Here is a 56,117-nt window from a genome sequence, read left to right on the forward strand (position 1 = left end):
CTCGTAGGATTTGTCCGCCGCTTTCGGCGCTTTCGCCGTTCCCCGGTTGTAGCTCGTCGCTGCTGACCGTCGCTTTCGTTCGTCGACGGCAAAAGAGTTCAGTATTGAACGCGGCGGCGTTCAGTAACTGCTCTCGATGATGTCCCGGATCTCGTCGGCGCGGTCGTCGCCCGTGACGACTTTCGAGAGCGTCCAGTTGATGCCGTCGAGGACGGCCTCGTAGCCGTCGTCGGTCAGCGAGTACTGGTTGGTTCGCTTGTCGAGTTCGCTCTTTTCGACCAGCCCGAGGTCGACGAGTTCGTCGAGGTTGGGGTAGAGACGGCCGTGGTTGACTTCGGTGCCGTAGTAGTCCTCGAGTTCGCGCTTGATCGCCAGGCCGTACATCGGTTCCTTGGCGAGGATGACAAGGATGTTGTTCTGGAACGCCGTAAGTTCTCGTGCGATACTCTGTTCGCCGGTGATTGATTGTGCCTCTGACATACCTGTGCAAATGTCACCAGACTATTTAAGGCTTGCCAACTATTCGGCGATCCCGCCGGTTTCGGCGTGATTTAGGGGTTGGCGACGAATGTGGGTGGGTCCACATCTGGTGCCCGTGTGTCGGCTGTCTGGCAACCGTCACGTAGAACGTGAAACGTGATTAGGAAAGTACTTTTTGATCCACCGTAGAGTGTGCGGTGCATGGTCAATCTCTGGGAAGATGTAGAGACCGGACCGAATCCGCCCGAAGAGATCTACGCCGTCGTCGAGTGTCTCAAGGGCGAGCGGAACAAGTACGAGTACGACAAGGATGTCCCGGGCGTCGTCCTGGACCGCGTGCTCCACAGCAACGTCCACTATCCCAGCGACTACGGTTTCATCCCACAGTCGTACTACGACGACGAAGATCCGTTCGACGTGCTCGTGCTCGTCGAGGATCAGACGTTCCCCGGCTGCGTCATTGAAGCGCGCCCCGTCGCGCTGATGAAGATGGACGACGACGGCGAGCAGGACGACAAGGTCATCGCCGTCCCCACCGAGGACCCGCGCTACGATCACATCGAGGATCTCGACGATATCCCACAGCAGCAACTCGACGAGATCGACGAGTTCTTCTCGACCTACAAGAACCTGGAGGCGGGCAAGGAAGTCGAGACGCAGGGCTGGGAGGACAAACAGGCCGCCTACGACGCGATCGAACACGCACAGGACCTCTACGAAGAGCACTTCGAGTAAGCGTTCTCGCAGCGGCGGCGTTCACACCTCACCCGCTCTTTGTTTGGGCGTCGATTCATCCGAGTTATGCGGCGCTATCCAACTCATGCATTATGAGCATGGGTAATTTTAACCGGGTATAGGTCGTAGACCGAATCGTCATGGCAGCAACGAACCCGTCCCCACGCGAGTCAGTGCCGGCCGACGATCAGTCCAGTGCCGGTGTCGGAATGCGCCACCTGACGGTGGTTCCGACGAACTTCGAACCCGAGACGGCCGACCGCGACGACGAGCACTGATCGTGGATCCGCCGTTACCTGGTCCCCGCTCGGCCCCGCTCGTTCTATCCGCTCCACTCGCCCCTATCAACCGGCATTTTTCTTCCAGTAGCGTCGGCTGCAGATGAGAGGAGGTGCGACGGAATCTGTGCAGGAGCTATCCCCCTTCTCAAAAGAGTGTCTCGAAACGAACCTTCTTGTATGCGGTCGAACTACGTCCGCCTATGGGTCTCTTCGATCGACTGCGGGGCGACGAATCCCCCCGTGTCGCCTTTATCGGAATCGACGGTGTGCCGTATAGTCTCCTCTCGGAGAACGAGGACCTGTTCCCCAATATGGCCGAACTCGCGGCCGACGGCACCGCAAGCGAGATCTCGAGCATCGTGCCGCCCGAATCGAGCGCCTGCTGGCCGTCGCTCACGACCGGCGTTAACCCCGGCGAAACGGGCGTCTACGGCTTCCAGGATCGTGAAGTCGGGACCTACGACACCTACGTTCCGATGGGCAGCGAAGTCCAGGCTACCCGCGTCTGGGACCGCGTTCAGGAGGACGGCCGCAAGGCGACCGTCATGAACGTCCCCGTCACGTTCCCGCCACAGCGCAACGTCCAGCGGATGGTCTCCGGATTCCTCTCGCCAGGCCTCGAAAAGGCCGCCTACCCCGACGACGTACGGGACTATCTCGACTCGCTCGACTACCGGATCGACGTCAACCCGAAACTGGGCCACGACGAGGACAAGGAAGCGTTCATCGAGGACGCCCACGAGACGATCGACGCCCGATTCGAGGCGTTCAAACACTACTTCGAGGAGGACGACTGGGACCTCTTCTTCGGCGTCTTCATGACGACCGACCGAGTCAACCACTTCCTCTTCAAAGACTACGAGCGCGACGGCCAGTACAAAGACGAGTTCATCGAGTTCTACCAGGCGGTCGACGACTACATCGGTCGCCTGCGCGAGACGCTGCCGGAGGACGTGACCCTCATCGTCGCCTCGGACCACGGCTTTACCAGCCTCGACTACGAGGTCCACTTCAACGAGTGGCTTCGGGAGAACGGCTGGCTCTCCTTCAACACCGACGAGCCGGAAGAACTGGGCGATATTGCCGACGAAACGAGAGCCTACTCGTTCATCCCCGGCCGGTTCTACATCAATCTCGAGGGCCGCGAGCCCCGCGGCTCGGTCCCCGAAGACGAGTACGATGCGGTCCGCGACGAGTTGAAAGCCGAACTCGAGGCGCTCGAGGGGCCGGAGGGACGCCCGGTCGTCGACCGCGTCGTCGAGAAGGAAGACGCCTTCCGCGGCGACCACGACGACATCGCGCCGGATCTGGTCGCGATCCCGAGCAACGGGTTCGACCTGAAGTCCGGGTTCAAAGCGGATTCGGAAGTGTTCACGACCGGGCCGCGAAACGGCATGCACAACTTCGACGATACTTCGCTGTACATCGACGATCCGGACGCCTCCATCGGCGACGCCGACCTCTTCGATATCGCGCCGACCATTCTCGATCTGATGGACATCGAGTTCAACCGGAGCGAGTTCGACGGCGCGAGTTTGCTGTAGTTTCGCGCGACGTCGATTGCTCGCAGGTCGCCGGGAACGATCGAAGTCGCACCTGTTTTCTGCACCAGGGCCCGTCGCTCGGGTATGACCGGCGATTCGGACGACGGGGGCGAGAGCTACGAGGAAATCATCCACGCAACCGGACACGAACACGTTAGCGCCGCCCACGCGAGCACCTTCGAGATAACGACCGACGACTACCTGACCCCCGCGGGCGACTGTATCCTCGCGATCGACGCCGACCGCGCGCCCGCGGACTTTGATCCCGAGTTCGTCGCCGCGTGCCGGGACGCGGACGCGACGATTACCGTCACCATCGAGGCCGACGGCCACCGCGAGTCGGTCACGGGCCGTGGCCATCCCGACCTCGAGTTCACCAACGAGCGCAGCGCGGTCGGGCGGACCAGCGACTACGTCGACGATCGAACGGTCGTGGTCGGGGCTTCGTTCGCCGCCGAGGGATTCGATCGTGAACTCGTCGCGGCGCTTGCTTCGGGTACCGAGACGACGGTGACGCTGACGGTCGAGTAGCGACTCGGCAGACGGCCAGAACACCAATATGGAAGAGCACTCATCGATCAGTATGTCACAACGCGTTATCTGTCCGCACTGCGAGACGAAAGTCGGTGTTGACATCAACCGCATGGTCCTTCGAACGCGCGAACGGACCGGTTCGATGACCGACGGCTACGATCGGTCGGCGACGTGTTGCGAGTGCGGGGAGAAATTCGCCTGCAAGGTCGAAGATCCGCTTAGCCACTGATCTGTGCTGCGTTCCGTGTTGCAGTCCAGGAGAGAAAGACCGATAGTCATTGCTCGCTGAAACTGACCTATGAGCGACGAGTCGACTCCGAACTCGGACCCGGAGCCAGCCGTCAATATCAGCGGCGGAACGACGGGCGGCGGCATCGACGCCGAGTTCAACCCTGCAAGCGCGGATACCCGGGCGGAACGCGTCGTCGATCGGCTCGGCGAACGATACTGGCAGAAGACCTACGGCGGGCAAGATGCCTTTCCCTGTCTCGTCCGCACCATCTTGAGTCAGAACACGAGCGACAAGGCAAGTCAGCCGGCTCATGACGCCCTGATTGACCGCTACGGCGGTTCCGATGCCGATCTCGCCGCTGAACTCGCCGCCGCGGAACAGTCGCGACTCGCCGAGACGATCAGTTCCGCCGGGCTCTACAACCAGAAATCCGAGATGATAATCGGTGCCGCCGAGTGGGTTTGTGACGAGTTCGGCTCGGCGGCTGCGTTCGACGCCTTCGTCGCGGACAAAGCGCCCGGTGAGGTCCGCGAGACGCTGCTTGACGTTCGCGGCGTCGGCCCGAAGACGGCCGACTGCGTGTTGCTCTTTGCTGGTGGTCGCGGCGGCGTCTTCCCGGTCGATACCCACGTGCACCGGATCTATCGGCGGCTGGGGATCGCGCCGCCGGACGCGGATCACGAGGACGTGCGCGAGGTGGTAGAAGACGAGGTACCGACCGCGAAGTGCGGGTTCGGCCACACCGCGACGATCCAGTTCGGCCGCGAGTTCTGTACGGCGCGGAAGCCGGCCTGTCTCGACGATCCGGAGGCGTGTCCGATGGCCGACATCTGCGATCAGGTCGGCGTTTACCCCGCGACCGACGAGGTCGTTGATCCCGCCGAAACAGTAGAGTGAGGACGCCGGCCCGGTGGTAGCTCAGCGGTCGGCTTCGCTCTGCGTCGTCGACTCCGCTCCTGAACTCGTTTCGTGTCGCCGAGATGTTTTTCGAATATCACAACGGTTTTATGTCGCAACCCGGGTAGAACCGTGGCACCAATGGCTGCAGGCCCAGAACGGGATGCAGAGACCAGTAAAACAAAGTCAGCGATTGAGTCGAGAACTGAATCTGTGGGCAAATCGACATCGAGACGCCGGCTACTGTCCGCAACGGCGGTGGGATCTGTTACCGCACTCGCCGGGTGTGCCAAATTACTCGGGCACGGAGATCCGTTGCGCGTGAGTATCTGGAGCGGGAATTATGCGGATCGATTCGAAGAGGGCGTCGTCGGGCGGTACGAAGACGAGTTCGAAACGCCGATCGAGATCTATCCCGGCTGGAACAACATCCTTACGGATATCCAGACGGCACCAGCGGACGACCCGCCGTTCGACGTGACCGTCGCCGAGGGGAATTTCTACTACTACGGTCGCCAGGACGATCTCTTCGAGCCGATTCGGACGGAGAACGTTCCCAACGCCGAGGAGATCATCGACTTCTATCGGGAGATGCGCAACACGGAGTACGGGCTGCCGGTCGACGGCGCACCCTGTACGATCATCCACCGAGAGGATGCGGATATCGATCCCGAAACCTGGGGCGACCTCTCGTCAACCGCCATCGAATCGAGTTCGGGAATCGGCGTCGATACCGGGTTCTGGTGGTATCCCCTCTACGCTGCGGCGATCGGCATGGACGAGGAAGACGGTGCCGGGGAGATGCACGATACGGCGTACCACGAGGACGTGCTCGCCCAGGTCGCAGACTGGAACGTCCAGAGCTGGGCGAGTTCGGGCGAGGACATCTGGCAGGCGTTCGAGAACGGCGTCATCGACGCGGCCCAGTGGTACTACGACCAGACGGCCTACGACATCCAGGACTACGACGGGCTGACTCACACGATGCCGGAGCAGACGACGGGCTGGCTCAACAACTGGTGTGTCGTCCGCGGAACCGACAAGCGAGACGAGGCCGAGCAGTTCATCAACTTCCTGCTCGATTCCGACGTGCAGTCTGCGTGGTCCGAGAGTCACCCGATGGTGTTCAGTAACGAGAACATCGAGTACGCCAGCGGCCTGGAGGAGGACCTCCCGACGACGACCGAGGAAGCACAGAACATCGCGTTCCCCGACTGGGAGTTCCTCTCCGAACACAACGCGACCCTCTCCGACGAGTTCACGAGTATCCAACAGCGTTCCTGATTGCATCAGCGAAAGATCACAGCACGAGTGTCCAAGTTCTGAGTGAACACGATATCAGATACCAATGTCAGAGATCACGCTACACGACCTCGAAAAGCAGTATGGCGAAACGACCGCCGTCGAAGACGTTTCGGTCGAGATTCGGGACGGCGAACTGTTGTGCCTACTCGGCCCGAGTGGAAGCGGAAAGTCCACGACGCTCCGCATGATCGCCGGGCTCGAGACGCCGACAAGCGGCACCATCTCGATCGAGGCGGACGACGTTACCGACCAGCCAGCCTACGAACGAAACACCTCGACCGTCTTCCAGGACTGGGCGCTGTTCCCGCACAAGTCCGTCCTCGAGAACGTCGCGTTCGGACTGAAAATGCGTGGCATGTCGAAAGACGACCGTCAAAAACGAGCGCAGTCGATGCTCGAACGCGTCCAGATGGGCGGCTACGGCGACGACGACCCGACGAACCTGAGCGGCGGCCAGAAACAACGCGTCGCCCTCGCTCGCTCGCTCGCGGTCAATCCCGATGTCCTCTTGCTCGATGAGCCGCTGTCGAACCTCGACAAACGGCTCCGCGAAGACATGCAGATCGAACTTCGCGAGATCCACGAGGACTTAGAGGAAACGTTCGTCCACGTCACGCACGACCAGGACGAGGCGTTCACGCTCGCCGACCGGATCGGCATCATGAACGAAGGCGAACTCGTCCAGGTCGGCGACCCCGACGAGGTCTACGAGAACCCGAAGAATCGCTTTATCGAGGCTTTCCTCGGCGACACCAACTTCGTCGACGCCGTCGTCACGCGCACGAGTTCGGACGCCGTTCACGTCGATACCGAACTCGGTACTGAACTCGTCTTACCGACGGACGGTGAACCGGATGTCGACGAGGGAACCGGGCTCACGCTGTCGCTGCGTCCCGAAATCCTCTCGATCAACGGCGAGGGTCGCCCGGAGGCGGCCGGCAAACAGCCGGTCGCCACGGATGGAAGCGCACACAACGCCGTCACCGGCACGGTCGAAAACGTCATCTACCGCGGGTCGACCGTACGCTACTCCGTCTCGATCAACGGATCGTCCATGTTCGCCGAACGAACCGACGCGAGCACCGGTGCTCACGCCGCCGGCGACGACATTCGACTCGAGTGGGACGGTGAGGACGCGCTCGCGTTCAGTGACGATGGCACACGCGTTACCCTATAACACCTGAGATACCAATGACTACTACGAACACGCACGACCCGAGTTCGTTCGACCGAATTCGAGATGCGGTCATCGGCCAGTCGAACTCGCGGCGGGCGCTGCTGTTGATGGCACCGCTGATCGCGTTCGAGTTGCTGGTCTTCGTGATTCCGTTCTTCATCCTGCTGCGGATTAGCGTCGCATCCGGATCAGCCGATCTCCCCTACGAATCGGGAACGTGGTCGCTCGATGCGTATTCGTCGGTGATCGAGAACATCCTCTCGTTCGATCTCTTCTGGAGTATTCTTGTCTATTCGTTCGTCTTGGGCGGGGCCGTGACGATCGTAACCGTCGGTATCGCCCTGTTCTACGCGTACGCGATCTGGCGCTCGAACGGCCTCGTCAAGTCGCTCCTGTTGTTCTCGGTTATCCTGCCGCTGCTTACGACGTTGGTCATCCGGACCTACGCGTTCACGCCGCTGCTCTCGCCGACGGGCACGGTAAACGACATTCTGCTCTCGTTGAACCTCGTCTCGGAACCGATTCAGTTCGTGCCGGGTATAGTCGGTGCCGGGATCGGCCAACTCTACATCGTCCTTCCGTACGCCGTCCTGGCGATTTACAGCGTGATGGCGACGATCGACTGGGACATCGTCGAGGCGGCACGCGACCTCGGCGCGAGTCGGCCGCGGTCGGTGGTCGAAGTCGTCGTCCCCCAGGTGATGCCGGGCGTGATCGTCGCGACCGTCATCTCCTTCGCCTGGAGCGTCGGCTCGTACGCGGCGCCGGGGCTGCTCTCGGAGAATCTCACGTTCGCGATCTACATCGAAACGCTCTTGCTGACCGATCAGCGCTATCCCGTCGCGGCCGCCTTTTCGGTCATCATGCTCGTCCTGATGCTCATCAGCACGGGCGTGCTCTTTGCGATCCTCAACCGCTTCGGAGGTGACTTCGACCTTGCATAGAGAAACCGTCGAAAACCGCGTGTTCCGCGCCAGCTACCTGGCGCTGCTGGTGTTTATGCTGTTGCCGCTGTTCGTCGTCGTCGTCACGTCGTTCTCGCAGGCGGGCCGGCTCGCCTTCCCGCCCGAGAGCTACTCGCTCGCCTGGTACGGCGAGTTCTTCGAGAGCACGCGCTGGCTCAGAGCCTTCACGAACAGTATTCTCATCGGCGTCGGGACGGCGCTGCTCGCGTCGTTCCTCGGCGTGACCGGGGCCTTCGGGCAGGAACTCGACACCGACGACTCCCTCGGGGCGATACTGCAACCGCTCGTTCTGATCCCGCTGTTGATCCCGCCGGTGGTCCTCGGCATCACGCTGTTGATGTACTTCAGCGAGGTCGGCCTGCGCGGCTCCTACGCGAGTATCATCCTGGCGCACACGCTCTGGGCGACGCCGCTCGTCTACTTCGTCATGCGGTCGGTCTTTAGCCGGTTCGACTGGCAGCAACTCGACGCGGCCCACGACCTCGGTGCGGGACCCGTGCGCTCGTTCGTCCACGTCGTTCTGCCGAACGTGAAACACGGCATCCTCGTCGGCGCACTGCTCGCGTTCATCATCAGCCTCCAGGAGTTCGTGATGGCGCTGTTCCTCTCGACGCCGAGCACGACGACGATTCCGGTGCTCGCCTGGACGCAGATCCGCCAGGCGCTCGATCCGATGGTGAGCGTCGTCTCGACGTTCCTCATCTTGATCTCCCTCGGGGCGATCGTTATCGCGGCGATCGCGACGAACCTGGAGTGGCTGTCGAAGCAACTCTCCTGAACTCGGCGTTTCCGAGCGCAACGGCCGTTCTCCGCGTTTCTCTCGGTGATTTCGGGACCGCGTGCTGTCGATAGTGATGAGTCGTCTCGTGACGAGTTACGAGTTCAGTGAAGCGCGTGCGAGTTCACCCGAGCGTCGCGTTTGCGGGCCGAGTTGTGCGGTAGTGTCGGTAGCTGTCGCCGTGGTTCCGATGGTTGTGGTGGTGACAGTGATGGCGATGGTCGTCTCGAACACTCCCGCCAACTCGGCTGACCGCCGCGACCCGAGTTCACCACCGCGGCTGCGACGCGGCTGAACTCGGATCGTGAACTCGGTTCGCGAGGATCAGTCGGACCCGGATCGGTCGGGGTCCGGCGGGGCGACGCGACAGCCGCAGGGGCCGGCCACGGCCTCGCCCGGACCGATCATGGTGGTCTGCGTGATGGGTGTCCCACAGCGGGGACAGCGCGGGAGGCTGACGGTCTCCGAACCGTCCGTCGTCCCGGTGTCGCCGCTCTGCGCATCGCTCGCGCCGGTGTCGTCGGTCATGCCGACCGGCACCTCGTTTCTCCTGTTCTCTCGACAGAACGCGTTGCTACTGATCGGATTGATCGATGCGTCAGTCGTGCGGGATGTTTATATCCCGTGAGAATGTACGCAAACATGGCTTCGAGCTGCGCGTTAGAAGCCACGTCTCGGATGCTCCAACATCCGGGACATTTCCATGTCCGATGTGGCTTCCGTTCTAATTGTTGATCGGTAGTGACTTATATCTACCGTTGACCAACAGGAACGAGTTCGTGCGGACGGCGCGTCGACCGGTGGGAGCCAAGCGGAATTCTCATCGGGCTGGGGGACCAACTGACGGGCAATGCGAATCGAACTCCGCGTCTGTCAGCACTGTCTCGACGGCGATCATGCGAGCGCTCAGAAGTCGGAACTCCTCCAGGACATGGTCGATTGCGCCGAGAAGATCCAGGAGTACAAGGAGGTTCTCGATCTCGACGCCGTCCACATCCGTCGCGTCCGCGACGACGAACCCGGCAAGCCCGAGGCGCTGCCGGTCGTCGCCGCGACGATTCAGAACGACCAGATCGTCCTGAACGACACGCAACTCGTCGCCGAGGGACAGGACGGAAACATGCTCCTGTACGCAAATCCCGACGACATCCTCACGGTGCTTGCAGGCAATATCGACGAAATCAGCAAGGCCGTCACCGAAGACGTGACCGTCGACCTCTCCGACCGCGGCGCACAGATCGTCTCCCAGGCCGATCTGGGTGCCAACCGCAACCAGCAACCCGACCCGTGACGTAACTGCCTCTCGAGACCGGCTGCTCTCGCTGCGATGGGGTTATTTCCCCGTTCAACCCCTACATTCTCCATGGCCACGGCCACCTCCGGCGGGGCGTTCAAACAGCGGTTCGTCCTCGATACCTCGCTGTTTCTCACCGAGGAAATCCGACGCGACGACGAGTCACTCGAACCGGCCATCCTTCGACTCCTCGAACTGATCGCGAACGCCCGACTCAACCTCGGCATCTCGTGTTACGTCCCGCCGACGATCCACGACGAGCTCACGACGATGCTCGCGGACCGCGAGGTCGACGACGCGGTTTTCTCCCGACTCAACACCTGGGTCATCCGTAAACACCCAGACCGGTACGCAGTCACGATCCCCGCCCACGTTGTCTACAGTTTCGTCGACGAGATGAGCGGCCGCGTCGACCGCGGCCTCCGCGTCTCCGAAACCGCAGTCCGTCGCGCCGAAACCGCAACCGACGAGACGGTTCCGGACCACGACCACAAGACCGAAACCGACGCGATCATCTCCGACCTCCGCGAGAAGTACCGCAGCGCCATGCGAACCGGCGTGCTCGACTCCCGAGAGGACTTCGACCTGCTGATCCTCGCTCGTGAACTCGACGCCGGCGTCGTCACCGAGGACACGGGTATCATCGACTGGACCGAGGACTTCGGCCTGCGCTACATCAGGGGCCGAGAGTTCCCGGACCTCCTCGAACAGTACCTCACGGCGATCGATTCCGACGCCAAACGAACCGTCGACTAACCGAACTGACACTCTCTCGAAAAGCGATCCGCAATCTGCAGTAGCGCGTTATATCCGACCGACGTTGTCGACATCGACGCTTTCGACGCCGTCAACGCCAGTGAAGTTCTCCTCGACGGTTTCCGTTCCGCCTGCACCGTCGGGGACGATCACGGTCGGGTACAGTGCGACGAGACCGAACGCGACCTCCTCACGTTCGACACCGTTGATCTTGGCACCCTCTGGAAGGGCGGTCTCGAGGCGCTCCTGGAGCGCGTCCAGGTCGATCTCTGGGCTGTCCGGCATGACCTTGATTTTGGCAGCTACTTTTCCCATTGTAACACCTCAGGGTCCCATAAACCCGCAGTCGGGGCACTCGTACAGGTTGCTCTGCTTGCGACACTTGGCACAGCGGTAAATCTGCTGGCCGCACTCCGGGCACTTGAACGCGGCTGCGTTCGTGCCGGCGATGTTGATCCCACAGGAGACGCAGGACCGTGTCTGGCGATCGTCCGTCGTACTCATACCCCTCCCTTTCCGCCCGCCGTTTTTAACGGTTGTCTTTTGCGCGTTCCAACCCGAACCCGAATCCGAACAGGATACCTCAACGCGCACGTGCACCTATAGTAGCAACTGAAACGATTTACACACTGATCGTACAGTAATCGTGCGATCAGGTGTACACTGACTGTCAGTGGCTACTATAGTTCAGCGGCCACCGAACCGGCTCCCTGCCGTCGGCTCACTCCCTTCGAGGATTCTCTGACTCAGAAAACGCCCGAGAGGTTACTTTATGTCCCGGGGGAAAGCAGTGAGTGCGGCCTGGTGCCCGCTGTCTGCTAGCCACTGGCTGCTGGCTGATTGGCGATGGTCGATTCGCGGTGCCCGATACTCGACCACCTCGCCCACCTGCCGGGCCGCTGCCTCTGACATTTCGCCTGGGGTCCACCGAGCACGATACCTCTAGCGATCGCTCGCGTGGGCCACCCAGCAACTCAACATTCAAACCCCAGCGCTCCCTATAGCGAGTGAATGCGCCTCGACGACTACATCGAGGAACTCGAACCCGACGAGGAGGCAAAACGCCGCCGCCTCGCAAAGGAAAAGTCCTACGCGATTACGGACCACCTGGAAGAGTTCGAACAGCGGTTTGACGACGCCCTCAGCGGCGACACCCTCGTCGGATCGACGGCACCCTCCATCTTCGTCGGTCGATCGAACTACCCCGACATTCCGATCGGCGTACTCTCGCCCGTCGGCGACGAGGACGCCGCCGAGGAGTACATCACCGACGGCAACTGGTACCAGCAGGGGTACGCCATCGACGACGTGCTCCAGCGCCGGACCGGCCTGCTGAACTCGAACAAGCGCGCGAACGTGGACTCGCCGAGCATCGCGAGCCGGCTCACCCCCTCGGTCCACGATAGCTGGGACGGCTTCGTCGGCGTCCAGCGCGAGGTCGCCATCGCGGATCGACCGGTCGACCTGGAGATCGGACTCGACGACACGCCCGACCTCAGTCTCGATGCGGGGACGGACGTTGCGACGCCACGGGGCCCGCGTGCAAACGCTCGCAACGCCGAACTCCGGGAGAACCCTTACGTCCCGAAACCGGTCAAGAAGACCTTAGAGGACGACGACTGGCAGGCCCAGGGCGCGATGACCTACCTCTACCGGCGCGGCTTCGACGTCTACGACATCAACTCGATCCTCTCGGCCGGCGCGCTCGGCGAGACCAAACAGCGCCGGCTCGTCCCGACGCGGTGGTCGATCACCGCCGTCGACGACACCGTCGGCCAGTTCCTCCGCGGCCGTATCCGGTCCGAGCCGAGCATCGACGAGGTGCAGGTTAGAGTCAACGAGTACATGGGCAACCGCTACTGGATCGTCCTCGCCCCCGGCAACTGGGAGTTCGAACTCGTCGAGATGAAAGCGCCGGGCAGCATCTGGAACCCGAACCAGAACGGCGACATCTGGCTCCAGAGTGCGAACGAGGGCTACGACGGCCGCACGAGCTACGTCGAAGAAACCGCCGGCGCGTACTACGCCGCGCGACTCGGCGTCCTCGAATACCTCGAGTCGATTGGCCGCCAGGCGAAGTGTCTCGTCCTCCGCGAGGTATCGGACGACTACTGGGCCCCCGTCGGCGTCTGGCAGGTCCGCGAAAGCGTCCGCAACGCCTTCGACGGCACGCCAGGCAGCGCGAGCACCCAGCCAGCCAGCAAGCGAGAATCGCTCGCGGGCGAGTTCGGCGAAGCCGAAACCTTCCACCAGGCAGTGGCGGAAATCGCACCGCAGTTACCGGTCTCCTACGCCCGACTCCAGCGCAAATCCGAACTCGCGGCGGGACTGCAGACGAACCTGAGCGCTTTTTCTCGCTGACTCCTGCTCGTCCCAACGTTAATACGAACCGGCGAGATGATGGGACGGCACAGCCGAAACGGGGGAACGCCTTTGACCGCACGGCGACTCGGTACCGGTATGCTCACACCGACTCCTGGGGCTCTCCCGCCCGACCTCGGCACCGCACTGGCCGCCCTTTTTCTCTTGTTCGGCGTTCCCACGCTCATCTTCGGCTTCATCTTCCTCTACACCGGGTACGTTCGCTATGACGCGGAACAATACCTCGCTGAACTCGACGTGACCGAAGACGACCCGGACACAGCACCGAGTTCAGACCGTGCGCACACGAGTTCACAGTCACAATCATGTTCGGACGGCACGAAATCGTCACAAACCGACAGCGAATAACCGATTTTCGCTCGAGCAACGGCCAGAACGCGGACGCTGATCGCTGAGACGCGGCGCTTCATCGTTGGCTACCCAACCTCCTGTACGGTAGGGAGACTGTGAGACGTGCATCCGTGGCGCTCGGTACCAGATTGCATGCTTAGAGGTAATAAACCATTGTTCTTTTATTCTCGTGCTGCATATCACGGTCAATGGCACTCGACTTTACGCCGATGTCGATCGACGAACTCGACCCAGAGCGCCGGCCCTCGTTCAGGCTGGCGCTCGTTCCGGTCTTGCTGATCGTCGTCTTCCTCGGCATCGGCTCGGCCGTGCTCGGGCTCGATCCGCACGCGCCGTTGCTCTGGAGTATCGTCGCAACAGGGGCCTACGGGTACTACCTCGGCTACTCCTGGGATGAACTCTACGAGGGGATTTCGAACGCCCTCATGATGGGGCTGCAGGCGCTTTTGATTATCTTCACTATCTACGCGCTCATCGCAACCTGGATCGACGCCGGGACGATTCCCGCGATGATGTACTACGGCCTCGAGTTGCTGTCGCCGTCGGTGTTCCTCCCCGTTGCAACGATCCTCGCCGCCGTCGTCGCGTTCGCGATCGGCTCCTCGTGGACGACGGTCGGGACCCTCGGCGTGGCGTTCGATTGCTCAGATCGGAAGAGCGGTTCAGCAGGNTCTGTCCGTGTTCATCCAGGCTTTCGGCAATGTCGTCAAGGACTTCGGTACGCTCGAGGCCCAACCCTCCCTACACGACGCTCTTCCGATCTGAGCAATATCTCTGGAGCCTACGCCGGTGACAAACAATCGCCGCTTTCGGACACGACGAACCTCGCGGCCGGCGTGACGAACACCGATCTGTACGATCACATCTACCGCATGCGAACGGGAACCGCGATCGCGTTCGGCATCACGGTCGCGCTCTTCGCGCTCCTCGGGCTCCAGACGAGCGGCTCCGTTCCCGGCGGCCAGATCGCCGAGATCCAGTCCGCGGTCGCGAGTTCGTATTCCCTTTCGCTGCTCGCGTTCCTTCCGCTCGTGCTCACCTTCGGCCTCGCGCTGCGGGGCTATCCCGCCCTCCCGACGCTCGTCGTCGGCGCGATCGCCGGCGCGCTGACGTCGGTCGTCGTCCAGGGCCACGGCTTCGTCGCCGCCTGGGAGGTTTTCATCGGCGGTACCGAACCCGCCACGGGCTCCGAACTCGTCAACGAACTCCTCAACGTCGGCGGGCTCACGGGTTCGGCCTGGACGATCACCGTCGTCGTCGCCGCGCTCTCCCTCGGCGGCCTGCTCGAGCGGACCGGCGTGCTCGCCGTGCTCGCCCATCACCTCTCGAAGGGCGTCGGCAGCTCCCGCGGTCTCATCGCCGGCACCGGACTGTCCGCCATCGCGATCAATGTTCTCACCGCCCAGCAGTACATGAGCATCGTCCTGCCGGGGATGACGCTGCGGAATCTCTACGACGAGTTCTCGCTCGACAGCGACGAACTCTCGCGCGCCGTCGAGGCCGCCGGGACGCCGACCGGCGCACTCATCCCGTGGCACGCCGGCGGGGTCTACATGGCCTCCGTGACCGGTGTCGGGACGCTCGAGTACGCGCCGTTCTACCTGTTCGGACTGCTCTCGCCGGTCGTGCTCTTCCTGATGACGCTGACGGGCGTCGGCGTCCCGTCGACGACCCGGTTCGACCAGCCCCAGCACGCGGACTGAGACGCGACGCTCGTCGATTACTGTTCCGCCGGCGGCGGTGTCGCTGCCTCCGGATTCGAAACGGGCTCCGTCGCCTGCCCGGCCGACTCGGATTGTGTCCGTCGCTGCGGTTCCAGCGATGTCTTGTTGAAGACGTTCAGTCCCGCTTTGAACACCGCTAACAGCACGGGACCGAGGAACAGACCCATAATGCCGAGCAGGTAGATCCCGCCGATAACGCCGACGATGATGACTGCCGGATGCAATCCAGAGCCCTTGTCGACGGCGTAGGCTCGCAGGTAGTTATCGACCAGCGACAGGACCGTGAGCCCGTACAGGAGCATCGCAACGGCACGAGCCGTTCCGCTTGTCAACAGCAGGTAGCCGACTGCGGGGGCCCAGACGAGCCAGACACCGACTGCGGGCAGAAAGGAGAGGATAACCATGATGACGGTCCAAAACGCGACGTTCGGAACGCCAAGGAGGTAGAATCCGAGTCCGCCGAGCAGTCCCTCGACGACCGCAACGAGGACGTGACTCTCGATGACCGCCCACGTGACCACGTAAATCTCGTCGAACAGTTCGTCCCGAACGCGATCCTCGAGCGGCACGACCTCGCGGAGCCAGTCGACGAGTTCGTCGCCGTCGGCGAGTAAGTAGTACAGCAGGAAGACGAACACGAGTAGGCCAACGCCCATCTCGATACCCCGGTTTATCAGGGCCGGCAGCTCTGAGAGGGCGATTTCGACGGCATTGGAGAGCGAGGCTTCGAGTTCGTCGAGGGCGGCGGTTTCGATCGATTGCACGCGCTCGGTGTCGAGACCGAACTCGTCGGTTGCGACGGTTCGGAGCCGGTCGAGCGTGGTGGCGACGTCCAGGTCGGTTGCAAACGAGACGACGGTGTTGAGGACGGCCAGCGAGACGATCAGGAGGGGGACGATGGCCCCGACGATAGCGAGTGCCGTGAGGGCGAGAGCGGCGATGCGAGCGCCGACGTAGGGTTCGAGCCGTTCGAACGCGGGATAGAGGATGAACGCGAGGAGCGCGGCACCCATCACGTACTGGAGAAGCGGTGCGACCATCAGGGCGGCGATTGCAGCGAGGACGAGGAGGAGGAGGGCGAAGGAGGTCGTTCGAACGTCCATACGCCTACGTGAACTGTTTGACACGTAAGTGTTGACATTCGATACTGTCTGGAACTCGTGATTGACGGGAAAAGAGCGCTGGCCCAGCTATTCCGACACGGCGGCGTCTGCAGACCTGAGTTCGTCGAACAGTTCGGCGGTGAGGTCGCCGGTCTCGTCGACGATCTCCGCCCACGCGTCGTTGTCGGGTGCCATGCCGAGCAGCCGCGCGATTTTCATAATCGAGATGTGGTACACCCGCTGGCGGCCCGGTTCCTCCTCCCAGACGATCACGTTACAGGGGAACAACCCGCCGATTTTCATCGTCTCGTCGAGTGCCCGATCCGCGATCTCGGGGTTGCAGGCACCGAGCACGTAGTAGGGGTCGCGCTCGGCGTCGACTTTCTCGTTCAACAGCTCCGAGGGGGAGAACTCGGCGGGGATACCGAAGCCGGTGTCCAGACAGACCTCGCGGACGTATTCGATCGCTTCCTCGTGGTCCATCTCGAGGACGGCCTGTTTCTCGCCGAACGCTTCTGAATCGATCGCCGCGGGGTCGATCGGGAGGCTCATACCAACCCGTTTCTCATCACGGGTCTTAATCGATGGGCATTCGGTGCTGTCGCCGAGAGCGAACTCGAACTGACAACACCGTTCTCACACCCGCTCTATCGCGTACCCGTTTCGCTGTATGTACCGTCGGCTACGCGAAAAGCGGTATCGATAGTCACACCACAAGCGCTACTCAGCGCACGTGTGTACTGACTCAGTCTGCGAGAAAAACGAAGTCACACAGTCTCGTCTGCTGACGATCCAGTGAACTCGTCGTTATTCGCGAACGACGTTCGTTGCGCGAGGGCCTTTGGGGGCCTGTTCAATGTCGAATTCGATCTCGGTCCCTTCCGTCAGATCCTCGCCGCCAACGTCTTCCATGTGAAAGAACACGTCGTCGTCAGCATCTTCCGTCTCGATGAAACCGTAGCCGCCTGTGTCGTTGAAGAAATCAACCGTGCCGTTTGCCATTGCAAATGAACAAAAGCCGAGTACACGGTTAAGTCTTCGGAAACTGTTCTCGAAATATCCAACCTACTATTCAAACATACTATTTCCGGGATACATAATGAATATTCGATCACGGGAAGAACCTCCCGGAAAATCGTCGCTGGTTCGGCACAATTACGCACCACTTCTGTGGTATCCTCGCTTCTCGCGGGTTCCGAGACCGATCCGTCGTCGAAAACGGACACTCGGTGCACGCCTTTGCTGGTTTCGGCCAGTCGCCGGCCGTAAAACCCGGTAGAACTGTTCGAGCGTCATCGCACTCGGCATCGACAGCACCCCTCGGAACTCCCGACCGGCAAACGAACCAGTTAAGAGGAAAGTCCCACTTCGGTCACGTATGTTTGAATTGTCGCGAAACGTCTCCGACCAGATGCAGCTTTCCCCGCTCCACCGCGTCCGCAGAGCATCGGGGTACAGCATCGACGAAGGATAGCGAATGAGCCACCACGCCACACCGTTCACAGCACTACCAATGACTCACTCACTCTCGATTCTCGATTCCTACGGACAGCGACAGTGGAGGCGATCGCACCGATGAGCGCCGCCGACGAAGAACTCGCCAAGGACCTCGGCCCGCTCGCCGCGCTCACCATCGGCGTCGGGACGATGATCGGTGCCGGCATCTTCGTTCTTCCCGGCACTGCCGTCGCTCAACTCGGCCCGCTCGCGGCGCTCGCGTTCGTTATCGGCGGCGTCGTTGCGATATTGACCGCTCTCTCTGCCTCCGAACTGGGGACCGCGATGCCGGTCTCGGGCGGCGCGTACTACTACATCAACGAGGGACTCGGCCCGCTGTTCGGCTCGATCGCCGGCTGGGGGAACTGGATGGGACTCGCGTTCGCCTCGGCGTTCTACATGTACGGCTTTGGCGAGTACGTCAACCAGTTCGTCTCGATCTCAGGGCTGGCGGTTGGCCCGGTCGCCCTCGAACCGGCGCAGATAATTGGACTGATCGGCGCAGCGTTTTTCATCTTCGTCAATTACGTCGGCGCGAAGGAGACCGGGCTCTTGCAGAACATCATCGTCATCCTTCTCATGCTGATTCTGGCAGTCTTTACGCTATCCAACCTGTTCAACGCCGAACTCGAAACGCTCCGGCCGGTTGACCCGTTCGGCTGGTCGCAGCTGTTCCCGGTGACAGGGCTCATCTTCGTCTCCTACCTCGGCTTCGTCCAGATCACCTCCGTCGGGGAGGAGATCAAGAACCCTGGAAAGAACCTTCCGCGGGCGGTCATCGGCAGCGTTCTTATCGTCACGGTGTCCTACGCCGTTATTTTGCTGGCGATGCTGGCGGCCGTCGAGACCGATGTGGTCGCGAACAATAAAACGGCGGTCGTCCATGTCGCGGAGCTTTTGATTGGCCCGCTCGGTGGGGGAGCGCTGCTGTTCGGCGGGCTACTCGCGACCGCGTCGTCGGCCAACGCATCGATTCTCGCCTCGTCGCGGATCAACTTCGCCATGGGTCGTGACAAACTCGTGTCGTCGAAGCTCAACGAGATCCACCCGCGCTTTGCAACGCCGTACCGCTCGATCGCGATCACGGGTGCACTCATCCTGGTGTTTCTCACGCTTGGCGACCTCGAAGCGCTATCCAATGCGGGGAGCATTCTTCATCTCGTCGTGTACGGACTCTTGAATATCGCGCTGATCGTGTTCCGGGAGGCCGAGCCGGCGGGATACGATCCCAGCTTTCGCGTCCCGCTGTACCCGATCACGCCGATTCTGGGGGCCGTCTTCTCGTTCGCGTTAATCGTTTTTATCGATCCGAAAGTCCTCCTCCCCTCGTTGGCGTTCGTCGTCTTTGGCGCGATCTGGTACCTGGTATACGCCCGATCGAAGATCGAAACCGGCGGCGTCCTCGGGCAGTACATCCTCGACCGCTCCGAGGAGTTCCCCGACGCGGCCGTCTCGGCGACGGCCTCGGTCCAGCCGACCGGAAACGATTACCGGGTAATGGTACCCCTGGCGAATCCGTCGACCCAGAAGCACCTCATCACGCTCGGGTCGGCGATTGCCGACCAGCACGACGGCACTGTCGTCGCCGTCAATATCGAGACGGTCCCCGACCAGACCTCGCTCGCGGCTGCACGCGATCAGAACGAACGGGAGCTGGCTGCCGATCTGCTCGAGCGGGCGCGGACCGATGCCGAAACCTACGGCGTCGACGTGGAAACGCATGCCGTGCTCTCACACCGCGGCTTCGAGGAGATGTTCGACGCGGCGACGCGATACGACGCCGACGTGTGTGTCATCGGCTGGGGGCCGGAAGCGACCGGCTCCGACGCCCGCATCGAAACGGCGATCGACGAGTTCACCCAGTCGTTGCCGTGTGATTTCCTGGTGTTCAGGGATCGCGGGTTCGATCCGGAACGGATTCTGCTGCCGACCGCCGGCGGGCCTGACTCCGATCTCGCGGCGGCGGTCGCCCGAACGCTGCGGGCGCAGTACGACAGCGAGTTGACGCTGCTGCACGTCGCCGAGGACCGCCGGCGGGGAGAGGCGTTCTTGCGGTCCTGGGCGGCCGAGCACGATCTCGAAGACGCGACGCGGCAGGTGGAGACCGGCGACGTACAGACCCGAATCGACGAGGCGGCTACCGACGCGACGCTGTTGATCATCGGGGCGACGGAGAAGGGCGTGCTCTCGCGACTCGTCCGGGGCTCGCTCGTGCTCGACGTGCTCGAGGAGGTCGAGTGTGCGGTTCTGCTCGCGGAGAAGAAACACACGCGAAGCATTCGCGATCGGCTGCTCGGAACGGCGGGTGGCGACGGCGAAAGCACCACCGACACGGGTGTCACGCCGGAGCCGTCGACGCCCGAGCGCGAGTCGGAATACACTCAGTCTCGTCCCTGATGTCCGCGTACTGACTGTCCCGATTTCGACATCGTTTGCGAAACCTGGGTATACTTTTTGACCGGATAATCTAAGGCCTAGAACGCCATTTGGATGGCGTACAGACGGGGTTGTTCGGAACTGAAACACGCCCGAGGATGTGTTTTGGAATCGAAACGGCAGCGAACCGACAGCAGACACCCGATGCGATTTCGAGGTCAGTCCTGTGCGGGACGGACCAGAGACAGCCACTGATGACGGATTCAACCGACGAACTCGCCAAGGACCTCGGACTGCTCTCAGCACTTGCAGTCGGCATCGGCACGATGATCGGTGCCGGCATCTTCGTCCTCCCGGGCGTCGCCGCCCAGGAAACGGGGCCGATCGTCGTCCTCTCGTTCATCATCGGCGGCCTGATCGCGATAGTCAACGCGTTCTCCGTCAGTGAACTCGGGACGGCCATGCCCAAAGCCGGCGGCGCGTACTACTACATCAACCGCGCGCTCGGGCCGCTGTTCGGTTCCATCTCGGGGATGGGCGACTGGATGGGACTCGCCTTCGCGAGCGCGTTCTACTGCATCGGCTTCGGCGGCTACCTCGCGACGCTACTCGACGGCGTCGTCGTCCCGATCCCCACCGTCGGCGAACTCGAGCTCCTCCCGACGCTCGTTCTCGGTCCGTTCACGCTCTCCGAGATCCAAATCGGCGCCCTGCTCGCCGGCGTCGTCTTCGTCGGCATCAACTATCTCGGCGCGAAGGAAACCGGCGGTATTCAAACCGCGATCGTGACGCTCCTCCTGGCGATCCTTACCCTCTTCGCCGTCGTCGGCTTCTTTTCTTTCGACTGGGGAACCGTCTATGTCGACGACAGCATCGCCCCGCTCGGCTACGGCGAACTCCTGCCAGGAACCGCGCTCGTGTTCGTCTCCTACCTCGGCTACGCGAAAATTGCGACCATCGGCGAAGAACTCGAGAATCCCGGCCGAAATCTGCCGATTGCTATCATCGGCAGCGTCGCGATCGTTATTGTGGTCTACGCGATCCTCGTCGGCCTGCTCGTCGGGATTATCCCCTACGATCTGCTCAGTGAGGAGACGCCGATGTCCGACGCTGCAAGCATCGTCTTCGACGGAAACCTCGGCATCGTCGGCGTCACCTCGATCACGCTCGCCGCCCTCCTCGCGACGGCATCGAGCGCGAACGCCTCGATTCTCGCCTCCGCACGGATCAACTTCGCGATGGGGCGCGACAAAATCGTCAGCGACTGGTTAAACGAGATCCACCCGCGCTTTGCAACGCCGTACCGCTCGATCGCGGTCACCGGCGCGATGATCCTCCTGTTCATCGCCGTTCTCGGCGGTCAACTCGAAGTCCTCTCGAAGGCCGCGAGCGTCCTTCACCTCATCGTCTACGCGCTCATCAACGTCGCGCTGATCGTCTTCCGAGAGACGGACGCTCCCGAGTACGATCCCGACTTCCGAGTCCCGCTGTACCCGTTCACTCCGATCCTCGGCTTCGTTCTCTCGCTCGGACTGATCTGGTTCATGAAAGCCGAAGAAATCGCGATCGGATTGCTCCTCGTCATCATCGCGGTCGGCTGGTACGGGGTCTACGCCCGCCACGAAACCAGTCGCGACGGAATCTTGAGCACCTATATTCTCTCGCGGTCCACGGAGATGCCGGATGTAGCGGTCTCGGCGGCAACTGCCGCAAAGCCGATCGGAACCGACGAGTTCACCGTCGTCGTACCGGTCTCAAATCCGAGAACGGAGTCGGCGCTGCTCTCCCTTGCGAGCGCGCTCGCGAAGGCGAACGGCGGGACCGTCACGGTGGTGCACATCGTCGAGGTTCCCGACCAGACGCCGCTCGAAGCGGGAGCGGAGCACGTGCAACGAATCGACGCGGAGTCACAGACGCTACTGGCGACCGTCCGCGAGCGGACGGAGACCTTCGACGTGCCGGTCGAGATCAAGACGGTGGTGTCCCACCGCTCGTTCGAGGAGATATTCAACGTCGCCAGGCGCGAGCGCGCCGATACCGTCGTCATGGGGTGGGGATCGGATCGGCCCTGGGAGGCAGGCCGGGCGGAACGCCCGATCGACGAACTCACGCACGATCTGCCGTGTGACTTTCTCGTCCTCGACGACGGCGAGTTCGATCCGGATCGGGTCCTGGTACCGACCGGCGGCGGGCCGAATTCGGATCTGAGCGCCGAGGTGGCCCGAGACCTGCGCGAGCAGGTCGGTGCCGAACTCACCCTCCTGCACGTGGTCGACGACGAATCGAGCAGGGCCGACGGCGAGGCGTTTCTCGCCGAGTGGGCGAGCGACCACGGTCTCGAAGACGCGGCGATCCGCGTCGATACGTCCGGAAACGTCGACTCCGCGATCGCGACGGCCGCCCGCGATCATTCCCTGACGATCATCGGTGCGACCGAGCGCGGCCTCCTCTCCCGACTGCTTCGCGGCTCGCTCGCCTACGATATCGCCGCCGAACTCGACCAGTCGGTCCTGCTGGCCGAGCGACCGACGTCGCGGTCGCTCCGGGATCGACTGTTCGGGCGACGGCGCGGGCGTGACGAGTAACCAGACGCGGGCCGGGATCGTCGGCCGCGCTCACCGTTCGGGAACGCATATACGAGCCCGGTCACTACGATAGCAGTATGACCGACAGCGCCGCCCGGACCGCGGGCTGGTTCGCGGACGTCGACCCCGACGAGTTCGATGGGCTCGACGATCGCGACGCCGGCGACGCCCGCGATGCTCGAGACGGGTCCACCGTAGTCACCGCGATTCGCGAGGGACAGACCGAAACACCGCAGGACTGGCCCACCCTGGCCGTCGACGACGAGTTCGCCGACGACGAGGCAGCCTACTACGACCGGCTCCACGACGCGACGATGGCCGCCACCCGAGCCGCCGTCACAGAGCGCGAGGCCGCGGATGACCGCCAGCTCGTCCACGCCGTCCGCGCCATGGACGACTGCGAGCGAACCGCGAACGAACTCGCCGAGCGCCTCGTCGAGTGGGCCGGCACCGTCGACCCCGACGCCGGCACCGGCGTTTCGTTCGCCCGCGAACTCGCACGCGGCGACCACGAACTCGAATCCGAATCGGAGCCGATCACGTCGCTGGCCGAACGCGTCGTCGATCTCGCGGACGAGGCCGCCGATCTTCGGGAGTTCGTCGAGCGTCAGACGCCGACTATCGCACCGAATCTGGCCGCGCTGGCCGGGCCGGTGCTCGCCGCGCGGCTGATCTCGCTGGCCGGCGGCCTCGAAGACGTAGCGAAAAAACCGAGCGGAACGATCCAGGTGCTCGGCGCGGAAGATGCGCTCTTTGCCCACCTTCGTGGCCACGCGCCCTCGCCCAAGCACGGGCTGATCTACGTCCACGACGCGGTTCGGGGCACGCACCCGGACGAACGGGGCTCGGCGGCGCGCGCCGTCGCGGGCAAACTCTCGATCGCCGCCCGCGTCGATCACTACTCCGGCGAACGCAAACCCGAACTCGACGCTGAACTCGCCGAGCGGATCGAGACGATTCAGGCGCGGACGGCCGAAGACGGCGACCGCGGTGACAGCGGAGGCGAAACGGATGAGTGACGACCTCCCCGCCGGCGTCGAACGCCACCCGTTCGACGGCACGGATCGACTCGCCACCCGCGGCGACCCCGTCTACGGCGAACCCACCGACGGCGACTGGCGCGCCTGGAACCCCACCCGCTCGAAACTCGGTGCCATGCTCGAACTCGAGATGGACACCGGACTTGAGGGCGGCGACGAGGAGACCGTCCTCTATCTCGGCGCGGCCAGCGGGACGACGGTGAGCCACGTCGCCGACTTCGCCGGCCCCACCTACGCCGTCGAGTTCGCCGCGCGACCCGCGCGGGACCTCCTCGAGACGGCCGCCTCGCGTCCCCGGCTGTTCCCGTTGCTCGCGGACGCCCGCAAGCCGGCGACCTATGCCCACGTCGTCGAATCGAACGTCGACGCCATCGTCCAGGACGTTGCGACGCGCGGCCAGGCCCGCGTGGCGCTCGAGAACCGCCGGTTCCTCGCCGACGACGGCCGACTGCTGCTCGCCATCAAGGCACGTAGCGAGGACGTGACGCGCGACCCCGAGGACGTGTTTGCAGACGTGCGCGCTGAACTCGAGGCGGAGTACGAGATACTGGAGACGAGCCGGCTCGAGCAGTACCACGCGGATCATCTCGGAGTTGTGGCCCGACCGCGGTCCCAGTAGGGCGGCAAGCAGGGTGGGAAGTAGCTGGAAGCCGTTCGACGATCCTGTTACAGAAAGACCATATATCGTGGTGACGGACAGTCGCACAGAGACGAATGAACGGACCGTGCGATCGGCGAACGTTTGTGACAAGTGCAGCGACCGGCTGTCTGCTCGGCCTGGCGGGGTGTCTGTCCGGATCGAGCGAGAAGGTAAGCGTCGACGACGCGACGCCGGACGTACCGTCGCCCGATCCGGACGCGAGCGTCTCGTGGGAGACGTTCCAGTACGACGCGGCGAACACGGGCGTTGCGCCGGGTGCAGGTCCGGCCCCCGGATCGTCCGGCGAAGTCGTTTCTCGGTGGGAGTTCGAGACCGGCGGTGGCGTCTACAGCAGCCCGGCAGTCGTCGACGGGACGGTCTACGTCGGTAGCGACGACGGCTCGCTCTACGCGATTTCGGCGTCGTCGGGAACCGAGCGCTGGTCGTTCGAGACGGGCGACTCGATAACGAGCAGTCCGGCGGTGGTCGATGGGACGGTGTACGTCGGGAGCGGCGACGGCGGCGTGTACGCGATTCCGGCCGAGAGCGACGCCAGCAATGGAACCCCGACACCGAAGTGGCGCGTCGAAACTGACGGAGCGGTCGCCGGGAGTCCGGCGGTGGTCGACGGCGTGGTCTATGTCGGGAGTAACGACGACTACCTGTACGCGATCTCGGCGGCCGACGGCGAGATACTGTGGCGGTTCGAAACCGGCGGGTCGGTAATGCGCGCGCCTGCAGCCGTTGACGGGACCGTCTACGTCGCCAGTACCGACGGCTCGCTCTATGCGATCGATACCGGCTCGGAAACCGAGCGCTGGCAGTTGGAGACGGACGACCGAATCCAGAGTCGACCGACGGTCGCCGACGGGGTGGTCTACGTCGGCAGCAACGACAACACGATCTACGCTGTCGAAGCCGACTCCGGCGAGATTCACTGGACGTTCCAAATCGAAGGTTCGGTAACGGCGAGCCCTGCTGTCACCGACCACGCGGTCTACGTCGGCGGATTCGATAACCGAGTTCATGCGCTCTCGCCTGCGGCCGGGTCCGAGTCGGCGGGTGACCAGCCGGCCGATCCAGCGAGCTATTTCTGGACCCACCGCGGCTTGAACGCCGTTCGAAGTAGTCCGGTCGTCGTCGGAGACGCGCTATATGTCGGCAACGAGGACGGCACCGTCACGTCGCTCTCGGCCGAGACGGGCGAGGAGAACTGGCAGTTCACCACGGGGAGGTGGGTTGCCGGGAGCCCCGCAGTCGTCGACGGTGTCGTCTACGTCGGAAGCGGCGATGGATCGGTGTATGCACTCGAGGAAGCCTGATCCCGGCGATTAAAACGTACTGCTGTACGTGCTTACGACCGCCAGTACGCCTGCGTCAAGAGTACGAGTACCGGGAATATCTCGAGTCGGCCGAGCCACATGTACAGTACCATCAGGAGTTTTGAACTCCAGGGGAAACTCGCATAGTTTTCCATCGGTCCGACGGCACCGAAGCCAGGGCCGATGTTGCCAAGCGTCGCAATCGATGCACTGACAAGGTCGATCGTCCCGATGTTGTATCCGATCCGGGCGGTGTCGACGGCAAGCAGCAGGATACCGACGAAAAAGAGCACGAAGTACAGGAGCGTAAACGCGTAGATTCCCCGGATCGCATCCTCGTCGAGGACCGAGCCGTTCATGCGAACGGGACGGACTGCCTCCGGGTGAATCGACGTGAACACCTCTCGTCGAAGCGATTTGAGGATGACCAGCCAGCGGAGCATCTTGATCCCGCCGCCGGTCGAACCCGTACTCCCGCCGAGAAACATGACGAACAGCAAGAGCGCCTGTGCCGGACCCGCCCAGTTGTTGAAATCGGTACTCGCGTACCCGGTCGAGTTCATCATGGAGACGATCTGGAACGCGGCATGGCGGAACGCGGATTCGATCGAGTTGGAGAACCCGGCACCCGTCGTCTCGAAGAAGAGGATGCCCGTCCCGATGAGTGTAAACAGCGTGGCCGCGCCGAGATAGAATCTGAACTCGGTGTCACGGACCAACGCCCATCGGTCGCCCGAGATCATGTGCCACCAGAGGACGAAGTTGATGCCGGCGATGAACAGGAACGGGACGAAGAGCCACTGAACGACAGGAGAGAAGGCTGCGATACTCTCTCCTTTGGGGGAGAAGCCGCCGGTTGGAAGCGCCGTCAGCCCGTGGGCGATGGCGTTGTACAGGGTCATTTCCGTCGCGTACCCCGTGACCTGCAGACAGTACAACAGCACGATAAAGAGGACGGTAAACCCGAGATACGCGAACCAGAGGACGCGGGCCGTCTCCGCAATATGTGGTGTGAGCTTCGAAATTCCGGGGCCGGGCGTCTCGGCTTCCATTAACTGCGCCCCACCGACGGCAAGTTGGGACAGGATCGCGACGGCGAGGACGATGATTCCCATGCCGCCGAGCCACTGGGTCAGCTGTCGCCACATCATGATGGCGTGGGAGTGTTCCTCGACGGAAATCGTCTCCATCACGGTCGCGCCGGTCGTCGTGAACCCGCTCATGCTCTCGAAGATCGCATTGATCGGCTGTGCGATGCTGCCGGTTCCTGCAAGGATGTATGGCAGAGCTCCGAAGAGCGTCGCAAACAGCCAGGTGAACGCGACGACGAAGAACGCTTCCCGCGCGCCCGGTTTTGGATTCGGATCGAGTTCTCGAAGGACGAGTCCGAACGCGGCGGTGACAACCATCGAGACGACGAATTCCAAGAGGTCTTCTCCACCGTACCAGAGTGAGACGAGAATGGGGAGGACGAATGCGACCGAGAGTAATGCGAGGAGCGTCCCCACTAACGCCAATCCGGCCCGCACGTCGACGTAGAGCCGCCGTCCCATCAGATCACCTGTGAGACCGTCTCGAGTACGGCCGCATCGACGAAGACGACGACGTGGTCGCCGGGTTGGATAACCGTCGTCCCGCGAGGTGTGATGAGTTTGCCACTACGCGAAATCGCACCGATTACGACGCCATCCGGGAGTTCGGTCGTTGCATCGGAGATCTGCCGTCCCGAGAGGATGCTGTCCCCGCCGATCTCGACCTCGATCACCTCCGCCCGGTCGTGTTCGACCATGGCGATTTTCTCCGTCTTGTCGGTTCGGGTGAAGCGAACGATCTCCTCCGCGGTCACCTCGCGCGGATTCACGGCCACGTCGATACCGACTGTCTCGAAGAGTTCGGCGTACTCGTGGTTCTCGATGACGGCGACTGTCCGGTCGACGCCGAGACGACGGGCCAGCAGGGAGACGAGCAGGTTCTTCTCGTCGCCGTCGAGGGCCGCGACGACGATGTCCGCCTCGTCGACGTGTTCGCGCGAGAGGAACTCGGCGTCGGTCGCGTCGTTTTCCATCACCATCGTGTTCGGCAGTTTCTCGGCGCACTCGCGGGCGCGGTCGTGCTCTTGCTCGATCAGGCGCGGGTGAAAGCCGTGCTCTTCGAACTCGCGGGCGGTCTGAAAGCCGATTTCGCTGCCGCCGACGATAACGACCTCCTCGGTGCTGTTGTCGTGCGTACAGACGATGTCATCGGCGAACCCGGAAACCGAGTCGGGGCTTCCGATAACGACGACGCAATCGCCGGCCTGAATATCGGTTTCGCCCGTCGCGACGATCATCTTCTCATCGCGGAAGATTGCGGCGAACGTCAGCGAATCGTACTGGTCCGCCTCGCTGACCGTCGAGTTGGCGACCGGACTATTCGAGCCGATTTCGAACTCGACCATGTGAACGAGTCCCCCTGCGAACATCTTGACGTCCTGTGCGGCGGGAAGCCCGGAGATACGAAAGATCGTCTGCGCGGTAAGCAAGTCCATACAGACCATGAAATCGACGCCGAACGCTTCCTGGGACCCGGTCCAGGTTTCGAGGAGTGTTCGCCGTCGCACGCGGGCGATCGTAAACGTTTCACCGGCCGCCTTCGCGGCCCCGCAGATGACGACGTTCGATTCGTCGTCGTCCGTGCAGGCGATGACCAGTCCCGCCCGTTCGATACCGGCCTCCTGCAAGGTCCCGATTTCGGTGCCGTCTCCCTGAATCGCCAACACGTCGAGTGAGTACGTGAGTTCCTCGACGGTGTCCCCGTCTCGGTCGACGACGACGACCTCGTGTGTCTGCTCTAGATTCGCAGCGATCGAGCGACCGACCCTGCCAGCGCCGACGACGATTACGCGCATTCGTCGCTCACCTCATCCATGAACGCACCGTCGTTCGCCGATACTAGTGTATGTATCGATCACCGCTCGTACCAATCAAATACGAATTCGGAAGGAAACTTATAACTCTATTTCTGAAAGCGAAAGTAGGTAGAGTTATATTCGGCCATTAGAAATACTGTCAGCAACACACAGATGCAGTTTCCATCGCAAACCGAGCGCTATCGCTGCGCTATCCCCCGCTTTGGGGCCCTGGCTCTTCTTCGACTGCCCTGTGCCAGCCGGACCGTCCCGATATCCAACCGATTATACTTCACGCCACACTACGCATCCACACGCGTTCACGGCACCTTTCGCACTACCACAACCCCCCTCTCCGCTGTCACTGACCACGGATCACGGATCACGGGCCACTGACTACTGACTACTGAGCACCCATCACCCATTCACCATGTATATCGTCATCGTCGGCGCAGGCAATATCGGATCGAACCTGATCGACCTCGCAATTGCGGACGGCAACGATGTCGTCGTCATCGAGGAGGACGACGAACAGGCAAGCGTCGTTGCGTCCGAGTACGACTGCCTCGTCCTCAACGCCGATGCGACCTCCCACAGCACCCTCGAGGACGCAACTATCGACCGTGCGGACGCCGTCATCACCACCACGAACATCGACGCCGTCAACATCATGGTCATGTTGCTCGCACAGGAACACGACGTTCCGAACCTCGTCAGCGTCGTCCACGACCCCGAAAACCTCCCTGTCTTCGAAAAGATCGGCGTCACCCTCATCGAAAACCCACAGCGGCTGATCGCCGACTACCTCTATCACTCGATTCGCTACCCGAACGTCAGCGACTTCATCGAACTCGAAGATGACACTGAACTCGTGGAGTTGACTGTCACCGAAGATGCGCCGATGAGCGGCGAACCGCTCAAAACGGCCACGAGTTCAGGCGTGCTTCCCGACGGGTGTCTCGTCGTCGCGCTCAAACGAGGCGAGGAGATCCGAGCGCCGAAAGGGGAGACGATCATCCACCCGGGTGACCAGGTCACGGTGTTTACGGACGATGTCGCACTGGCTGATGCAGTTGCAGCGTTTACGGGCGATCACCCATAGTAATGCAGTACGAGACAGTCGGGCGGGACGTGGGCCGGATCGTGCAGGTCGTCTCGCTGATGGCGTTTCTCTCCATTCCGGTCGCACTCATCAATGGCGAGTTCTACGCGGTGCCGGCGTTCGCGGTTTCGGGGGCCTTGATGCTGGCGATCGGGGTGGCGCTCGCTCGCACGTTCATCGATGCGCCCGATCCGGGCAAACGCCACGGGATGCTCATCGCGGCGACGGCCTGGGGAGTCATCGGCGTCCTCGGCGCACTTCCGTTCTTGCTGATCGCGTGGACGATCACCCTCGATCCGTTTCCGGCCTGGCTGAACACGCCGGGAATTACCGAGACGACCGCTGCCTTTCGGCTGCCGCTCAACGGTATTTTCGAAAGTATGAGTGGCTTTACCGGCACCGGGTTGACGATGGCCGCGGTCGAGGAGGACCTTCCGCGGTCGCTGCACTGGTGGCGGTCGTTTATCGAGTGGGTCGGCGGCGTCGGCGTCATCGTGCTCACGGTGGCTATCCTCGCACGGCCCGGAAGCGGTTCGTTGACGCTCTACGAGAGCGAGGCCCGGTCGCAGAAGATCCATCCCAGCATCGTTTCGACGGTCCGTGAAATCTGGAAACTCTATCTCGGATTTACGCTCGCCGGAATCGCACTGTTCGTCGTCGTCGACATGCCGATGTGGGACGCGATCAACCACGCGATGACGGCTATCGCAACCGGCGGCTTCTCGGTCCGCGCCGCGTCGATCGGCTCCTACGGTAATCCACTGATCGAGTACGCCGTCATCCCGGTTATGGTCGCCGGCAGCATCGCGTTCCCGATCCACTACCTCATCCTCAAAGGCGAGATTCGAAACATCTACGCGGATCTCCAGACGAGATGGGTGCTCGGCTGGTTCGCCCTCGGTGGAGTCGCATTAACTGCCGTGTTGCTGCTCAACCAGCAGTACGAGGGGATCGAAGCGACGTTTCGGACCGCGCTGTTCCAATTCGTTTCTGCGACCTCGAACGCGGGATTCGGGACGACGACGATCGGAAACGGAACGGAACGCGCCTGGACGACCGGTGCGACGTTACTCGTCTGTCTCGGCATGCTGACCGGTCCGGCGGCCGGTTCGACTGGCGGCGGTCTCAAACTCATCCGCGTCGCCACGCTGATCAAGGGAACGCTGTGGCAAATCCAGAGCGTGTTCGTCCCCGCAAGTGCGGTTCGACAGCTCGAACTCGGCGATCGAACGCTCGACGAAGAACAGATCCACCGCGAGTTCACGGAGGCCGCGATCGTCCTCATCCTCTGGCTTGCAGTTCTCGCGCTCGGGATCGCCGTTTTCCTGTGGGCGCTCGCTCCGGACTATCCGCTCGAATACATTATTTTTGAGGTGATGAGCGCACAGAGCACCGTCGGACTCGATGCGGGTATTACCGGACCGGAAATGCCGACCGTCCCGAAGACGATGCTGATCTTCAATATGTGGGTTGGTCGTCTGGAAATCATCCCCGTTGCTGTGTTGCTAAGTGCTGTCCTCCGTAATGGGACCCACTCGGCGTAGCCGAACGCCGGCTCGCCGTTTCACTTTCGTGTGACACTGACTATCCGTGCTGTTTTCGCATCGAAAATATAGCCCCCGTCGCGTATTGGATCGACGTACCGTAGTTATATATTCTCTCGTCACACAGAAATATCCATGGGACACGGGACCGACGGTAGTTACCGACTCGATGAAATCGATCGTCGAATCATCTATTCGTTGATGACTGATGCTCGGAACACGTCGGCCCCCGCGATCGCCGAGGATGTCAGCGTCTCCGGGGCGACGATCCGAAACCGAATCTCCCAACTCGAAGACCACGACATCATCGACGGCTATCACGCAACCGTCGACTTCGAACACGCCGATGGCTCGCTGATGAATCTCTTTCTCTGTCACGCACCGTTCGGCGATGTCGAGGGGCTCGCCCGTCGAATCGGCACGATTCCGGGCGTCATCAACGTCCGCGAGCTCATGGGCGGCCGGATGAATCTCCACGTCCTCGCCGTCGGCACGAACACGAGCGACCTGCGACAGATCGGTCGTGAACTCGCGACCTTAGACGTCGAAATCGAAGACGAGTTCCTCATGCAGAACGAACACGACTTCCCCTACGGTCCGTACGGTCCGGCTGACGATCACCGCCGCGAACCGCTGGCGGATTCCATCAGTCTGACCGGCGGTGCCGAAGTGGTCGAGGTGACCGTCCACGAGGAGGCCCCGATTGCCGGGCGCACGCTCGAGACGGCAGCGGACGACGGTATCCTCGAAGAACAGACGCTCGTCATCGCGATCGAGCGCGACGATACGGTCATCACACCACACGGCGATACCGACATTAGACCCCACGATGTCGTGACGGTGTTCTCACCGAACGGCACCGACGAACCTGCACTCACGGGCTTTCGCGGGCCGGATGGGACCACACAGACGGCGACACGACTCACCTAAGATGCCACTCCACAAACTCCTCCCGGAGTTCCTCCAGCGGGAGGACGAGACGGCGAACGAGCCGGACGGGCCGGTCCTTCACGAGTGTCGACACTGCGGTTCGAAGTTCGATGACGCCCCGACGACGTGTCCGGTCTGTGGGGCGAGCGAAATTGCAACCTACGAGTTCAGTAGTGAGCCTCCCGATGACTCTTCGAACGGGAACGAAACCGATGCTGCGCCGGATGAGACGGATACTGACGGAAATTCTGGGCCCGACTAACAGTATACGAGGGCAGTGGAGAACGCTTCCAGTAGCTGCAGCCAATCGACCCGCCCTGTAAGTGAGACCGTGCGAAGTGACCGGGACACGAAGCGATAGCGCAACCGCAGACACCCGAACAGCTATCCGAGCCGCCGTCGAACTACCGTGCCATATGTCACATTATACCACAGTAGGGAAAACGCTCGAACAGACCGTCGCACGGTATCCGGACCGCGAGGCCATCGTCTATCCGCGCAAGGATCACCGCTTTACGTACGCCGAGTTCGACGAGCGCGTCGATCGGCTGGCGAACGCGTTCGCCGACCTCGGAATCGAACGAGGTGATCGAGTCGCGACGGTATTGCACAACGGCTCCGAGTTCGTCCTCACCGTCTACGCCTGTGCGAAACTTGGGGCCGTCATCACGCCGCTGAACTTCCGGCTGGCCGCCGGCGACATCGAGTTCATCGTCTCCGATGCTGCGGCTGAACTCGTTGTCTTCGAGGCCGCGACGCGGGAAGCCGTCACGGCCGCGAGACCTGAACTCGAGTCGGTCGAAGAGTACGTGTATATCGACGGGGAGGGGCCGTCGTACGCCCGTGAGTTCGACGCGTTGCTTGCGTCTGGCGATGCCGAACACCCGTCGGTCGACGTTTCCGAGGACGATGCCTACGCGTTCATCTACACGTCGGGGACAACGGGCCGGCCGAAGGGAGTGGTCCACGAGCACCGGGACATGGTGGATCACAATCTGTTGTGTATCGCCGAGATGAACGTTACACGGGACGATGTCGGCCTATCGGTCATGCCGCTGTACCACTGTGCGGAGTTACACTGCAGTCTGTTCCCGCGCGTTCAACGCGGCGCGACGACGGTTATTCTCCACGAGTTCGATCCGGCAGTCGCGCTGGACGCGATCGAGGAGTACGACGTGTCGTTCCTGTTTGCCGCGCCGACGGCTTGGAACGGACTGTCGTTGACGGCCGCCGACCGCGATGTCGACGTCTCCTCGCTGCAACTTGGACTGTACGGCGCTGCGCCGATGCCGGAACAGGTACTGGAGAACTGTCGGGAACACCTCTGTGAGGACTACATCCAGGCGTACGGCATGACCGAGATCGGCCCCGCGGGCGTCTTTCAGCGACCGGAAGATCAGCTTTCAAAGCAAGGGTGTGCAGGACTGCCGGCGCTCAATCACGAACTCCGGATCGTCGACCCCGACGCGGACCCGGATTGGGAGGTCGCACAGGGTGAAATCGGCGAGATACTCATTGCAGGTCCGTGTACGATGCGCGAGTACTGGAATCGACCGGACGCGACCGCACGGTCGCTGCGCGAGGCCGACGGGACGACATGGTACTACACCGGCGACCTCGGCTATCGCGACGCGGACGGCTACCTCTACGTGGTCGATCGGAAGGACGATATGATCGTCTCCGGTGGCGAGAACATCTATCCGGCCGAAGTCGAGGACGTGCTGTTCTCTCACGCCGGCGTCGAAGCGGCCGCCGTCGTCGGTGAACCCGACGAAGAGTGGGGTGAGCGCGTCGTTGCCTACGTCGTCGGAGACGGGGTTACCGCGGACGAACTGGACGCGTTCGCCCTCGAGAGCGACCAGTTGGCCGACTTCAAGCGCCCGCGAGAGTACACTTTCGTCGAGGAACTCCCCACAAACCCGAGCGGGAAGGTCCAGAAATTCAAACTTCGCGAGTCCGACGACGCGGCGCGCGACGACGCCGAGACGGAGGCTGCAAGCGGAGCCGATTCGGACGCAGACCCCGCGGAGCCCTGAGGGCCGCTAGCTGCTGCAGTCACGTCCGTATTCTGTGTCCTGAACACTCACTCAAAAATGAGGATAGTCCGCGCTGATACGTCTGCGACCAACTCCAAACCGTATTTACTGCCGCGGCTAAAAGGACTCCACGATGGAACGCGGGTCGCCGGATTCGTTCACGCGTATGGGCACACTGGGGATCGAAGAGGAGTGTTTCGTCGTCGACGAGCGCGGTCGGCCCACGAGCGGCACCGACGAACTCGTCTACGAACACGACCCCCCCGAAATCCTCGCCGATCGACTCGACCACGAACTGTTCAAGTTCGTCATCGAAACCCAGACGCCGCTCATCGAGGACCCCGCAAACGCGCGGGAGGCGTTGCTCGAAATCCGCCGCGCACTCGTCGACCACGCCGAGCGCCACGGCTTCCGGATCGCCGCTGCCGGCTTGCACCCGCTTGCAAAGTGGCGCGAACTCGAGCACGCGGAAAAACCCCGCTACCGAGCCCAACTCGATCGCATCCAGTACCCACAGCACCGCAATACGACCGCCGGCGTTCACGTCCACGTCGGCGTTGATGACGCCGATAAGGCCGTCTGGATCGCCAACGAACTGCGGTGGTACGTCCCAATCATGCTCGCGCTCTCGGCGAACTCGCCGTACTGGGACGGCTTCGACACCGGCCTCCAGTCCGCCCGCGCGAAACTCTTCGAAGGACTCCCCAACACCGGCATGCCGACCTACTTCGAGGACTTCGAGGACTTCGACCGCTTCGAACGCCGCATGCTCGCGACCGACTCGATCAACGACCGCGGCGAACTCTGGTACGACGTCCGCCCGCACACGGAACACGGCACCGTCGAACTCCGAACACCCGACGGCCAGGCCGATCCGGATATCGTGATGGCGTTCGTCGAATACGCCCACGCCCTCGTCGAAGCGCTGGCCGAAGAGTACGAGGACGGCACCCCCAACTCCCGCCACCGTCGCGAACTCTTAGACGAAAACAAGTGGCGCGCGCTGCGCTACGGACACGAAGCGTCGTTCATCGATCGCGAACTCGACGGCACCGTTTCCCTCGGCGACGTCGTCGACCGCGAGTGCGACCGGCTTGGCATCGACGGCATCAAACGGGTCTACGAGCGCGAAAGCGGCGCGAGCAAACAGCGTCGGCTCCTCGACACGGCGGGCCCGGACACACTCTGTGAGAGTCTGCTCCTTGAACTCGAGTGACGGACCACTTCTCTCCGGTGCGCGGTTGAACGGCCCTGTCTCGCGGATTCGATCGGTATCGGTTGTGGATCCGATTTTCGATCAGTATCACCCGCGAAGACGTTTTTACAGGGCGTGTACGCGTCCCAATACGGCAGTCACGCCGCAATTTGAAACGAAGTAACGGCGAATACCACCTCCGGTCGGCCGGTTAGGCGGGACGATCTCGCTTCCGAAGACGGCCTCCGCCGGCTAGGTTACATATCCTCGTCGCTCGTCTCGTTGTCCATACCGTTCTCTTCACTAGTGTCGTTCTCATCGCCCATCCCGTCCGTTTCATTTCCGTTCTCTTCACCGTCCGTTTCGTTCCCCATCCCGTTTTCTTCGCCGTTCGTCTCGTTACCCATCCCGTCTTCGTCACCTGCCCCGTTCTCATCGCCTATCCCGTTTTCGTCGCCGGTTTCGCCGTCGGTCGCCCCGTCATCCGTCTCGTTCTCCGGATCTTCTCCAGTATCGCCACAGCCTGCGAGTGCGGCCGCACATACGGTACCACTGACTGCGATCAACCGTCGCCGCGTGAATCGATCGGTCATTATCGTACCCTCGCTCCATACCCGGACGCCGTTCCCCAAGAGAATGTGCTACCTATCCGGTTCACGGAGAGTGACAAACGCCATTTACGTTCTCTGATATCCGATTCGGAATAAATATGTGATAACACGGCACTTGAACTCGTTCCGCTGAAGGTATGCATACTCTCGAAATCGCACACGGACGCCGAGTTCACATCTCTCAGATGGCAGTTACGTACGCGGTAGCCGCCCGCGGTCTGTGGACGGTCCGGGCGGTGTTTTGCCAGACTACTCGGGTGCGCTAGCAACTCGGACCCGACATCAGCGACGAACACGAGAGAGCGTTCCGCGGTACCAGGACCCGCTCTTAGCAATGACGGTCGCGCGCCCGGTCGCGATCGGAGTTCGGTCCAAAACACCGGCGCGGTTGGCCGATGGCTGCGAACATGATCGAGATGCCCACTAGCGTCCCGCCCGCTCTCACTCGATGACAGTCCGTTCGTACGGGCTGCTGTCAGTCAGTTCCGGCGCGCTCGCGATCCGTCCTGTGTCCTGTGAGTGCGCCAGGAAATCGGTACCGCAGACTTTCTCAGTCGTCCTTCCCGACGCTGATGACCTGCACGAGCGAGTAGACCGGGACGCCGTCGATCTCCTCGAGCCCCTGTTTGTCGGCGAGGACGACGCAGGCAAGCGGTTCACCGCCTTCGGCACGGATCGCCTCGATCGTCTCTCGCATCGTCGTGCCGCTGGTTATGGTGTCGTCGACGATGTAACACTCGCGGTCACGGATACCGGCGAAGTTTCGAGAGAAGGTCCCGCCGAGGTCCTCGATGTCGCCTTCCTCCCACTGGTGTTTTGCCGGCGTGTAGGTGCCGAGATCGGTCTCGAGTTCACGTGCGACGAGCGTTGCGATGGGGCCGCCGGCCTTTTCGATCCCGATGGTGAGGTCGACGTCCTCGCCGTGTTTGGCCAGCAGATCGGCCATCGCGGCGGCGACGTGACTCATTCGCTTGCTGTCGCGTCCGATGGCGGCCCAGTCGACGTGGATGTCCTGTGGACGGCTCCCATTTTCCGTCGTCGCGTCCGCTCCCGTCGGCGCCGACTGTGCTGGCCCCCCTTCGGACTGGGTCGTCGCGTCGCTTCGCTCGACGAGCCAACTCGCCGTCTCCCGGGAGACGTTCAGTTCGTCCGCGATTTCGCCCTTCGAGAGGCCGCGGGCTGCGAGTTCAGCCGCGCTCTCGATGAGATCGTCGACGTTCTTCATATGCCGTTCTTTCGGACGCGGTTTTTATAGTCGTATCGTCCGATGAGAAATGAGCCGCGACATGACGTGTCGTTGACTTTCCAATCGGCGGCTGGCCGAGTCGATCACCGTCAAGTACTGCCACAGGACGGAAAACGATTATCTCCCTGCCACTGGCTCTACGTACCATGGAGCGATACGACCTCGTCTATCGGCTCTACGACGAGTACGAGACGGAGACGTTGCGAGAGTACCAGGAGTTCGTCGATGTCTTCCCCGCGGTCGACTCGCGAGTGGCACTCGAGCACTGGCAAGATGCAAGCGATGAACTCGAGGCGCGAAAGGACGAGATTCGCGGCGATTTCGCGGCCGGCGGAACGTTTGCGGAAATCGTCGCGCGGGCGACCCGTGAGCAGGCCTTTACCGCGCTCGATCTCGACGCCAAGTACGGCCGTGACGTAAACGTCCTCGTGCTGGACGTCGACGAAACGCTGCGGTCGGCGGGCGGGACGGATAACGAAATCCCCCGCGAAACGCTTCACGTGCTGACCGAGTTCCACGAGGCCGGCGTTCCCATCGTCATCTGCACGGGCCAGACCTTAGAGAACGTCAAGGGATTTGCCATCCAGGGGCTCGGCAGCGAAATCGTTCACTCCGGAAATCTCTCGATCGTCTACGAGGCGGGAACGGGCGTCTTCACCCCAGGCCACGGCGCGGAGACGAAGCAACTGCTCTACGAGGATCTGGATGCCGAGATCAGGGACGTGTTCGACGACGTGCGCTCGCGCGTGCTCCCCGAGGCATCCGAAGACCTCCGGCGGGGCTGTCACTTGCAGGGCAACGAGTTCAACGTCACGATGAAGCCGAACTACGAGACCGGGTCCTCGAACGCCCGCGAGATCATCGACGAGGCGCTGGTCTATCTGCTCGACCTGCTTGCGGACGCAGTTGCGACGATTTTCGCGTCGACGGACGCTGACGGTGACGGCGACCACGAACTCGACGAACAACCGATTACGGACTGGACGCGCACCTTTTACGCCGCTCAGGACCCCGAGATCAGGGCCGTCCTCGAGAGCGAGGGTGGCTATCCCGACCTGGAGGCCGCCGCCGTCCCGGACGAACTCGAACGGATCCTCGAGCGGATCGACGTGGCCTATTACGAGGCCGATGCGGCCGAAATCGGGAGCCTCGAACTGAACAAGGTCGTCGGCGTCGAACGCGCGCTCGACGTGCTCGACGTCACGGACCCGTTCGCGCTCGTGATGGGCGACTCGAAGAGCGACCTGCGGGTCATGCGGTGGGCCGCGGAGAACGGAACCGGAATCGCGGCCGCGCCGGAACACGCCTCCCGCGATACCATCGAGCACGTCCTCGAGACGGATGAACTCGTTTTCGATCGCGGTCGAAGCGTCGATATCCTGCGAACGGTGTACGCCCTCAACCGGTTTGCGAGACTGGGATAACGCGCTCGCCGCGACGCGGTGCTATCCGCAGTACTCGGTCCCTCATTTAAACCGCTGGAACACAAAGGCCGGGCCATCAACCGACAAGACGACATGTTTTCGTACTAGCGCGATCCGGCCAGGGCGATCACGAGCGAGCGTGTCGGGCCACTCACAGGCGCGTTGAGCGGTGGCCACGTATCGCACCTGCTGTCGCGATCAGAGGTCCTGAGATGTTTCCCCTCAAACTCAACGTCTCCGACGACCGCGGTGTCGTTCGCCAACCGACCCGTCGGACTGTGGAGAGTATCACGCTTTCCGGCGGCAGACCGGACGCTTCGGTCGGGGTGAGATTCCGATGACGACTATTGCCGTCATCTCCCTGCCGGTCGATGAGTTCGCGCTCGGCGAGACGGTCGACCAGTTATCGACCGTTTCCGTTCGCGTCGAGAGCGTCATCGCCGAGGGACCCGCTCGAACGGTTCCGTTCGTCTGGTTCTCGGGCGTCGACAGGGACGAACTCGAGACGGCACTCGAGGCGGATCCAACGATCGCAGCGTACTCACGCCTGCTCGCGAGTTCGGCTGAGGATGCGGGGGCAGATGCGACGAGTGAGGTGACTGAAACGGCCGACACGGACGCTGACTCGACCGACTGGTTCTACCAACTCCGGTACGGTGAGGGAGTGCGGTCCGTCTGCAGTTCCATCTACGAGGGCGACGGAGCCGTTCTCGACGCCCAGATAACCGACAGTCGGTGGACGTTGCGGCTCCTCTTTCCCGAGCGCGAGGATCTCTCGGACGCGGTCGCTGCGATCGAATCACAGGACGAGTCCGTCCGCGTCGACGTAAAGCGACTGGTCGAGGCCGGCGACGACGAAATCGAGACCACGGCCTCGCTGACCGACCCGCAACGGGAGGCCATCGCCGAAGCCTACCGCCAGGGCTACTACGACGTTCCCCGCGAGATCTCGCTCGAAGAACTCGCGTGTGAACTCGACATTTCACACCAGGCACTCTCGGAACGGCTCCGACGGGCGAACCGCGTTCTTGCAGGCGAACAACTCGACGATCCGACGGGCGAGGTCGCAATGGAGTAGCGAGGTCACGGAGCACACAGTATATTCGTCGGCGACTCCTATCGTGGCATGTGACCGCTCTGAACGGGTACGATGCGATCGTCTACGACCTCGACGGGACGCTCGTCGATCTCGACGTCGACTGGGATGCCGTCGCGTCCGACGTTCGTGCAGTGTACGACGACGCAGCCAGCGAGCCGCCCGGTGACGATCTCTGGGCGATGCTCGAGGGCGCAGCCGAGGCGGGCCTCCTCGAAGCGGTCGAGGAGACGATCGCCAGCCACGAACGAACGGGCGCACGGACCGCACCGCGACTCCCGTTCGCGGCCGACCTCGAAGCCCGGTCCGTCCCGATCGGCGTCTGCTCGCTCAACTGCGAGGCCGCCTGCCGACACGCACTCGCAAAACACGGCCTCACACGGGCAGTCGATGTCGTCGTCGGTCGCGATACGGTCGCCACCCAGAAACCCGATCCGGAACCGCTGCTCGCCGCCGTCGGTGAACTCGGTGTCGAGCCCGAGCGGGCGGTCTTCGTCGGCGACTCCGAGCGGGACGAGCGGACGGCACGGCGAGCCGGCGTCGACTTCGAGTACGTCGGCGATGGACCGTCCGGCGTCTAAGTCTACGACCCACTTCGAGTTCACCGAACGGCTGAATCCAGCGTTCCGGAGCCGTCAGCGCTGTGCTCGCTTTGCGTAGACAAAGACACCCGCCGCAACGAACAGCCAGATGACTGCCCCGACGCGGATCGCGAACTCGGCCCGCGAGCCCCACGTCGGTAGTTCGGCGGCCGTCGAGAGGAGTGCGACGAGCGGCGAACCGGCGACGATCGTGACGACGAAGGTAACCTGCATCACCCACCCGTAGTCGACGCCCTCGGGTGTGGTCGTTTCGACGGGTTCTGGCACGGTTCAGACTCCCGACCCAGTCCTCTTAAGCGTCGCGGGTCACTCGCTCAACCGCCGCCAGTGCGGGCGTCGGTGAAGAGAAGAACGGTGCTGTTTACTACTCGAACGCCAACACGTGACTATGCCCACAGTCAGGGACCTGACCGCGATGGCGGGTGAGAAACCGATCACGATGCTGACGGCCTACGACGCGCCGACGGCCGAACTCGTCGACGAGGCCGGTGTCGACGTTATTCTCGTCGGTGACAGCGTCGGCAACACCTCGCTCGGTCACGAGTCGACGCTGCCGGTAACCGTCGACGATATCGCGCGTCACGTCGGGGCCGTCTCGCGCGCCACCGACAACGCCCTAGTCGTCGCCGACATGCCCTTCCTCTCCGTCGGCGTCGACGACGCCGAGAGCATCGAGAACGCCGGCCGCATGCTCAAAGAGGAAAACGCCGAGGCGGTCAAACTCGAGTGCGGGCCCCACACGGTCGATCTCACCGAGAAGATGGTCCAACTCGGCATTCCGGTGATGGCCCATCTCGGCCTGACACCCCAGCACGTCAACCACTACGGCGGCTATCCCCGACAGGGGACCGACCGGGAGGCCGCCGATCGCATCCTCGACCTCGCTCGGGAACACGAAGCCGCCGGCGCGTTCTCGCTCGTCCTCGAACACATCCCGTCGAACCTGGCGGCCGAGATCACGGCTGAACTCGACATTCCGACGATCGGCATCGGTGCCGGGCCGGCGTGTGACGGCCAAGTGCTCGTCGTCGACGACGCGATCGGGCTCAGCGAGTGGTCGCCGTCGTTCGCCGAGCAGTTCGGTTCCGTGCGCGAGGAGATGGAATCCGCCGTCGACGACTACGTCTCCGCAGTCGAATCCGGCGCGTTCCCCGCCGACGAACACAGCCACGAGGCCGAGGACCTCGACGAACTGTACTGATCTGCTTTTCTGCGTTCCGGTCCGTTCCCGATTCCGCCTGCAATCCGCCGCAACCACTGTAACCGCACCTCGAGTATCACCCCGACACGACCGCCATTCGCCATCCGCCACACAGAAACTCGATCGTCACTCCCAAATCGACTCGACAAAGCCGCTCACAGCGTCGTTGAACGCCGCCGGTCGCTCGAGCATCGACAGGTGTGCCGCGTCGTCAATCTTGACTGCTCGGGCATCGTCGATTTCGTCGACGAGGAACTCGTGATACCGCGGCGGCGTCAGCATATCGGCCTCGCCGTAGACGACGAGCGTCGGCACGTCGATCTCACCGAGTTCAGCGCGAACGTCGAACGCGTGGCAGGTCTCGAAATCCCGGCGGGTGACCGCCTGCCCGCACGCGCGCATCTGCTCCTTCGAGTGCTCGACGAGTTCAGGATCGGCATCGTGAAAGAGCCGATCGGGGCCGTGGAGGAACTCGATCGCCCGTTCGAAGTCGCTCGAGAGCCACTTGCGCAGGTCGTCAAGAACGCCGAGGCGGGCACCCGTCCCGGTCAACACGACGGCTGCCGGGCTGAACTCGTCGGCGCGTTCGAGTAGCACGTGCAAGACGAGTGCTCCGCCGAGCGAGTTCCCGACCAGGACCTGACTGTCGGTTTCCGTTGCGACGGCGATAACGTCGTCGGCGTAGGCCGAAAGTGCCGTATATCCCCCGCTCGCGTCGACGTCGTCCGAGTCGCCGTGGCCGCTCAGGTCGAGCGTGACGACCGGTGTTCGATCCGCGAGTCGGTGCTGGGACTTCCAGATGTCTTTCGTGCCGCCGCTGCCGTGGACGTAACAGACCGTTGGACCGTCACCACCTCGATCGGTGCACTCGTAGGCCGTCTGCCGGCCGTGGTGAGATATCTGCTGCATAGGTGATGAACGACCGGGGAGCGTATAAAGACTCCATCGGAGCGGTGGGGCGGTGAGGGCTGCCTGTGCTGTTTAAGTCCCGAGTGTCACCGCCTCGTCCGCCGCGTTTTGAAGCGCATCGGAGCGACCGTGCGATCCCGGCGCGATTGCAATCGTTTCGATACCTCGTGTTCCGGCGTGTTCGAGAGCGGGCTTGAAGTCCGTATCTCGCGAGGCGATCGCGAGGCGGTCGATTGTCCCGTCACAGGATAGTGCGGTCGCATCGACGGCGAGTTTCACGTCGACATCGCCACTCGTAACGATGACTTCGAAGCCGCGCGCCTCGGCCGCCTGAATGAGGCCGGGAGTTGCGTGTTCGTCCAAGTAGAGCCTGATAACGCCGACACGTCCGAGTTCACGCGCAGCCGTCCGGAGGTCGTCGAGGTCGATATCGAACTCGTCGCGGAAGACGTTCGGTCCATCGACGAGCAGCCCGACGGCTAGTTCCCGCTGTTGCTCGGGGGTAGGATCGGGGGCGAGACGGGCGCGAACGCGATCGAACATACCGAGCGGTAGCCGCGGGCCCGGGATAGGTGTAGCGAAACGAGTCGTGCCGGTCCCGGTATGGCGGTCGAGCTGGCGCTCCAAGCGATCTTTTGATGCGGAAACTATAGTGCTGTTTATCGATAACTCGGTGGGCTATTCGAAAAGACAATTGTCATTGGTTATTGATTAATGATATTTGATGATAGGGAAGCTCTACATCCGCACATGTACAGTAATAAATTCTAACCTGTTTCATAACGCTTTAATAGAATGTCAGTATTTCTCATGTCGTATCATGTCTCGTGATACCAAGAGAAATATCGGGCGGCGATCGGTATTGAAAGCAACCAGCGCACTGGGGGCATTCCTGGGACTTGGTGGAGTTACCAGCGCAACACCTGGACGGAGTCCGGGTCCGAAAAAGGACGAGATTGTCGTCGGAGTATCGGACTCCGTCTCGGCCAGTAAGGCGACGATCGACTCGAAACTGCCGAGTAAGGCGACGATCGTTCACACGAACGAGACGCTCGGATACGTCGCCGTCGAGTTCCCGAGCAGGGCTTCGACGCAGGCGCGGGAGAATTTCAAGCGAAACGTCCTCGAAGCGGACGACGTCGAATACGCGGAGGACAACGCGACCTACGAGGCCATCGCAACGCCGAACGATCCACAGTACGGCCAGCAGTACGCCCCACAGCAAGTCAACTGTGAGGCCGCCTGGGACGTCACCTACGGCGATCCCGGCGTGACGATTTCGGTCGTCGACCAGGGGATCCAGTACGACCACGAGGATCTCGAAGGGAACATGGACGGGAGCATCTCGAACTACGGCGACGACTTCGTCGACAACGACGGCGATCCGTACCCGGTCAGTGCCAGCGAAAACCACGGCACTCACGTCGGTGGAATCGCCGCCGGCGGAACGGACAACGGAACCGGTCACGCCGGAATCAGCAACTGTTCGCTCCTGTCGGCCCGCGCACTCGGCGATGGTGGCGGCGGGTCGCTTACGGACATTGCCGACGCAATCCAGTGGTCCGCCGACCAGGGTGCCGACGTGATCAACATGTCCCTCGGTGGCGGCGGCCTCAGCCAGACGCTCTCGAACGCCTGCGAGTACGCCAACAACCAGGGCTCGCTGCTGGTCGCTGCCGCCGGAAACGACTACGGCAGCAGCGTCTCCTATCCCGCGGCCTACGAGACGGTCATGGCCGTCTCCTCGCTCGACGAGGGCGAGACCCTCTCCGCGTTCTCGAACGTCGGCCCGGAGATCGAACTCGCCGCACCCGGCGGGAACGTCCTCTCCTCGATTCCGTGGGACGACTACGACACCTTCTCCGGCACATCGATGGCCTCGCCCGTCGTCGCCGGCGTCGCCGGGCTCACGCTCTCCGCTCACCCGGAACTCTCGAACGCGGAACTGCGGAGCCACCTGCAAAACACCGCCGTCGATGTCAATCTCTCCTCGGAGGAACAGGGACACGGCCGCGTCGACGCCGGACAGGCAGTTACGACCGATCCCGGAGATGACGACAACGGCGGCGGCGACGATCCGGGTGAGGGTACCTGTGGTGACGAGACGAATACCGAAACCGTAGAGGGCGAACTCAGCAGTAACAACCCGAGCAACTCCTCCTCCTACACGCTCGAGACGGCGAATCCGTGCAGCGCCACCGTCTCGCTGAGCGGCCCGTCGAGTGCCGACTTCGACCTCTACCTGACCCTCGACGGTCGCACGCCGACCACATCGGACTACGACCGCCGCTCGTACAACTGGGGCTCGGACGAGGAGATCACGGTCGATCTCTCCGGTAGCGAGGAACTCGGCATCCTCGTCGACCAGTACAATGGCAGTGGCTCCTACACGCTGACCATCGAAGAACTCGGCAAGTAACCCGGACCCTGAGTCCGAGTTCACTCACCTGCGGGCAGCGCGCTGCGCTGGAACTCGTTGCCACCTGTCCACATCCAGCAGTCGTCCCAGCGTAGCGCACGCGGTGTCGCCAGCACCGCCAGCACTCCCTGGCAGTTTCTTTTATCGGTTGTCGTCCGCTGATGGACTATCGAAATCACAAAAGACCTTACTACCCCGGGCGTGTCCTCCCGAGTATGCCGCTTCAGACGCCGCCATTGCGTGGAATCCACGACGAACGGGGGGCCAAGTTTACGGAGTTTGGCGGCTGGGATATGCCGGTCGAGTTCGACTCGATCCAGGCCGAACACGAGGCCGTCCGAGACGCCGTCGGCATCTTCGACGTCTCCCACATGGGTCAGATTCACGTCACCGGGCCGGACGCGACGACGCTGATGCAGCGGCTCACCTCGAACGACGTGACCCGCCTCGGCGTCGGTGACTCCCAGTACGCCGTCCTCACCGACGAGGAAGGCATCATCATCGACGACACGGTGATCTACCGGCTGCCGGACGAGGACGGCGACCCGACCTACCTCTTCGTCCCGAACGCCGGGACCGACGAGGAAACTCACGAACGGTGGATCAACTACCGCAACGAGTTCGACCTCGAGGCGACCGTCGACAACCGCACCGATGAGTATGCCATGTTCGCCGTCCAGGGGCCGGACGCAGCCGAACTCGTCGCAGCCGTCGCCGACGAGTCCGTCACCGATCTGAATCGATTCCAGGCGATGACGGCGACGATCGACGGCATCGAGTGCTGGACCGCTCGAACCGGCTACACCGGCGAGGACGGGTTCGAACTGATCGCTCCGTGGGAAGACGCCGAACGGATCTGGTCGCAGTTCGAGTGCCAGCCCTGCGGTCTCGGCGCGCGAGACACCCTTCGGATCGAGGCCGGACTCCTGCTCTCGGGCCAGGACTTCGACCACGAGTCGAACCCTCGAACCCCCTACGAGGCCGGTATCGGCTTTACCGTCGCGCTCGACACCGAATTCGTCGGCCGCGACGCGCTCGACCGAGCGCGCGAAGACGGAGCCGAGGAAGAACTCGTCGGCTTCCAGCTGATCGACCGCGGGGTTCCGCGCCACGGCTACGACATCACGAACACCGACGACCGCGTCATCGGGACCGTCACGAGCGGCACCATGAGTCCGACCGTCGACCAACCTATCGGACTCGGCTACGTCCCGAGCGAATACGCAGAACCCGGTACGACCCTCAACGTGGTCGTTCGCGGCCGATCGAAAAAAACGCGCGTCGAACCGACGCCGTTTATCGATACGGTATAAGTACGGCTGTGTGTATACGGCTACGTAGCGGCACAGACTCGTACTCGTCGTCTCCCGGCATCGTCCAAGGACCGTCCAGAGACGGACGGAGACACGACCAGCGACACGAAGCGCACAGACACACGACACAGACGCAGATTCCAAGACACACCAATGAGCTTCGACATCCCCGACGACCGACGATATCAGGATTCCCACGAATGGGCACTCGAAACAGAAACCGAAACCGACGCAGACGGCCGAATCCGCATCGGCATCAGCGACTTCGCACAGGACGAACTCGGCGACGTCGTCTTCGTCGAACTCCCCGACGAAGGCGAGGATATCTCCCGCGGTTCCGAGTTCGGCGTCATCGAATCCATCAAAGCCGTCTCCGATCTCTACGCGCCGGTCAGCGGCGAGGTCGTCGCCGTCAACGACGACCTGTTCGACGCTCCTGAACTCGTCAACGACGACCCGTTCGGCGACGGCTGGATGCTCGAAGTCGACGCCGCCGACGCTGACGAACTCGACGCGTTGCTCTCGGCCAACGAGTACGAAGAGCAGGTCGCCTGATCGCGGATCGCTCCGCGCGACAGCGCGCAGTACTCAGTCCCGTTCGGCGTCCGAATTCGTTCCCGCACCGTCCTCGGTAGCTGCCAGCTTTTCTGCCCTCGTTCCAGTTTCGGTCCCATTCTCGATCTCAGTCTGGGTTTCTGGTCCCGTCCCCGTTCCCGTCTCCGCCGTAGAGACCGCCTCGTCGCTCCCGCTCGCGACCGGGACGGCTCGCGATCGATTGACCGCGAGCAACACGACACCGACGATACCGACCGCTCCGGCCGCCCAGAGGACCCAGAGAACCGGCTCGTCGATGACGAAGACAGTCGCCAGCGTCACCAGATAGCCGACTGTCAATGCGAGCGTCAGTCGCTCCGTCCACTCCATCTGTTCGACCCTCTCACTCGAGACTCGCGAGTTCATCGAGTAATTCCTCGAGCGGCGTCGATGTCACGGCGAGCGAGTAGCCGTCGATCCGTGCCAGATCGGCCGCGTGCGGCCAGAGATCCGCTTCGTCGAGGCCATGCAGGATCACAGCGTTCGGCGTCGGATTGAGGACGCGAAGCGCGACCGCCGTGGCCTCGCCGCGCGTCACGCTCGTAAACACGAGCACGCGGTTCGTGCTCTGTCCGTAGAGTCGGAAGAACTCCTCGCTCGAGAGGCGGGTGATCGCCTCGATGCTATCGATGACGGTGTGGCCGTTGATTCGGTCCGTGTTTCCGTCGACGACCTCCGTCGCGCCGACGCTGTCGTACACCTCCGAGAGGCGAACTGAACTCGGATACTCGCGAAGGTCGAGGACGACATCGCTGTCGAATCCGGCCGAGAGAACGCGTCCGTACTGGCGAATCCGGTTGCCGCCGCGGCGTTCGTCGATTGCGAGCAGCCCATCGACGAGCCGACCGACAACGCCGATCCCGGGGCTCTCCCGCCGGCCGCTCTCATAGTCGGAGATGACCGACGAAGAGACGTCGAGTTCGGCGGCGAGGTCCGTCTGGGAGGTGTCGAAGTCGGTTCGCCACTTGCGAAGCGTCGCACCGGGGTCGTCACTCAGTGTGATTTCGCCGGCAATCTTCTCTGCGAGTTCACGTTTCGGCCCGCGTCCGCCCATAGTCATCTCATGGGTCGGACGGTTGGCTCAAGTAGCTACCGGACCGATCACGGCAGGGAGATCAGCTCGAAAAGTGAATGTATGGACGTTTTGCCTGCAAAATCCGATGCGGCCGCTCCCAGTCCGTTCATACTGCCGGACAAAAGTCAGTGAACACTCGATCACGTCTCACGGATCGTCGCTCATGCCGACGACCGTTCGAGTGCGATCGACGTGTGAATAGTTTTGTCCGGCAGTATCAGGCGTTGTTCATCCGCTTGCTCTCACGGTTCCCGCAGCGCTGGCACTCGCGAACGCGGTACGGTTCTCGCGAGTAGCGTGCATTGTCCCCCTCGCCGCCTTCAGTAACGAGTTGTACGGATACTTCGTGTAACGTGTCAACTTCACAAACTTCACAGGGTTCAGTCATCCCATTTGACACCCCATCAGTCGTTGCCATACTCGTCACTCTCACCTAGAGATGATATATTCCGGTCAGGGACTTCTTGCACGGAGAAGGGGTATATATAGGTATTTTCACGATCTGAGAATAGCGGCAAGTATAGATACTATATATCTGACACGACGTTGAATCGTGCCGATACAAGCTGTTTGTTGTCGGCCAATAAAAATATAATGGAGGGAGATATTCAGCTGACCCGGAAAACCTTTTTCTCTGAATCACACTACGCGTTAGACATGGAACACGAGTCCTCTATCGAAGAAATCCTCGATACTATCGGGGACGAGCACGCACGCACCGTCCTCGCCTCGATTAGTCGTGAGCCAGGATCTGCGAAAGAACTCGCAGAGCGCCTCGACCTCTCGCGGCCGACGATTTACCGGCGTCTCGACCTCCTCAAGGAAAACGAGTTGATCAACGACCGAACGCTCGTCGCCGACGACGGCAATCACTACAAGGAGTATACGTGCAACTTCAACAGCACCGTCATCTCACTGGAAGACGACGAGTACGACGTTCGCATCTTCCGCGAGGAGAACCTGCCTGACCGGTTTAGCCGCCTTTGGGACGAACTAGGTGCGAAGTAGTGGCGATTGTGATGGCTGTCACGTCTCCCACTCCCGCATCGAACGCACCGCCCATTGGCGACGTTTCTTGTCTCCGAGATCTCACTCGCTCCGGTGTCGATTCCGCCGATTTTCGATCCGGACCATGCGCCCACAAAACTCATCAACGTCCCCGCTCACGGCAGTACCACCGACACCCGCCCCGTCACGCACCGGGTGACTCGACATGGATATGATGCTCGCTGAACTCGCCGAAGCCGTTCTGATGCTGATGCAGTTGACCGTGTTCGCCCTGGCGCTCGGACTTACGCTCATCAGCTTTCAATCGTATACGAAAAACCAATCAAAACGACTCGAGTCGGCGTTTATCGGCTTTGCCTTCCTCAGTATGGGCGTCGCTCTCACGACCATCACGTCCCAGCTTCCCTCGGCAGCAACCGCCTTCTACATCGTCGAAACAGTCCCCTTCATCGTCGGCTTCGGGATGCTCTATCTCTCCTTGTACCGGTGACCGGTGACGGTCGGCCGCTGCTTCGCCCACTTAGGACGACGGGGGCTCGACCGTCTCGACGCGCGCCTCGAGCCACGAAATTGCCCGCTCGACCGCCTCCGGATCGGACCCGGAGACACGAATCCGCCCCGGCCGATCCGGGCCCCGAGGATAACTTCCCACGCTCACGCTGAACTCGTCGGTAACCGTCTCGAGGACCTCGTGTAGCGCCCCCTCCGGTGCAGGCGTAAAAATCGTCTGCGAGACAGTCTCGCCGCTGAACTCCGCGGCGACCGACTCGAACATCGCGTGCATCTCCTCGGGAATCCCCGCGAAGACGTAGACGTTCTCGATGACGCAGCCGGGGGCCCACCCCTCGTCCACGACGATTGGCGTCGCACCTTCGGGCAGGGAGGCGGCAGCCTCCAGATCGAGTTCAAGATCGTACTCCGCGACGAGGTCGGGGTTTTCCTCGCGGAACGCAGTCGCCTTCTCGCGCAATCGGTCGTACATCTCCTCGAAGACGACGAACTCGCGATCGAGCGCGTCCGCGACGGCGGGCACCGTCACGTCGTCGGGGGTGCCGCCGATCCCGCCGGTGGCGATGATCGCATCGATCTCGGGGTCGTCCTGCCAGCGAGCCACGGTCGCCGCGATGAACTCGCGGTCGTCGCGGACCGTCAGGATGCGACGGACGGTCGCGCCGCGTTCGGTGAGTCGAGCGGCGAGCCACGAGGCGTTGGTGTTGGTCGTCTCGCCGGCGAGGAGTTCGTCGCCGACGGTGAGGAGTGCGACGTTCATAGCTGCCGTTCGTGCTCGACTCAGTTAGCGTCCGCGGGTCGAGAAACGGGACGGTCACTCCGCGCTGGCGGTCCCACCGCCGGTAGCATCAGCACCACCGGCGGTCGTCTCGGCCTCGGCGCGAAGCCGTTCGATCCGTGCACTCAACGACGGGGTCGACGAGAACCAGTTCCGACTTGGCGTTTCTGTAACCGTAATGCCGCCTTCCACAGCGACGCGTTCGAACGCATCCGCGAGTTCAGTTGCGCCGACCGTCTCGGCAGCGCGGTCGTCGGTGTAGTATCGCAGGCGTCGAAGGGCGCTGAACTCGAGCAGTGCGAGCGCGATCGCGAGTATCGCCACGAGGAGGAACGAGAAGTCATCGATGAGGAGTCCGAGAAGAATACATTCGCCCGAGATGGTGAGCAATGCGGCTTTGAGTAGATGCGTATAGGACCGTTTCTGTTCGCGGCGGGCGACGAACAGCGCCCTCAGCGTGGCATCGTCGCAGGCGTCGACTGTAACCCGTGAAACGAACAGATACCGAGAGAGGGGAGAATCCAATAGCCACCCATCGAGACCGTGGATATCGGAATCGATGATCCGGACGCCGTAGGTAGAGAGGTCGCTCGCATCGAGCACGGCTTCGAGTCGATCACGTTCGGTGGCGGTCGGTCGACGGACGGGGACCGTGAGCGGGAAAATAAACGGTGTAGCGACCCAGCAGAGGGAGGTGAGAACGGGAAGCATTCCGAGTCCGGCGAGTGGCTCGCGCTGAACGATCGGCAGAGCGACGACGATGATACCGAAAGCGAGAGCGAAAATACTCGTCAGATAGCGAGCGTAACGGCGGCGAACGTTCGAGGGAGATGTCGGGAACAGGGACGGATCGCTTCGGAGGACACCGGTGATCGCGGCAGTCCCGACGCCGCCAGCAGTGAGTCCGACTACGATCGCTGCGATTCCGCCGGAAACGACAGTGTGCATATCGAGTCCGGCGCGTACGAGATACCACGCGGGATAGCCGGCGACGAACCCGAATCCGATCGCACAGATGTTCGCTCCTCGGATTGCCGATTCGTCGCTCAGGTGAGGGGCGAGAAGTCCGTACAGGTAGCCGAGACAGGCGACGACGAGGGCGACGAATCCGACCGCGAGGACGAGGAGGAACCACAGCCAGACGGCGGAGACCAGCGACATATGTGTGACTTAGAAATAATTTACAAGTGTCTTGTGATTCTCCAAGAACGAGTTCACACGGTTCGATGCCGACATCTCAACTTGAAGCGAGTACTGAAGACAGTCGGCGAGGAGTGACGCTTCGCACCACTAAACGCGGCTCGCTCCAACGATTTTGGAACGAGCGACTGGACCGAGAAGTCGGGAACATGTGATGTAGATTCGGTGTGCTGAGAGCGTCGAATATGCACCGTTGTTTGCTCGTGGATGCGGAGACAAGTTCCGGACCGACGCGCACAGAATGGGTAATTCCCTATGTCGGGGAACATTTTTATTTTCGCCCACCGTACCTCGGGATATGGCTGACGTAGCGCTGGACGACCGTGGTCGCCTCACGCTCCCGAAGGAGGTTCGAGAGCGATATGGAGACCGGTATCACGTCGTTCAGCTTCCCGACGGGGTCAAATTGGTCCCGGTCGCCGACGACCCGCTCGAAGCACTCAGGGACGAATTCGCAGATATCGAGAAGTCGGCCGACGAACTTCGTGAAGAAACTCGCGAAGCGGCGCTCGACGAGGCTGGACGATAGATGTATATGCAGAAACCGATTTTCTCCTCGCGCTGATTAAGGACGAAGACTGGCTCGGAGACGCCGCCGAGTCGGTGTACCGGAAACACCGAGATGAGTTGTGGACATCGCAGTTCACGCTCATCGAACTCCTGATGGTCGCCTACCGCGAGGAACGTGATACCGAACGCGTCGTCTCGAACGCTGCTAACCTCGTCGAGGTACATGGTGATGTGGAGACGGTCGTTACGGCGGCGACATACGTGGAAGACCACGAGTTCACACCGTTCGATGCACTTCACCTCGTCGAATCGAACGGCGATACCATCGTCTCGAGCGACGAGACGTACGAGGACGTCACACCACGTTTCGACCTGAAAACGGTCGACGACGAGTAGCGCTCCGCAATCCCTAAACGCGGCTCACACCAATACCCGTCAATGAGCGACTGGACCGAGAAGTACCGTCCGACGACGCTGTCGGAGGTACGCGGGAACAACAAGGCCCGAGACAAACTCGAGGAGTGGGCCACGACCTGGGACGACCATCGGGACGCAGTGATCGTCCACGGAAGCCCCGGCGTCGGGAAAACCTCGGCGGCCCACGCGCTGGCCAACGACATGGGCTGGCCCGTGATGGAACTCAACGCCAGCGACAGCCGCGGGGCCGACGTGATCGAACGAATCGCCGGCGAGGCCGCAAAGAGCGGCACGCTCACCGGCGGCGAGTCGGGACGGCGGCTGGTAATCCTGGACGAGGCCGACAACTTCCACGGTAACGCCGACTACGGCGGCTCGCGGGAGGTCACCCGCGTCGTCAAGAGCGCGAACCAGCCGATCGTCCTCGTAGCCAACGAGTTCTATGACATGAGCCAGTCGCTTCGCAACGCCTGCGAGACGATCGAGTTCCGCGACGTGTCGAAGCGCTCGATCGTGCCCGTCCTCCGTGATATCTGCCGGCGCGAGGATATCGAGTACGAGGAGGAGGCACTCGAGAAAATCGCCGAGACGACAAGCGGCGACCTGCGCTCGGCGGTCAACGACCTGCAGGCCGTCGCCGAGGACACCGGTCGGCTGACCGTCGATGACGTAGTCACAAGTGAACGCGACACGACAGAGGGAATCTTCGACTTTCTCGACGCGCTCATCAAGGACGAAGACGCCGAAGGCGCGCTCAAGGCGTCCTACGACGTCGACGAGAACCCCGACGAGATGTTAAACTGGATCGAAGATAACGTTCCGAAGGACTACCACGGCGCTGAACTCGCGGACGCCTACGAGTTCCTCGCGAACGCCGACCGCTGGCTGGGGCGGGTTCGCTCGACGCAGAACTACTCGTTCTGGCGCTACGCCTCGGATAACATGACCGCGGGCGTCGCGGCCTCCCGCCGCGAGGACAAGGGCGGGTGGACCCGTTACGGGCCGCCGAGTTACTGGTCGAAACTCGGCCGGACGAAGGGCTCGCGGAACACGCGCGATTCGATCGCCGAACGGATCGCCGAACGGGAGGGCACGAGCGTCGCCACGGCTCGCCGCGAGGTCATGCCCTTCCTCTCGGCGATGACCCACCATTGCAAGAACCGCGAGCTGACCGTTCGCATGGCGGCGACTTATGAACTCGACGAGAAGGAGGTGTCGTTCGTCACGGGGAGCGGCAAGGATACGAACAAGGTTCAGTCGATCGTCGAGGACGCCGAGGAGATGATCGCCGAGGAGACGATCGAGCATTCCGGTTCAGCGTTCTTCGATGCCGAGGGAGCAGCGGCGGACGAAGCCGAATCGGCAGCTGATGGCGAACGCGGCGGTGAGGACGAGACGAACGCCGACGCCGGTACTGGCGGCTCGAACGAACAGGAAACGCTTGCAGGTGCGACCGGAACATCGAGCGGAGACGGTGGCGATGAACACGAAGCCTCGGCCACCGAAGCCGACCCAACCGAATCCAGCGACGATCAGTCCGGACTGAACGATTTCCTGTAACGCGACTCCTGCGCTTTTACGGATAGTACGATCAGCTGGTCCCACGACGATGCCGACGGCGACAGCGACGAGCGGGTGGATTGTGAGAAACGAACGACAGTCAGTACGTCCGCGTCCGGACCCCGCCGGAAGCGTGCGATTACAGGAGGCCTAACTCCGTGCCGACCGTTCGGAACGCCTCGAGACACGAAACGACGTCCTCGCGGCTGTGGGTTGCAATCGGCGCGACGCGGAGGCGACTCGTTTCCTCGGGTACCGCCGGCGGTCGGATCGCCGGGACGACGATCCCGCGGGCGCGAAGCCCATCCGCGAGCGTGAGAGCATCCCGCTGATCGCCGACGATGACGGGCAAGATCTGAGACTCGCCCGGAATCGAAAAGCCCATCGTCTCCAGCCCGTCCCGGAGGTGGGCGACGTTCTCCCAGAGCTGTTCGCGCGCATCGCTGTAGCGTGCGAGGTGCAACGCCTCACTCGCTGCCGCGGCCGCCGTCGGCGCGAGTCCCGTCGAGAACGCGAACGACCGCGCATCGTTGAGCAGGCACTCGATCAACGCGTTGCTGCCGGCGACGTAGCCACCCTGACTCGCGAGCGCCTTCGAGAGCGTCCCCATCTGGATGTGTACCCGTTCTTCGAGTCCCTCCGCCTGAACGACGCCGCCGCCGTCCACGTAGAGCCCCGTCGCGTGCGCCTCGTCGACCATCACCCACGCACCGAACTCTTCGGCGAGTTCACAGATGGTCGAGAGCGGGGCCACGGTCCCGTCGACGCTGAAGACGGAGTCGGTGACGATTAGCCAGGATTCGTCGTCGTTGTCATCGTCCGCGCGGTCGGCCCGGTCCTCGAGTTCAGTGCGCAGACTCGCCGGATCGCAGTGATCGTAGACGGCCGTCTCGCAGCCGGCGAGCCGACAGCCATCGATGAGACTCGCGTGGTTGAACTCGTCGGAGAAGATCACGTCCGGGTCGAGTGCGGTGATCGTGCCGACGTTGGCGGCGTATCCGGAGGAGAACGTCAGTGCGCGTTCGGTCCCTTTCGTCTCGGCGAGCAGTCGTTCTAAGTCGTGGTGGACCATCGTATCGCCGGTGACGACCCGGCTTGCGCCGGAGCCCGTGCCGACGGTTGCGGCGGCCTGGCGTGCCGCATCCTGGACGCGCTGGTCGTCGGTCAGGCCGAGATAGTTGTTCGACGAGAACACGAGCGCCTCCTCGGAGTCGAGAACCGGGAGGTCACCGCCGGCACTGTCGGCGAAGTACCCGCGCTCGGCGACCCGATCAACGGGCGACAGCGTTCGTTTCTGCTTGCGCTCCTCGAGGGTGCCGAGTCGATCCTCGAGGTCGAACCCGCGGTCGCAGTCTTCCATTCGCCTGAAGGGAGTCCGCGACGTGGTTTTACTCTCACGGTTCTGTCTCGCGTCTCCCGATGCGCTGAACTCGATCGAGTGAACGAAAGTGGCGGTGGCGGGCTATCGCGGCGTCTCGGCACCCCATTTGTCGAGTGCGGTCGCGAGTTCGGCGTGCTCCTGGGCGTATTCGTCGAGTGATACGCCGTCGAGACTGGCCTCGACGGACTGGCGGAGGGCTTTCGCGCCGGCGTGGGTGCCGTCGGGATGGCCGTGGATGCCGCCGCCGGCCTGGATGCAGATGTCGGTGCCGAGCGCGTCGATGAGTTGGTCGACGACGCCGGGGTGGAGTCCGCCGGAGGCGACGGGGAGGACGGGCTTGAGCCCGTGGCAGTCGCCGTGGAGCCAATCGTTGATACCCGGCGTATCCTCGTTTGCGAGTTTGCCGAGGCCGGCGGTGCCGGTGTGGATGTGGTCGACGCCACAGAGGCGGGCGATCTGTGCGAGCACGCGCATCGAGACGCCGTGGTGGTCCAGCCGGTCGAAGGCGGCGTGCATGGCGCGGTGGGCGTGGATCGCCAGCCCGTGGTCTTCACAGCGCTCGCGGACGGAC

The 56,117-nt window shown here is 62.5% G+C and carries 60 protein-coding genes (2 of these 60 cut by a window edge); 39 read left to right on the plus strand and 21 right to left on the minus strand.

Features of this window, described 5'->3' with window-relative positions; all coding sequences use genetic code 11:
• Positions 1-7, plus strand: partial view of a DUF7108 family protein gene (locus C484_RS11405; RefSeq protein ID WP_006826090.1) — the end only. 719 nt of this gene lie to the left of the window's left edge; only the last 7 of its 726 coding nucleotides appear in the window; its start codon lies beyond the left edge, outside the window; the stop codon is at positions 5-7.
• 113 nt (positions 8-120) lie between these two features.
• Here the strand turns inward: C484_RS11405 and C484_RS11410 are convergent, their stop codons facing one another.
• Positions 121-480 carry a PadR family transcriptional regulator gene (locus C484_RS11410; RefSeq protein ID WP_006666616.1) on the minus strand — a complete coding sequence of 120 codons (360 nt, stop codon included), beginning with the start codon at positions 478-480 and terminating at the stop codon, positions 121-123.
• A 201-nt stretch (positions 481-681) separates the two neighbouring features.
• Between C484_RS11410 and C484_RS11415 the strand changes: the two genes are divergently transcribed.
• The 11 genes from C484_RS11415 (at position 682) to C484_RS23040 (ending at position 9,223) form a co-directional block, all read left to right on the plus strand.
• Positions 682-1,215: an inorganic diphosphatase gene (locus tag C484_RS11415; RefSeq protein WP_006666615.1), complete on the plus strand. Its 534-nt coding sequence runs from the start codon at positions 682-684 to the stop codon at positions 1,213-1,215.
• A gap of 140 nt (positions 1,216-1,355) precedes the next feature.
• Positions 1,356-1,493, plus strand: a complete 138-nt coding sequence (locus C484_RS23670; RefSeq protein ID WP_006826091.1) for a hypothetical protein — start codon at positions 1,356-1,358, stop codon at positions 1,491-1,493.
• Positions 1,494-1,696: 203 nt separating this feature from the next.
• Entirely contained in the window at positions 1,697-3,040 is a 1,344-nt protein-coding gene (locus C484_RS11425) for an alkaline phosphatase family protein (protein ID WP_006826092.1), read from the plus strand.
• A gap of 84 nt (positions 3,041-3,124) precedes the next feature.
• On the plus strand, positions 3,125-3,571 hold the full coding sequence (locus tag C484_RS11430; RefSeq protein WP_006826093.1) for a DUF371 domain-containing protein: 447 nt from the start codon (positions 3,125-3,127) through the stop codon (positions 3,569-3,571).
• Between the two features lie 52 nt (positions 3,572-3,623).
• Positions 3,624-3,803 (plus strand): hypothetical protein, encoded by a 180-nt coding sequence (locus C484_RS11435; protein ID WP_006826094.1) that lies wholly within the window; start codon positions 3,624-3,626, stop codon positions 3,801-3,803.
• 69 nt (positions 3,804-3,872) lie between these two features.
• Positions 3,873-4,703, plus strand: a complete 831-nt coding sequence (locus C484_RS11440; protein ID WP_006826095.1) for an endonuclease III domain-containing protein — start codon at positions 3,873-3,875, stop codon at positions 4,701-4,703.
• A gap of 141 nt (positions 4,704-4,844) precedes the next feature.
• Positions 4,845-5,987 carry an ABC transporter substrate-binding protein gene (locus C484_RS11445; RefSeq protein ID WP_049915353.1) on the plus strand — a complete coding sequence of 381 codons (1,143 nt, stop codon included), beginning with the start codon at positions 4,845-4,847 and terminating at the stop codon, positions 5,985-5,987.
• Between the two features lie 64 nt (positions 5,988-6,051).
• A complete protein-coding gene (locus tag C484_RS11450) occupies positions 6,052-7,185 on the plus strand; it encodes an ABC transporter ATP-binding protein (protein ID WP_006826097.1) in 1,134 nt (377 codons plus the stop codon).
• 14 nt (positions 7,186-7,199) lie between these two features.
• Entirely contained in the window at positions 7,200-8,129 is a 930-nt protein-coding gene (locus C484_RS11455; RefSeq protein ID WP_006826098.1) for an ABC transporter permease, read from the plus strand.
• Positions 8,122-8,928 carry an ABC transporter permease gene (locus C484_RS11460; protein WP_049915357.1) on the plus strand — a complete coding sequence of 269 codons (807 nt, stop codon included), beginning with the start codon at positions 8,122-8,124 and terminating at the stop codon, positions 8,926-8,928. The genes C484_RS11455 and C484_RS11460 overlap by 8 nt, the downstream gene beginning before the upstream one ends.
• Positions 8,929-9,004: 76 nt before the next feature.
• Positions 9,005-9,223, plus strand: coding sequence for a hypothetical protein (locus C484_RS23040; protein ID WP_152422703.1), 219 nt, complete (start codon positions 9,005-9,007; stop codon positions 9,221-9,223).
• 29 nt (positions 9,224-9,252) lie between these two features.
• Here C484_RS23040 and C484_RS11465 read toward each other — a convergent pair whose 3' ends face one another.
• Complete coding sequence (locus C484_RS11465; RefSeq protein ID WP_006826100.1) at positions 9,253-9,456, minus strand: hypothetical protein; 204 nt, start codon at positions 9,454-9,456, stop codon at positions 9,253-9,255.
• Positions 9,457-9,778: 322 nt separating this feature from the next.
• On the opposite strand from C484_RS11465, the gene C484_RS11470 reads away from it, so the two are divergent.
• The gene (locus C484_RS11470) at positions 9,779-10,219 is read left to right on the plus strand and encodes a hypothetical protein (protein ID WP_006826101.1); all 441 of its coding nucleotides are present in this window, start codon (positions 9,779-9,781) and stop codon (positions 10,217-10,219) included.
• Positions 10,220-10,291: 72 nt separating this feature from the next.
• Complete coding sequence (locus tag C484_RS11475; RefSeq protein WP_006826102.1) at positions 10,292-10,978, plus strand: RNA ligase partner protein; 687 nt, start codon at positions 10,292-10,294, stop codon at positions 10,976-10,978.
• Positions 10,979-11,026: 48 nt separating this feature from the next.
• Here C484_RS11475 and C484_RS11480 read toward each other — a convergent pair whose 3' ends face one another.
• Positions 11,027-11,293 (minus strand): elongation factor 1-beta, encoded by a 267-nt coding sequence (locus tag C484_RS11480; RefSeq protein WP_006108897.1) that lies wholly within the window; start codon positions 11,291-11,293, stop codon positions 11,027-11,029.
• 9 nt (positions 11,294-11,302) lie between these two features.
• The gene (locus tag C484_RS22340) at positions 11,303-11,482 is read right to left on the minus strand and encodes an HVO_2753 family zinc finger protein (RefSeq protein ID WP_006666601.1); all 180 of its coding nucleotides are present in this window, start codon (positions 11,480-11,482) and stop codon (positions 11,303-11,305) included.
• 507 nt (positions 11,483-11,989) lie between these two features.
• Between C484_RS22340 and C484_RS11485 the strand changes: the two genes are divergently transcribed.
• Positions 11,990-13,339, plus strand: coding sequence for an Nre family DNA repair protein (locus tag C484_RS11485; protein WP_006826103.1), 1,350 nt, complete (start codon positions 11,990-11,992; stop codon positions 13,337-13,339).
• A 99-nt stretch (positions 13,340-13,438) separates the two neighbouring features.
• Positions 13,439-13,708, plus strand: coding sequence for a hypothetical protein (locus tag C484_RS11490; RefSeq protein WP_006826104.1), 270 nt, complete (start codon positions 13,439-13,441; stop codon positions 13,706-13,708).
• 1,723 nt (positions 13,709-15,431) lie between these two features.
• Here C484_RS11490 and C484_RS11500 read toward each other — a convergent pair.
• The 3 genes from C484_RS11500 to C484_RS11510 all read right to left on the minus strand — a co-directional run bounded on the left by C484_RS11500 (position 15,432) and on the right by C484_RS11510 (position 17,540).
• Positions 15,432-16,538, minus strand: coding sequence for an AI-2E family transporter (locus C484_RS11500; protein ID WP_006826106.1), 1,107 nt, complete (start codon positions 16,536-16,538; stop codon positions 15,432-15,434).
• An 87-nt stretch (positions 16,539-16,625) separates the two neighbouring features.
• Positions 16,626-17,090, minus strand: a complete 465-nt coding sequence (locus tag C484_RS11505) for a DUF302 domain-containing protein (RefSeq protein ID WP_006826107.1) — start codon at positions 17,088-17,090, stop codon at positions 16,626-16,628.
• Between the two features lie 255 nt (positions 17,091-17,345).
• Positions 17,346-17,540 (minus strand): cold-shock protein, encoded by a 195-nt coding sequence (locus C484_RS11510; RefSeq protein ID WP_006108889.1) that lies wholly within the window; start codon positions 17,538-17,540, stop codon positions 17,346-17,348.
• A gap of 573 nt (positions 17,541-18,113) precedes the next feature.
• Here C484_RS11510 and C484_RS11515 point away from each other — a divergent pair.
• From C484_RS11515 to C484_RS11535, 5 genes are all read left to right on the plus strand, one after another.
• On the plus strand, positions 18,114-20,432 hold the full coding sequence (locus C484_RS11515) for an amino acid permease (RefSeq protein ID WP_049915392.1): 2,319 nt from the start codon (positions 18,114-18,116) through the stop codon (positions 20,430-20,432).
• Positions 20,433-20,665: 233 nt separating this feature from the next.
• Positions 20,666-22,996, plus strand: coding sequence for an amino acid permease (locus C484_RS11520; protein WP_006826109.1), 2,331 nt, complete (start codon positions 20,666-20,668; stop codon positions 22,994-22,996).
• A 77-nt stretch (positions 22,997-23,073) separates the two neighbouring features.
• Complete coding sequence (locus tag C484_RS11525) at positions 23,074-24,015, plus strand: NOP5/NOP56 family protein (RefSeq protein ID WP_006826110.1); 942 nt, start codon at positions 23,074-23,076, stop codon at positions 24,013-24,015.
• Positions 24,008-24,655, plus strand: coding sequence for a fibrillarin-like rRNA/tRNA 2'-O-methyltransferase (locus C484_RS11530; protein WP_006826111.1), 648 nt, complete (start codon positions 24,008-24,010; stop codon positions 24,653-24,655). Before C484_RS11525 ends, C484_RS11530 begins: the two co-directional genes overlap by 8 nt.
• A gap of 95 nt (positions 24,656-24,750) precedes the next feature.
• Positions 24,751-25,998: an outer membrane protein assembly factor BamB family protein gene (locus tag C484_RS11535; RefSeq protein ID WP_006826112.1), complete on the plus strand. Its 1,248-nt coding sequence runs from the start codon at positions 24,751-24,753 to the stop codon at positions 25,996-25,998.
• Between the two features lie 32 nt (positions 25,999-26,030).
• Here C484_RS11535 and C484_RS11540 read toward each other — a convergent pair whose 3' ends face one another.
• Positions 26,031-27,551: a TrkH family potassium uptake protein gene (locus C484_RS11540; protein WP_006826113.1), complete on the minus strand. Its 1,521-nt coding sequence runs from the start codon at positions 27,549-27,551 to the stop codon at positions 26,031-26,033.
• On the minus strand, positions 27,551-28,885 hold the full coding sequence (trkA, locus tag C484_RS11545; protein ID WP_006826114.1) for a Trk system potassium transporter TrkA: 1,335 nt from the start codon (positions 28,883-28,885) through the stop codon (positions 27,551-27,553). Before trkA ends, C484_RS11540 begins: the two co-directional genes overlap by 1 nt.
• Before the next feature lie 430 nt (positions 28,886-29,315).
• On the opposite strand from trkA, the gene C484_RS11550 reads away from it, so the two are divergent.
• The 6 genes from C484_RS11550 to C484_RS11575 all read left to right on the plus strand — a co-directional run bounded on the left by C484_RS11550 (position 29,316) and on the right by C484_RS11575 (position 35,713).
• Positions 29,316-29,987, plus strand: coding sequence for a potassium channel family protein (locus tag C484_RS11550; protein ID WP_006826115.1), 672 nt, complete (start codon positions 29,316-29,318; stop codon positions 29,985-29,987).
• 2 nt (positions 29,988-29,989) lie between these two features.
• Positions 29,990-31,531 carry a TrkH family potassium uptake protein gene (locus C484_RS11555; protein ID WP_006826116.1) on the plus strand — a complete coding sequence of 514 codons (1,542 nt, stop codon included), beginning with the start codon at positions 29,990-29,992 and terminating at the stop codon, positions 31,529-31,531.
• Between the two features lie 135 nt (positions 31,532-31,666).
• The gene (locus tag C484_RS11560; protein ID WP_006826117.1) at positions 31,667-32,461 is read left to right on the plus strand and encodes an Lrp/AsnC family transcriptional regulator; all 795 of its coding nucleotides are present in this window, start codon (positions 31,667-31,669) and stop codon (positions 32,459-32,461) included.
• Between the two features lies 1 nt (position 32,462).
• Entirely contained in the window at positions 32,463-32,723 is a 261-nt protein-coding gene (locus tag C484_RS11565; protein ID WP_006826118.1) for a hypothetical protein, read from the plus strand.
• Between the two features lie 154 nt (positions 32,724-32,877).
• Entirely contained in the window at positions 32,878-34,497 is a 1,620-nt protein-coding gene (locus C484_RS11570; protein WP_006826119.1) for a long-chain-fatty-acid--CoA ligase, read from the plus strand.
• Positions 34,498-34,630: 133 nt separating this feature from the next.
• Positions 34,631-35,713, plus strand: a complete 1,083-nt coding sequence (locus C484_RS11575; RefSeq protein WP_006826120.1) for a glutamate--cysteine ligase — start codon at positions 34,631-34,633, stop codon at positions 35,711-35,713.
• A 236-nt stretch (positions 35,714-35,949) separates the two neighbouring features.
• On the opposite strand, the gene C484_RS11580 is transcribed toward C484_RS11575, so the two are convergent.
• Both C484_RS11580 and gfcR read right to left on the minus strand, forming a co-directional pair.
• Positions 35,950-36,285 (minus strand): hypothetical protein, encoded by a 336-nt coding sequence (locus tag C484_RS11580; RefSeq protein ID WP_006826121.1) that lies wholly within the window; start codon positions 36,283-36,285, stop codon positions 35,950-35,952.
• Positions 36,286-36,853: 568 nt separating this feature from the next.
• Positions 36,854-37,528 carry a transcriptional regulator GfcR gene (gfcR, locus tag C484_RS11585; protein WP_006826122.1) on the minus strand — a complete coding sequence of 225 codons (675 nt, stop codon included), beginning with the start codon at positions 37,526-37,528 and terminating at the stop codon, positions 36,854-36,856.
• 167 nt (positions 37,529-37,695) lie between these two features.
• Between gfcR and C484_RS11590 the strand changes: the two genes are divergently transcribed.
• The 3 genes from C484_RS11590 (at position 37,696) to C484_RS11600 (ending at position 40,650) form a co-directional block, all read left to right on the plus strand.
• Positions 37,696-38,973: an HAD family hydrolase gene (locus C484_RS11590; RefSeq protein ID WP_006826123.1), complete on the plus strand. Its 1,278-nt coding sequence runs from the start codon at positions 37,696-37,698 to the stop codon at positions 38,971-38,973.
• Positions 38,974-39,310: 337 nt separating this feature from the next.
• Positions 39,311-40,051, plus strand: a complete 741-nt coding sequence (locus C484_RS11595; protein ID WP_006826124.1) for a helix-turn-helix domain-containing protein — start codon at positions 39,311-39,313, stop codon at positions 40,049-40,051.
• 50 nt (positions 40,052-40,101) lie between these two features.
• Positions 40,102-40,650 (plus strand): HAD family hydrolase, encoded by a 549-nt coding sequence (locus C484_RS11600; RefSeq protein ID WP_006826125.1) that lies wholly within the window; start codon positions 40,102-40,104, stop codon positions 40,648-40,650.
• Between the two features lie 54 nt (positions 40,651-40,704).
• Here C484_RS11600 and C484_RS11605 read toward each other — a convergent pair whose 3' ends face one another.
• Entirely contained in the window at positions 40,705-40,938 is a 234-nt protein-coding gene (locus C484_RS11605; protein WP_006826126.1) for a DUF5822 domain-containing protein, read from the minus strand.
• 121 nt (positions 40,939-41,059) lie between these two features.
• On the opposite strand from C484_RS11605, the gene panB reads away from it, so the two are divergent.
• Entirely contained in the window at positions 41,060-41,872 is an 813-nt protein-coding gene (gene panB / locus C484_RS11610; RefSeq protein WP_006826127.1) for a 3-methyl-2-oxobutanoate hydroxymethyltransferase, read from the plus strand.
• A gap of 126 nt (positions 41,873-41,998) precedes the next feature.
• Here the strand turns inward: panB and C484_RS11615 are convergent, their stop codons facing one another.
• Both C484_RS11615 and C484_RS11620 read right to left on the minus strand, forming a co-directional pair.
• Positions 41,999-42,781, minus strand: coding sequence for an alpha/beta fold hydrolase (locus C484_RS11615; protein WP_006826128.1), 783 nt, complete (start codon positions 42,779-42,781; stop codon positions 41,999-42,001).
• Positions 42,782-42,853: 72 nt separating this feature from the next.
• Entirely contained in the window at positions 42,854-43,324 is a 471-nt protein-coding gene (locus C484_RS11620; protein ID WP_006826129.1) for an NYN domain-containing protein, read from the minus strand.
• Between the two features lie 277 nt (positions 43,325-43,601).
• On the opposite strand from C484_RS11620, the gene C484_RS11625 reads away from it, so the two are divergent.
• From C484_RS11625 to gcvH, 3 genes are all read left to right on the plus strand, one after another.
• Positions 43,602-45,200: a S8 family peptidase gene (locus C484_RS11625; RefSeq protein WP_049915363.1), complete on the plus strand. Its 1,599-nt coding sequence runs from the start codon at positions 43,602-43,604 to the stop codon at positions 45,198-45,200.
• A gap of 215 nt (positions 45,201-45,415) precedes the next feature.
• Positions 45,416-46,513 (plus strand): glycine cleavage system aminomethyltransferase GcvT, encoded by a 1,098-nt coding sequence (gcvT, locus tag C484_RS11630; protein ID WP_006826131.1) that lies wholly within the window; start codon positions 45,416-45,418, stop codon positions 46,511-46,513.
• 153 nt (positions 46,514-46,666) lie between these two features.
• Complete coding sequence (gene gcvH, locus C484_RS11635; protein ID WP_006826132.1) at positions 46,667-47,068, plus strand: glycine cleavage system protein GcvH; 402 nt, start codon at positions 46,667-46,669, stop codon at positions 47,066-47,068.
• A 33-nt stretch (positions 47,069-47,101) separates the two neighbouring features.
• On the opposite strand, the gene C484_RS11640 is transcribed toward gcvH, so the two are convergent.
• From C484_RS11640 to C484_RS22350, 3 genes are all read right to left on the minus strand, one after another.
• Entirely contained in the window at positions 47,102-47,473 is a 372-nt protein-coding gene (locus tag C484_RS11640; protein WP_239640970.1) for a hypothetical protein, read from the minus strand.
• Positions 47,451-48,161, minus strand: a complete 711-nt coding sequence (locus tag C484_RS11645; protein ID WP_006826134.1) for a helix-turn-helix domain-containing protein — start codon at positions 48,159-48,161, stop codon at positions 47,451-47,453. Before C484_RS11645 ends, C484_RS11640 begins: the two co-directional genes overlap by 23 nt.
• Before the next feature lie 238 nt (positions 48,162-48,399).
• Entirely contained in the window at positions 48,400-48,600 is a 201-nt protein-coding gene (locus C484_RS22350) for a DUF7835 family putative zinc beta-ribbon protein (protein ID WP_006666566.1), read from the minus strand.
• A gap of 239 nt (positions 48,601-48,839) precedes the next feature.
• Between C484_RS22350 and C484_RS11650 the strand changes: the two genes are divergently transcribed.
• Positions 48,840-49,190, plus strand: coding sequence for an ArsR/SmtB family transcription factor (locus tag C484_RS11650; protein WP_006108860.1), 351 nt, complete (start codon positions 48,840-48,842; stop codon positions 49,188-49,190).
• 214 nt (positions 49,191-49,404) lie between these two features.
• Entirely contained in the window at positions 49,405-49,680 is a 276-nt protein-coding gene (locus C484_RS11655) for a DUF7521 family protein (RefSeq protein ID WP_049915394.1), read from the plus strand.
• 30 nt (positions 49,681-49,710) lie between these two features.
• Here C484_RS11655 and C484_RS11660 read toward each other — a convergent pair whose 3' ends face one another.
• Both C484_RS11660 and C484_RS11665 read right to left on the minus strand, forming a co-directional pair.
• A complete protein-coding gene (locus tag C484_RS11660; RefSeq protein WP_006826136.1) occupies positions 49,711-50,460 on the minus strand; it encodes a competence/damage-inducible protein A in 750 nt (249 codons plus the stop codon).
• Positions 50,461-50,514: 54 nt separating this feature from the next.
• Positions 50,515-51,639: a hypothetical protein gene (locus tag C484_RS11665; RefSeq protein WP_006826137.1), complete on the minus strand. Its 1,125-nt coding sequence runs from the start codon at positions 51,637-51,639 to the stop codon at positions 50,515-50,517.
• A gap of 337 nt (positions 51,640-51,976) precedes the next feature.
• Between C484_RS11665 and C484_RS11670 the strand changes: the two genes are divergently transcribed.
• From C484_RS11670 to C484_RS11680, 3 genes are read left to right on the plus strand one after another with little or no spacing between them, the layout of a single operon-like run.
• Positions 51,977-52,207, plus strand: a complete 231-nt coding sequence (locus C484_RS11670) for an AbrB/MazE/SpoVT family DNA-binding domain-containing protein (RefSeq protein ID WP_006826138.1) — start codon at positions 51,977-51,979, stop codon at positions 52,205-52,207.
• Positions 52,204-52,584 (plus strand): type II toxin-antitoxin system VapC family toxin, encoded by a 381-nt coding sequence (locus tag C484_RS11675; protein WP_049915366.1) that lies wholly within the window; start codon positions 52,204-52,206, stop codon positions 52,582-52,584. Before C484_RS11670 ends, C484_RS11675 begins: the two co-directional genes overlap by 4 nt.
• Before the next feature lie 42 nt (positions 52,585-52,626).
• Entirely contained in the window at positions 52,627-54,165 is a 1,539-nt protein-coding gene (locus C484_RS11680; protein WP_006826140.1) for a replication factor C large subunit, read from the plus strand.
• A 139-nt stretch (positions 54,166-54,304) separates the two neighbouring features.
• Here the strand turns inward: C484_RS11680 and C484_RS11685 are convergent, their stop codons facing one another.
• Together C484_RS11685 and rbcL are read right to left on the minus strand one after the other, a co-directional pair.
• Complete coding sequence (locus C484_RS11685; RefSeq protein WP_006826141.1) at positions 54,305-55,525, minus strand: aminotransferase class I/II-fold pyridoxal phosphate-dependent enzyme; 1,221 nt, start codon at positions 55,523-55,525, stop codon at positions 54,305-54,307.
• Positions 55,526-55,627: 102 nt separating this feature from the next.
• Positions 55,628-56,117, minus strand: the 3' portion of a protein-coding gene (rbcL, locus tag C484_RS11690; RefSeq protein ID WP_006826142.1) for a type III ribulose-bisphosphate carboxylase. Its footprint extends 767 nt past the window's final position; only the last 490 of its 1,257 coding nucleotides appear in the window; the start codon falls outside the window, past its right edge; the stop codon is at positions 55,628-55,630.

The sequence above is a fragment of the Natrialba taiwanensis DSM 12281 genome (genome assembly GCF_000337595.1).
GTDB lineage: Archaea > Halobacteriota > Halobacteria > Halobacteriales > Natrialbaceae > Natrialba > Natrialba taiwanensis.

What these genes read in the sequence shown, in the direction of transcription:
- C484_RS11450 (WP_006826097.1), top strand. Translation starts at nt 6,052, where the DNA reads ATGTCAGAGATCACGCTACACGACCTCGAAAAGCAGTATGGCGAAACG.
- C484_RS11455 (WP_006826098.1), top strand. Translation starts at nt 7,200, where the DNA reads ATGACTACTACGAACACGCACGACCCGAGTTCGTTCGACCGAATTCGA.
- gcvH (WP_006826132.1), top strand. Translation starts at nt 46,667, where the DNA reads ATGAGCTTCGACATCCCCGACGACCGACGATATCAGGATTCCCACGAA.
- C484_RS11480 (WP_006108897.1), bottom strand. Translation starts at nt 11,293, where the DNA reads ATGGGAAAAGTAGCTGCCAAAATCAAGGTCATGCCGGACAGCCCAGAG.
- C484_RS11575 (WP_006826120.1), top strand. Translation starts at nt 34,631, where the DNA reads ATGGAACGCGGGTCGCCGGATTCGTTCACGCGTATGGGCACACTGGGG.
- C484_RS11660 (WP_006826136.1), bottom strand. Translation starts at nt 50,460, where the DNA reads ATGAACGTCGCACTCCTCACCGTCGGCGACGAACTCCTCGCCGGCGAG.
- C484_RS11590 (WP_006826123.1), top strand. Translation starts at nt 37,696, where the DNA reads ATGGAGCGATACGACCTCGTCTATCGGCTCTACGACGAGTACGAGACG.
- C484_RS11520 (WP_006826109.1), top strand. Translation starts at nt 20,666, where the DNA reads ATGACGGATTCAACCGACGAACTCGCCAAGGACCTCGGACTGCTCTCA.
- C484_RS11565 (WP_006826118.1), top strand. Translation starts at nt 32,463, where the DNA reads ATGCCACTCCACAAACTCCTCCCGGAGTTCCTCCAGCGGGAGGACGAG.
- C484_RS11510 (WP_006108889.1), bottom strand. Translation starts at nt 17,540, where the DNA reads ATGGCAAACGGCACGGTTGATTTCTTCAACGACACAGGCGGCTACGGT.
- C484_RS11555 (WP_006826116.1), top strand. Translation starts at nt 29,990, where the DNA reads ATGCAGTACGAGACAGTCGGGCGGGACGTGGGCCGGATCGTGCAGGTC.
- C484_RS11670 (WP_006826138.1), top strand. Translation starts at nt 51,977, where the DNA reads ATGGCTGACGTAGCGCTGGACGACCGTGGTCGCCTCACGCTCCCGAAG.
- C484_RS22340 (WP_006666601.1), bottom strand. Translation starts at nt 11,482, where the DNA reads ATGAGTACGACGGACGATCGCCAGACACGGTCCTGCGTCTCCTGTGGG.
- C484_RS11500 (WP_006826106.1), bottom strand. Translation starts at nt 16,538, where the DNA reads ATGGACGTTCGAACGACCTCCTTCGCCCTCCTCCTCCTCGTCCTCGCT.
- C484_RS11550 (WP_006826115.1), top strand. Translation starts at nt 29,316, where the DNA reads ATGTATATCGTCATCGTCGGCGCAGGCAATATCGGATCGAACCTGATC.
- C484_RS11595 (WP_006826124.1), top strand. Translation starts at nt 39,311, where the DNA reads ATGACGACTATTGCCGTCATCTCCCTGCCGGTCGATGAGTTCGCGCTC.
- C484_RS11580 (WP_006826121.1), bottom strand. Translation starts at nt 36,285, where the DNA reads ATGACCGATCGATTCACGCGGCGACGGTTGATCGCAGTCAGTGGTACC.
- C484_RS11640 (WP_239640970.1), bottom strand. Translation starts at nt 47,473, where the DNA reads ATGAACTCGCGAGTCTCGAGTGAGAGGGTCGAACAGATGGAGTGGACG.
- C484_RS11465 (WP_006826100.1), bottom strand. Translation starts at nt 9,456, where the DNA reads ATGACCGACGACACCGGCGCGAGCGATGCGCAGAGCGGCGACACCGGG.
- C484_RS23040 (WP_152422703.1), top strand. Translation starts at nt 9,005, where the DNA reads ATGAGTCGTCTCGTGACGAGTTACGAGTTCAGTGAAGCGCGTGCGAGT.
- C484_RS11650 (WP_006108860.1), top strand. Translation starts at nt 48,840, where the DNA reads ATGGAACACGAGTCCTCTATCGAAGAAATCCTCGATACTATCGGGGAC.
- C484_RS23670 (WP_006826091.1), top strand. Translation starts at nt 1,356, where the DNA reads ATGGCAGCAACGAACCCGTCCCCACGCGAGTCAGTGCCGGCCGACGAT.
- C484_RS11445 (WP_049915353.1), top strand. Translation starts at nt 4,845, where the DNA reads ATGGCTGCAGGCCCAGAACGGGATGCAGAGACCAGTAAAACAAAGTCA.
- C484_RS11410 (WP_006666616.1), bottom strand. Translation starts at nt 480, where the DNA reads ATGTCAGAGGCACAATCAATCACCGGCGAACAGAGTATCGCACGAGAA.
- trkA (WP_006826114.1), bottom strand. Translation starts at nt 28,885, where the DNA reads ATGCGCGTAATCGTCGTCGGCGCTGGCAGGGTCGGTCGCTCGATCGCT.
- C484_RS11625 (WP_049915363.1), top strand. Translation starts at nt 43,602, where the DNA reads ATGTCTCGTGATACCAAGAGAAATATCGGGCGGCGATCGGTATTGAAA.
- C484_RS11515 (WP_049915392.1), top strand. Translation starts at nt 18,114, where the DNA reads ATGAGCGCCGCCGACGAAGAACTCGCCAAGGACCTCGGCCCGCTCGCC.
- C484_RS11620 (WP_006826129.1), bottom strand. Translation starts at nt 43,324, where the DNA reads ATGTTCGATCGCGTTCGCGCCCGTCTCGCCCCCGATCCTACCCCCGAG.
- C484_RS11645 (WP_006826134.1), bottom strand. Translation starts at nt 48,161, where the DNA reads ATGGGCGGACGCGGGCCGAAACGTGAACTCGCAGAGAAGATTGCCGGC.
- gfcR (WP_006826122.1), bottom strand. Translation starts at nt 37,528, where the DNA reads ATGAAGAACGTCGACGATCTCATCGAGAGCGCGGCTGAACTCGCAGCC.
- C484_RS11475 (WP_006826102.1), top strand. Translation starts at nt 10,292, where the DNA reads ATGGCCACGGCCACCTCCGGCGGGGCGTTCAAACAGCGGTTCGTCCTC.
- gcvT (WP_006826131.1), top strand. Translation starts at nt 45,416, where the DNA reads ATGCCGCTTCAGACGCCGCCATTGCGTGGAATCCACGACGAACGGGGG.
- C484_RS11430 (WP_006826093.1), top strand. Translation starts at nt 3,125, where the DNA reads ATGACCGGCGATTCGGACGACGGGGGCGAGAGCTACGAGGAAATCATC.
- C484_RS11665 (WP_006826137.1), bottom strand. Translation starts at nt 51,639, where the DNA reads ATGTCGCTGGTCTCCGCCGTCTGGCTGTGGTTCCTCCTCGTCCTCGCG.
- C484_RS11440 (WP_006826095.1), top strand. Translation starts at nt 3,873, where the DNA reads ATGAGCGACGAGTCGACTCCGAACTCGGACCCGGAGCCAGCCGTCAAT.
- C484_RS11415 (WP_006666615.1), top strand. Translation starts at nt 682, where the DNA reads ATGGTCAATCTCTGGGAAGATGTAGAGACCGGACCGAATCCGCCCGAA.
- C484_RS11615 (WP_006826128.1), bottom strand. Translation starts at nt 42,781, where the DNA reads ATGCAGCAGATATCTCACCACGGCCGGCAGACGGCCTACGAGTGCACC.
- C484_RS11490 (WP_006826104.1), top strand. Translation starts at nt 13,439, where the DNA reads ATGCTCACACCGACTCCTGGGGCTCTCCCGCCCGACCTCGGCACCGCA.
- C484_RS11655 (WP_049915394.1), top strand. Translation starts at nt 49,405, where the DNA reads ATGCTCGCTGAACTCGCCGAAGCCGTTCTGATGCTGATGCAGTTGACC.
- C484_RS11485 (WP_006826103.1), top strand. Translation starts at nt 11,990, where the DNA reads ATGCGCCTCGACGACTACATCGAGGAACTCGAACCCGACGAGGAGGCA.
- C484_RS11505 (WP_006826107.1), bottom strand. Translation starts at nt 17,090, where the DNA reads ATGAGCCTCCCGATCGACCCCGCGGCGATCGATTCAGAAGCGTTCGGC.
- C484_RS11530 (WP_006826111.1), top strand. Translation starts at nt 24,008, where the DNA reads ATGAGTGACGACCTCCCCGCCGGCGTCGAACGCCACCCGTTCGACGGC.
- C484_RS11685 (WP_006826141.1), bottom strand. Translation starts at nt 55,525, where the DNA reads ATGGAAGACTGCGACCGCGGGTTCGACCTCGAGGATCGACTCGGCACC.
- C484_RS22350 (WP_006666566.1), bottom strand. Translation starts at nt 48,600, where the DNA reads ATGGCAACGACTGATGGGGTGTCAAATGGGATGACTGAACCCTGTGAA.
- panB (WP_006826127.1), top strand. Translation starts at nt 41,060, where the DNA reads ATGCCCACAGTCAGGGACCTGACCGCGATGGCGGGTGAGAAACCGATC.
- C484_RS11525 (WP_006826110.1), top strand. Translation starts at nt 23,074, where the DNA reads ATGACCGACAGCGCCGCCCGGACCGCGGGCTGGTTCGCGGACGTCGAC.
- C484_RS11570 (WP_006826119.1), top strand. Translation starts at nt 32,878, where the DNA reads ATGTCACATTATACCACAGTAGGGAAAACGCTCGAACAGACCGTCGCA.
- C484_RS11535 (WP_006826112.1), top strand. Translation starts at nt 24,751, where the DNA reads ATGAACGGACCGTGCGATCGGCGAACGTTTGTGACAAGTGCAGCGACC.
- C484_RS11435 (WP_006826094.1), top strand. Translation starts at nt 3,624, where the DNA reads ATGTCACAACGCGTTATCTGTCCGCACTGCGAGACGAAAGTCGGTGTT.
- C484_RS11425 (WP_006826092.1), top strand. Translation starts at nt 1,697, where the DNA reads ATGGGTCTCTTCGATCGACTGCGGGGCGACGAATCCCCCCGTGTCGCC.
- C484_RS11560 (WP_006826117.1), top strand. Translation starts at nt 31,667, where the DNA reads ATGGGACACGGGACCGACGGTAGTTACCGACTCGATGAAATCGATCGT.
- C484_RS11680 (WP_006826140.1), top strand. Translation starts at nt 52,627, where the DNA reads ATGAGCGACTGGACCGAGAAGTACCGTCCGACGACGCTGTCGGAGGTA.
- C484_RS11540 (WP_006826113.1), bottom strand. Translation starts at nt 27,551, where the DNA reads ATGGGACGGCGGCTCTACGTCGACGTGCGGGCCGGATTGGCGTTAGTG.
- C484_RS11470 (WP_006826101.1), top strand. Translation starts at nt 9,779, where the DNA reads ATGCGAATCGAACTCCGCGTCTGTCAGCACTGTCTCGACGGCGATCAT.